Origin of the sequence: Pseudomonas savastanoi (assembly GCF_020917325.1) — a bacterium.
GTDB lineage: Bacteria > Pseudomonadota > Gammaproteobacteria > Pseudomonadales > Pseudomonadaceae > Aquipseudomonas > Aquipseudomonas amygdali.
In genome coordinates this window covers 3,630,478-3,687,397 of record NZ_CP076652.1, presented here as the reverse complement: position 1 = coordinate 3,687,397, position 56,920 = coordinate 3,630,478, and the positions used below count along the sequence as shown (strand labels likewise).

The 56,920-nt window shown below is 58.4% G+C and carries 53 protein-coding genes and 1 tRNA gene (2 of these 54 running past the window's edge); 19 read left to right on the top strand and 35 right to left on the bottom strand.

Translation table 11 applies throughout. From position 1 onward, the window contains the following. The 19 genes from nuoJ to cspD form a co-directional block, all read right to left on the bottom strand. A protein-coding gene (gene nuoJ, locus KP808_RS15425; protein WP_005731865.1) for an NADH-quinone oxidoreductase subunit J crosses the window boundary here: on the bottom strand, positions 1-281 show its 5' portion. Its footprint begins 229 nt before the window's first position; only the first 281 of its 510 coding nucleotides appear in the window; its start codon is at positions 279-281; the stop codon falls past the left edge of the window. Between the two features lie 10 nt (positions 282-291). Then, positions 292-840: an NADH-quinone oxidoreductase subunit NuoI gene (gene nuoI / locus KP808_RS15420; RefSeq protein WP_002554018.1), complete on the bottom strand. Its 549-nt coding sequence runs from the start codon at positions 838-840 to the stop codon at positions 292-294. A gap of 11 nt (positions 841-851) precedes the next feature. After that, positions 852-1,859 carry an NADH-quinone oxidoreductase subunit NuoH gene (nuoH, locus tag KP808_RS15415; protein WP_002554017.1) on the bottom strand — a complete coding sequence of 336 codons (1,008 nt, stop codon included), beginning with the start codon at positions 1,857-1,859 and terminating at the stop codon, positions 852-854. Further along, the gene (nuoG, locus tag KP808_RS15410; RefSeq protein WP_230016442.1) at positions 1,856-4,573 is read right to left on the bottom strand and encodes an NADH-quinone oxidoreductase subunit NuoG; all 2,718 of its coding nucleotides are present in this window, start codon (positions 4,571-4,573) and stop codon (positions 1,856-1,858) included. Before nuoG ends, nuoH begins: the two co-directional genes overlap by 4 nt. A gap of 136 nt (positions 4,574-4,709) precedes the next feature. Continuing rightward, entirely contained in the window at positions 4,710-6,068 is a 1,359-nt protein-coding gene (gene nuoF, locus KP808_RS15405; RefSeq protein WP_230016441.1) for an NADH-quinone oxidoreductase subunit NuoF, read from the bottom strand. Further along, entirely contained in the window at positions 6,065-6,562 is a 498-nt protein-coding gene (gene nuoE / locus KP808_RS15400) for an NADH-quinone oxidoreductase subunit NuoE (RefSeq protein WP_002554014.1), read from the bottom strand. The genes nuoF and nuoE overlap by 4 nt, the downstream gene beginning before the upstream one ends. A 2-nt stretch (positions 6,563-6,564) precedes the next feature. Continuing rightward, positions 6,565-8,346, bottom strand: coding sequence for an NADH-quinone oxidoreductase subunit C/D (gene nuoC, locus KP808_RS15395; protein ID WP_002554013.1), 1,782 nt, complete (start codon positions 8,344-8,346; stop codon positions 6,565-6,567). Positions 8,347-8,420: 74 nt separating this feature from the next. After that, the gene (locus KP808_RS15390; RefSeq protein WP_002554012.1) at positions 8,421-9,095 is read right to left on the bottom strand and encodes a NuoB/complex I 20 kDa subunit family protein; all 675 of its coding nucleotides are present in this window, start codon (positions 9,093-9,095) and stop codon (positions 8,421-8,423) included. A 10-nt stretch (positions 9,096-9,105) separates the two neighbouring features. Then, entirely contained in the window at positions 9,106-9,519 is a 414-nt protein-coding gene (locus tag KP808_RS15385) for an NADH-quinone oxidoreductase subunit A (RefSeq protein WP_002554011.1), read from the bottom strand. Between the two features lie 463 nt (positions 9,520-9,982). Further along, positions 9,983-11,308, bottom strand: coding sequence for an isocitrate lyase (gene aceA, locus KP808_RS15380; protein ID WP_005731868.1), 1,326 nt, complete (start codon positions 11,306-11,308; stop codon positions 9,983-9,985). 277 nt (positions 11,309-11,585) lie between these two features. Continuing rightward, entirely contained in the window at positions 11,586-12,329 is a 744-nt protein-coding gene (locus tag KP808_RS15375) for a secretin N-terminal domain-containing protein (protein WP_122258948.1), read from the bottom strand. Positions 12,330-12,506: 177 nt separating this feature from the next. After that, positions 12,507-12,938: a GNAT family N-acetyltransferase gene (locus KP808_RS15370; protein ID WP_122258949.1), complete on the bottom strand. Its 432-nt coding sequence runs from the start codon at positions 12,936-12,938 to the stop codon at positions 12,507-12,509. After that, positions 12,931-14,097, bottom strand: coding sequence for a ribosomal protein uL16 3-hydroxylase (locus KP808_RS15365; protein ID WP_002554007.1), 1,167 nt, complete (start codon positions 14,095-14,097; stop codon positions 12,931-12,933). Before KP808_RS15365 ends, KP808_RS15370 begins: the two co-directional genes overlap by 8 nt. A gap of 60 nt (positions 14,098-14,157) precedes the next feature. Continuing rightward, on the bottom strand, positions 14,158-15,528 hold the full coding sequence (gene purB / locus KP808_RS15360) for an adenylosuccinate lyase (protein WP_058400393.1): 1,371 nt from the start codon (positions 15,526-15,528) through the stop codon (positions 14,158-14,160). A 131-nt stretch (positions 15,529-15,659) separates the two neighbouring features. Further along, positions 15,660-16,280, bottom strand: coding sequence for a high frequency lysogenization protein HflD (gene hflD / locus KP808_RS15355; protein ID WP_002554006.1), 621 nt, complete (start codon positions 16,278-16,280; stop codon positions 15,660-15,662). Next, complete coding sequence (mnmA, locus tag KP808_RS15350; RefSeq protein ID WP_017701972.1) at positions 16,280-17,410, bottom strand: tRNA 2-thiouridine(34) synthase MnmA; 1,131 nt, start codon at positions 17,408-17,410, stop codon at positions 16,280-16,282. Before mnmA ends, hflD begins: the two co-directional genes overlap by 1 nt. A gap of 60 nt (positions 17,411-17,470) precedes the next feature. Continuing rightward, positions 17,471-17,917 carry an NUDIX hydrolase gene (locus KP808_RS15345; RefSeq protein ID WP_230016440.1) on the bottom strand — a complete coding sequence of 149 codons (447 nt, stop codon included), beginning with the start codon at positions 17,915-17,917 and terminating at the stop codon, positions 17,471-17,473. 142 nt (positions 17,918-18,059) lie between these two features. Then, complete coding sequence (locus KP808_RS15340) at positions 18,060-20,291, bottom strand: NADP-dependent isocitrate dehydrogenase (protein WP_058400394.1); 2,232 nt, start codon at positions 20,289-20,291, stop codon at positions 18,060-18,062. A 596-nt stretch (positions 20,292-20,887) separates the two neighbouring features. Then, complete coding sequence (gene cspD / locus KP808_RS15335; RefSeq protein WP_407692684.1) at positions 20,888-21,166, bottom strand: cold shock domain-containing protein CspD; 279 nt, start codon at positions 21,164-21,166, stop codon at positions 20,888-20,890. Between the two features lie 219 nt (positions 21,167-21,385). On the opposite strand from cspD, the gene clpS reads away from it, so the two are divergent. Continuing rightward, positions 21,386-21,748 (top strand): ATP-dependent Clp protease adapter ClpS, encoded by a 363-nt coding sequence (gene clpS / locus KP808_RS15330; protein ID WP_002554001.1) that lies wholly within the window; start codon positions 21,386-21,388, stop codon positions 21,746-21,748. 30 nt (positions 21,749-21,778) lie between these two features. Continuing rightward, positions 21,779-24,052 carry an ATP-dependent Clp protease ATP-binding subunit ClpA gene (gene clpA / locus KP808_RS15325; protein WP_004665689.1) on the top strand — a complete coding sequence of 758 codons (2,274 nt, stop codon included), beginning with the start codon at positions 21,779-21,781 and terminating at the stop codon, positions 24,050-24,052. 116 nt (positions 24,053-24,168) lie between these two features. Here the strand turns inward: clpA and infA are convergent, their stop codons facing one another. From infA to KP808_RS15305, 4 genes are all read right to left on the bottom strand, one after another. Beyond that, positions 24,169-24,387 carry a translation initiation factor IF-1 gene (gene infA, locus KP808_RS15320; RefSeq protein ID WP_002553999.1) on the bottom strand — a complete coding sequence of 73 codons (219 nt, stop codon included), beginning with the start codon at positions 24,385-24,387 and terminating at the stop codon, positions 24,169-24,171. A gap of 101 nt (positions 24,388-24,488) precedes the next feature. After that, entirely contained in the window at positions 24,489-25,196 is a 708-nt protein-coding gene (locus KP808_RS15315) for an arginyltransferase (RefSeq protein ID WP_058400396.1), read from the bottom strand. Positions 25,197-25,244: 48 nt separating this feature from the next. Continuing rightward, positions 25,245-25,934, bottom strand: coding sequence for a leucyl/phenylalanyl-tRNA--protein transferase (gene aat, locus KP808_RS15310; RefSeq protein ID WP_058400397.1), 690 nt, complete (start codon positions 25,932-25,934; stop codon positions 25,245-25,247). Positions 25,935-25,938: 4 nt separating this feature from the next. Continuing rightward, positions 25,939-26,166: a hypothetical protein gene (locus tag KP808_RS15305; RefSeq protein WP_058400398.1), complete on the bottom strand. Its 228-nt coding sequence runs from the start codon at positions 26,164-26,166 to the stop codon at positions 25,939-25,941. Positions 26,167-26,402: 236 nt separating this feature from the next. Here KP808_RS15305 and ftsK point away from each other — a divergent pair, with 236 nt between their 5' ends. From ftsK to cysG, 6 genes are all read left to right on the top strand, one after another. Continuing rightward, complete coding sequence (gene ftsK / locus KP808_RS15300) at positions 26,403-28,808, top strand: DNA translocase FtsK (RefSeq protein WP_002553996.1); 2,406 nt, start codon at positions 26,403-26,405, stop codon at positions 28,806-28,808. Positions 28,809-28,884: 76 nt separating this feature from the next. Then, on the top strand, positions 28,885-29,508 hold the full coding sequence (gene lolA, locus KP808_RS15295) for an outer membrane lipoprotein chaperone LolA (protein ID WP_002553995.1): 624 nt from the start codon (positions 28,885-28,887) through the stop codon (positions 29,506-29,508). Positions 29,509-29,526: 18 nt separating this feature from the next. Beyond that, positions 29,527-30,849 (top strand): replication-associated recombination protein A, encoded by a 1,323-nt coding sequence (locus tag KP808_RS15290; protein WP_058400399.1) that lies wholly within the window; start codon positions 29,527-29,529, stop codon positions 30,847-30,849. Then, positions 30,849-31,223, top strand: a complete 375-nt coding sequence (crcB, locus tag KP808_RS15285; protein ID WP_003405077.1) for a fluoride efflux transporter CrcB — start codon at positions 30,849-30,851, stop codon at positions 31,221-31,223. Before KP808_RS15290 ends, crcB begins: the two co-directional genes overlap by 1 nt. Before the next feature lie 16 nt (positions 31,224-31,239). Continuing rightward, complete coding sequence (gene serS, locus KP808_RS15280; protein WP_002553992.1) at positions 31,240-32,520, top strand: serine--tRNA ligase; 1,281 nt, start codon at positions 31,240-31,242, stop codon at positions 32,518-32,520. Next, entirely contained in the window at positions 32,521-33,915 is a 1,395-nt protein-coding gene (cysG, locus tag KP808_RS15275) for a siroheme synthase CysG (protein ID WP_230016439.1), read from the top strand. A 51-nt stretch (positions 33,916-33,966) separates the two neighbouring features. Here cysG and KP808_RS15270 read toward each other — a convergent pair whose 3' ends face one another. The 6 genes from KP808_RS15270 to tusD form a co-directional block, all read right to left on the bottom strand. After that, positions 33,967-34,965, bottom strand: coding sequence for a glutathione S-transferase family protein (locus KP808_RS15270; RefSeq protein WP_230016438.1), 999 nt, complete (start codon positions 34,963-34,965; stop codon positions 33,967-33,969). 108 nt (positions 34,966-35,073) lie between these two features. Continuing rightward, complete coding sequence (locus KP808_RS15265; RefSeq protein ID WP_058407802.1) at positions 35,074-36,075, bottom strand: glycosyl transferase family protein; 1,002 nt, start codon at positions 36,073-36,075, stop codon at positions 35,074-35,076. Beyond that, the gene (locus KP808_RS15260) at positions 36,072-36,407 is read right to left on the bottom strand and encodes a TusE/DsrC/DsvC family sulfur relay protein (protein ID WP_054072424.1); all 336 of its coding nucleotides are present in this window, start codon (positions 36,405-36,407) and stop codon (positions 36,072-36,074) included. The genes KP808_RS15265 and KP808_RS15260 overlap by 4 nt, the downstream gene beginning before the upstream one ends. Next, a complete protein-coding gene (gene tusB / locus KP808_RS15255; protein ID WP_230016437.1) occupies positions 36,404-36,703 on the bottom strand; it encodes a sulfurtransferase complex subunit TusB in 300 nt (99 codons plus the stop codon). The genes KP808_RS15260 and tusB overlap by 4 nt, the downstream gene beginning before the upstream one ends. After that, entirely contained in the window at positions 36,703-37,065 is a 363-nt protein-coding gene (gene tusC, locus KP808_RS15250; RefSeq protein ID WP_230016436.1) for a sulfurtransferase complex subunit TusC, read from the bottom strand. Before tusC ends, tusB begins: the two co-directional genes overlap by 1 nt. 1 nt (position 37,066) lies before the next feature. Next, positions 37,067-37,459: a sulfurtransferase complex subunit TusD gene (tusD, locus tag KP808_RS15245; RefSeq protein WP_230016435.1), complete on the bottom strand. Its 393-nt coding sequence runs from the start codon at positions 37,457-37,459 to the stop codon at positions 37,067-37,069. A 234-nt stretch (positions 37,460-37,693) separates the two neighbouring features. On the opposite strand from tusD, the gene tcuC reads away from it, so the two are divergent. Both tcuC and KP808_RS15235 read left to right on the top strand, forming a co-directional pair. Next, positions 37,694-38,995 (top strand): MFS transporter, encoded by a 1,302-nt coding sequence (gene tcuC, locus KP808_RS15240; RefSeq protein WP_044345597.1) that lies wholly within the window; start codon positions 37,694-37,696, stop codon positions 38,993-38,995. Positions 38,996-39,009: 14 nt separating this feature from the next. After that, positions 39,010-39,789 carry a substrate-binding domain-containing protein gene (locus KP808_RS15235; RefSeq protein ID WP_004665682.1) on the top strand — a complete coding sequence of 260 codons (780 nt, stop codon included), beginning with the start codon at positions 39,010-39,012 and terminating at the stop codon, positions 39,787-39,789. On the opposite strand, the gene KP808_RS15230 is transcribed toward KP808_RS15235, so the two are convergent. After that, positions 39,775-40,683, bottom strand: a complete 909-nt coding sequence (locus tag KP808_RS15230) for a LysR family transcriptional regulator (protein WP_058400407.1) — start codon at positions 40,681-40,683, stop codon at positions 39,775-39,777. The genes KP808_RS15235 and KP808_RS15230 overlap by 15 nt on opposite strands. Before the next feature lie 143 nt (positions 40,684-40,826). Beyond that, a tRNA-Ser gene (locus KP808_RS15225) sits at positions 40,827-40,914 on the bottom strand. Positions 40,915-41,036: 122 nt separating this feature from the next. Between KP808_RS15225 and KP808_RS15220 the strand changes: the two genes are divergently transcribed. The 6 genes from KP808_RS15220 (at position 41,037) to KP808_RS15195 (ending at position 48,625) form a co-directional block, all read left to right on the top strand. Then, positions 41,037-41,708 carry a Bax inhibitor-1/YccA family protein gene (locus KP808_RS15220; protein WP_002553978.1) on the top strand — a complete coding sequence of 224 codons (672 nt, stop codon included), beginning with the start codon at positions 41,037-41,039 and terminating at the stop codon, positions 41,706-41,708. 483 nt (positions 41,709-42,191) lie between these two features. After that, complete coding sequence (locus KP808_RS15215; protein WP_058400408.1) at positions 42,192-43,622, top strand: serralysin family metalloprotease; 1,431 nt, start codon at positions 42,192-42,194, stop codon at positions 43,620-43,622. A 56-nt stretch (positions 43,623-43,678) separates the two neighbouring features. Further along, positions 43,679-44,062 (top strand): protease inhibitor Inh/omp19 family protein, encoded by a 384-nt coding sequence (locus KP808_RS15210; protein WP_230016434.1) that lies wholly within the window; start codon positions 43,679-43,681, stop codon positions 44,060-44,062. Positions 44,063-44,143: 81 nt separating this feature from the next. After that, entirely contained in the window at positions 44,144-45,940 is a 1,797-nt protein-coding gene (locus tag KP808_RS15205) for a type I secretion system permease/ATPase (RefSeq protein WP_058400409.1), read from the top strand. Beyond that, a complete protein-coding gene (locus tag KP808_RS15200) occupies positions 45,937-47,274 on the top strand; it encodes an HlyD family type I secretion periplasmic adaptor subunit (protein ID WP_122258956.1) in 1,338 nt (445 codons plus the stop codon). Before KP808_RS15205 ends, KP808_RS15200 begins: the two co-directional genes overlap by 4 nt. A 1-nt stretch (position 47,275) precedes the next feature. After that, a complete protein-coding gene (locus KP808_RS15195; RefSeq protein ID WP_230016433.1) occupies positions 47,276-48,625 on the top strand; it encodes a TolC family outer membrane protein in 1,350 nt (449 codons plus the stop codon). Between the two features lie 10 nt (positions 48,626-48,635). Here KP808_RS15195 and solA read toward each other — a convergent pair whose 3' ends face one another. From solA to KP808_RS15180, 3 genes are all read right to left on the bottom strand, one after another. Beyond that, positions 48,636-49,811, bottom strand: coding sequence for an N-methyl-L-tryptophan oxidase (gene solA / locus KP808_RS15190; RefSeq protein WP_230016432.1), 1,176 nt, complete (start codon positions 49,809-49,811; stop codon positions 48,636-48,638). A gap of 432 nt (positions 49,812-50,243) precedes the next feature. After that, a complete protein-coding gene (locus KP808_RS15185) occupies positions 50,244-51,827 on the bottom strand; it encodes an aldehyde dehydrogenase (NADP(+)) (protein ID WP_058400412.1) in 1,584 nt (527 codons plus the stop codon). A 271-nt stretch (positions 51,828-52,098) separates the two neighbouring features. Further along, positions 52,099-52,995 (bottom strand): LysR family transcriptional regulator, encoded by an 897-nt coding sequence (locus KP808_RS15180; protein WP_230016431.1) that lies wholly within the window; start codon positions 52,993-52,995, stop codon positions 52,099-52,101. Positions 52,996-53,098: 103 nt separating this feature from the next. Between KP808_RS15180 and KP808_RS15175 the strand changes: the two genes are divergently transcribed. The 3 genes from KP808_RS15175 to KP808_RS15165 all read left to right on the top strand — a co-directional run bounded on the left by KP808_RS15175 (position 53,099) and on the right by KP808_RS15165 (position 55,533). Beyond that, positions 53,099-53,638, top strand: coding sequence for a GNAT family N-acetyltransferase (locus KP808_RS15175; protein ID WP_005780062.1), 540 nt, complete (start codon positions 53,099-53,101; stop codon positions 53,636-53,638). A gap of 5 nt (positions 53,639-53,643) precedes the next feature. Beyond that, complete coding sequence (locus KP808_RS15170) at positions 53,644-54,804, top strand: MFS transporter (RefSeq protein WP_230016430.1); 1,161 nt, start codon at positions 53,644-53,646, stop codon at positions 54,802-54,804. Positions 54,805-54,888: 84 nt separating this feature from the next. Next, the gene (locus KP808_RS15165) at positions 54,889-55,533 is read left to right on the top strand and encodes a TetR/AcrR family transcriptional regulator (protein ID WP_004659547.1); all 645 of its coding nucleotides are present in this window, start codon (positions 54,889-54,891) and stop codon (positions 55,531-55,533) included. Between the two features lie 38 nt (positions 55,534-55,571). Here the strand turns inward: KP808_RS15165 and KP808_RS15160 are convergent, their stop codons facing one another. Continuing rightward, a protein-coding gene (locus KP808_RS15160; protein ID WP_042931063.1) for a beta-glucosidase crosses the window boundary here: on the bottom strand, positions 55,572-56,920 show its end. Its footprint extends 1,393 nt past the window's final position; only the last 1,349 of its 2,742 coding nucleotides appear in the window; the start codon falls outside the window, past its right edge — the gene reads right to left on this strand; the stop codon is at positions 55,572-55,574.

The window sequence follows — 56,920 nt, the reverse complement described above, 5'->3', positions numbered from 1 at the left end:
ATCCAGATGCCGGGTTTGAGCCATGCACGTTCCTGCTGAACCGAGGCTGGGCCGAGGTTCAGCATCATCACCACAAACACGAACAGGACCATGATCGCGCCCGCATAGGCAATGACTTCCAGCACACCGGCAAACGGCGCACCGAGGCTGAAAAAAGTCATGGCCACAGCGATCAGCGAGATGATCAGGTAGAGCAGGGCATGCACCGGATTCGTGTTGGTGATCACCCGCAGGGTGGACACAACAGCGATACCGGATGCGAAGTAGAAAGCGAATTCCATCTTTACTTCCTTAAGGCAGCAAGCTCTTGACGTTGATCGGCTCGGCTTCATTCTGTGCGGAGCCCTTGGGCTTACCGCCGATGGCCATACCGGCAACGCGATAGAAGTTGTAGTCAGGGTTCTTGCCGGGACCGGAGATCAGCAGATCTTCCTTCTCGTACACCAGATCCTGACGCTTGAAGTCGGCCATCTCGAAGTCCGGCGTAAGCTGGATCGCGGTAGTCGGGCAGGCTTCTTCACACAGGCCACAGAAAATGCAGCGCGAGAAGTTGATGCGGAAAAAGTCCGGGTACCAGCGTCCGTCTTCTGTCTCGGCCTTCTGCAGCGAAATACAGCCGACCGGGCATGCCACTGCACACAGGTTGCAGGCTACGCAGCGCTCTTCGCCGTCAGGGTCGCGGGTCAGAACGATACGGCCACGGTAGCGGGGCGGCAGATATACCTGCTCTTCGGGGTATTGCAGGGTGTCGCGTTTGCGGAAGCCGTGGCCGAAGACCATGACCAGGCTGCGCAACTGGGTACCTGTACCCTTAACGATGTCACCAATATATTTGAACATGAGTCAAATCCTCACTGAACCGAGCCTGCCGGTGTGTTCAACAACACAATCGCAGCAGTCACCAGCAAATTGATCAGGGTCAGCGGCAGACAGAACTTCCAGCTGAAATCCATGACCTGGTCATAACGCGGGCGCGGGATGGAAGCGCGCAGCAAGATGAACAGCATGATGAAGAACGCGGTTTTCAAGGCGAACCAGAAGAATGCCAGCGATGGCAGAATGTCGAACGGGCCGTGCCAGCCACCGAAGAACAGCGTGACCAGCAGCGCCGAGATCAAGATGATCCCGATGTATTCGCCCACGAAGAACATGCCCCATTTCATGCCGGCATATTCAATGTGGTAGCCGTCAGCCAGTTCCTGCTCGGCTTCCGGTTGGTCGAACGGGTGGCGGTGAGTCACCGCAACACCCGCGATGAAGAACGTACAGAAGCCGAAGAACTGCGGAATGATGAACCACAGGTTCTGCGCCTGATATTCAACGATGTCGCGCATGTTGAACGAGCCGACCTGAACCACGATGCCCATCAGCGCAAGGCCCATGAACACTTCGTAGGATACGGTTTGTGCCGAAGCACGCAGGCTGCCCAGCAGGGCGAACTTGTTGTTGCTCGACCAGCCGGCGAACAGCACCGCATACACCGACAGACCCGCCATGGCGAAGAAGAACAGCAGACCGATGTTCAGGTCCGCCACACCCCATGTCGGGGTAATCGGGATGACTGCAAAGGCAATCAACAAGGCGCTCATTGCAACAACGGGGGCCAGGGTGAAAATCACCTTGTCGGCGAACGGCGGATTCCAGTCTTCCTTGAAGAACATTTTCAGCATGTCGGCTGCAATCTGGAACATGCCGAACGGGCCTACTCGGTTCGGACCATAACGGTCTTGCCACCAACCCAGCAAACGACGTTCCACAAAGCTCAGCAGCGCACCGCAGACCACCACGGCCAGTAGCACGACAATGGCTTTGACGGCCGCAATGATTGCGTCGATCACATCAGGGGTAAACCAGGTCATTGCGCTGCCTCCTGCAGACCGTCAACGGATTTGCCGAAGATCGCTGGCGGAATGCCTGGCAGTCCTGCCGGCAATGCCACAAGGCCCGCGCCCAGTTCTTCGTTGATGCGCAACGGCAAGGTCAGCAATTCACCGCCAACGCTCAAGGAGAGCAGGGCACCGTCGTTGACACCCAGGCGATCGGCTTCGGATTTGGCCAGCGCCACATAAGCCTGCGGGATACGTTCCTGAACCGGAGCGGCCAGAGACGAGGTTTCGTCGCTGCCAAACAGGTGGAAGAACGGTACGACCTGCCAGGTGCCGCGCTCTGGCGAGAACGCACGTGGCACGCTGGAGAACCACGACAGACCATCGCCCTGGCTTTCGATCAGGCGAGTGCCCGGGTCGCCGGCGCGCAAGTGACCACCGACTTCGTCCTGGAACTTGTTCCAGGCCTGCGGTGAGTTCCAGCCCGGAGACCAGGCGAACGGCACTTGCTGACGAGGTTCGGCAGAACCTGAATAACCTTCCATGGAGAAGGAGAAAGCCGTGTCGTTGTCCTGCGAGGTGCGCGGCTCATGCACGCTGATGTTGGCGCGCATCGCCGTGCGACCACTGTAACGCAGTGGTTCACGAGCCAGTTTAAGGCCCTTGATCCGGAATGAGGCAGACGGCGCAGCGTTGACGATACCCGCCAGTTGCGGGGTGCTGCCGGCGCAGGCTTCGGTGACGTGATCGAGTTGCGTCCAGTCGACCGGCTTGTTCAGCAATGTGGCGCGCAGGGCATGCAGCCAGCGCCAGCCTTCGTGAACCAGAATGCTGGCATCCAGGTAGGTCGGATCGAACACCTGGAAGAAGCGCTGAGCGCGGCCTTCCTGGCTGACCAGCGTGCCGTCGCCTTCAGCGAAGCTGGCAGCTGGCAGGACCAGATGCGCACGATCACTGGTCGGGGTTTTCTGGTGGTCGGCGACGATCACGACTTTCGCAGCGCTCAGCGCAGCGTCGACAATTTTGGCGTCTACACGGCGATACAGATCGTTTTCCAGTACCACGATGGCGTCGGCCTGGCCGGAAATCACCGCTTGCAGAGCGGCATCGACAGAATCGCCACCAAACATCGCCAGACCCATGCTGTTGGCTTCCGGCACGATCAGGCTGATGGAGCCTTGCTTGTCACGCAGCTTCAAGGCCTTGGCAATGTTTGCCGCCGCCTCGATCAGCGCTGTCGAACCCAGCGAGCTGCCGGAAATGATCAGCGGACGTTTGGCCGCGAGCAGGGCATCGGCAATACGTTGCGCCAGTTCCAGCGCCTCGCTGTCCAGACCTTCTACGGCCGGGGCGCTGGCGTCCAGTGCATGGGCAACGGCGAAACCGATGCGAGCCAGGTCGTCAGGTGCAGCGTGCACGCATTCTTCTGCGATATCGTCGAGACGAGTCTCGGCGAGGCTGGCAATGAACAGCGGGTTAAGTTCGTGCTGGCCAATGTTCTTCACGGCAGCGTCGAGCCACGGCTGGACTTTCATCGCCGCAGCCATGTCTTCAGCCTTGCCTTTGACGGCTTGGCGCAAGCCCAGGGCCATACGTGCCGCCGTCTGGGTCAAGTCTTCGCCGAGCACGAAAATGGCATCGTGATCTTCGATGTCACGCAGGGTCGGGATCGGCAGCGGACTGTCGTTCAGCACCTTGAGGATCAGCCTGATACGCTCCAGCTCACCGGCTTCGATACCGCTGTAGAAATGCTCGGCGCCCACCAGCTCACGCAGTGCGTAGTTGCTTTCAAGGCTGGCGCGAGGAGAGCCGATACCAACGATGTTGCGACCGCGCAACAGGTCCGCCGCCTTGTCCAGTGCCTGGTCAAGGCTCAGTTTGACCTGGCCTTCAGCGAGCAGCGGCTGACGTGGACGGTCTGTGCGGTTGACGTAGCCATAGCCGAAACGGCCGCGGTCGCAGAGAAAGTACTGGTTGACCGAGCCGTTGTAGCGGTTTTCGATACGGCGCAATTCACCGTAACGCTCACCCGGGCTGATGTTGCAGCCGCTGGAGCAGCCGTGGCAGATGCTTGGCGAGAACTGCATGTCCCACTTGCGGTTGTAGCGCTCGGAGTGGGTCTTGTCGGTGAACACACCGGTCGGGCAGACCTCGGTGAGGTTGCCGGAGAACTCGCTTTCCAGCGTGCCGTCTTCAACGCGACCGAAGTAAACATTGTCGTGAGCGCCGTAAACGCCCAGGTCAGTGCCGCCTGCGTAGTCTTTGTAGAAGCGTACGCACCGATAACAGGCGATGCAGCGGTTCATCTCATGCGCGATGAACGGCCCCAGCTCCTGATTCTGGTGGGTACGCTTGGTGAAGCGATAACGGCGCTCGTTGTGGCCGGTCATCACCGTCATGTCCTGCAGGTGGCAGTGACCACCTTCCTCGCAGACCGGGCAGTCATGCGGGTGGTTGGTCATCAGCCATTCGACGACACTGGCCCGGAAGGCCTTGGACTCATCGTCTTCGATGGAGATCCAGGTGTTGTCAGTGGCTGGCGTCATGCAGGACATGACGATACGACCGCGTGTGTCGTTCTCGTCGGTGTACTGCTTGACCGCGCACTGGCGACAGGCGCCAACGCTGCCAAGGGCAGGGTGCCAGCAGAAATAAGGGATATCGAGGCCCAGCGACAGACATGCCTGTAACAGGTTGTCTGCACCATCGACTTCGAGCGCTTTGCCGTCTACGTGAATAGTAGCCATGGTTCAAAGGTCTTCGTTGGCCCGTTGTCAGCGGGCGTGGCTAATGGAATCTCGGTAGTACCCGTATCGTTCAGCCCGGAGGGCGTCAGCAGGTACGAGGACGGCAGCCCGAACAGCCGCCGGCCGTTGTGTCTTGTTATGCGCCGACCACGGTCGGACTTTTGCCCGGAACGAGTGTGGCTGCGCTGGCTGGCGCAATACCGGCTTCGAACTCCGAACGGAAATACTTGATCGCGCTGCCCAGCGGTTCAACAGCGCCCGGTGCATGGGCGCAGAAGGTCTTGCCTGGGCCGAGGAAGTTGACCAGACCCAGCAGGGTTTCGATATCCCCCGGCTGCCCCTGACCCTTCTCGATGGCACGAAGCATTTTCACGCTCCATGGCAAACCGTCGCGGCATGGGGTGCAGAAGCCGCAGGACTCCTGAGCGAAGAACTCTTCCATGTTGCGCAGCAGCGAGACCATGTTGACCGAATCGTCGACCGCCATCGCCAGACCGGTACCCATCCGGGTGCCGACCTTGGCAATACCGCCTGCGTACATCTGGGCATCCAGATGCTCCGGGAGCAGGAATCCGGTACCGGCGCCACCGGGTTGCCAGCACTTGAGCTTGAAGCCGTCGCGCATTCCACCGGCGTAGTCTTCGAACAGTTCGCGAGCCTGTACGCCGAAGGGTAGTTCCCACAAACCGGGGTTTTTGACCTTGCCGGAGAAACCCATCAGTTTGGTGCCGTGGTCCTCACTGCCTTCGCGGGCCAGCGACTTGTACCAGTCGTTGCCGTTGTTGACGATGGCGGGGACGTTGCACAGGGTTTCGACGTTGTTTACGCAGGTCGGCTTGCCCCAGACGCCTACGGCAGCAGGGAAGGGCGGCTTGGAGCGCGGGTTGGCGCGGCGGCCTTCCAGCGAGTTGATCAGTGCGGTTTCTTCACCGCAAATGTAGCGACCGGCACCGGTGTGCACGAACAGTTCGAAGTCGAACCCGGTGCCGAGAATGTTCTTGCCCAGCAAACCGGCGGCCTTGGCTTCCGCCACTGCGCGATTGAGGTGCTTGGCCGCAGTGACGTATTCGCCGCGCAGGAAGATATAGCCGCGATAGGCTTTCAGCGCGCGGGCACTGATCAGCATGCCCTCGACCAGCAGATGGGGCAGTTGCTCCATCAGCATGCGGTCTTTCCAGGTGTTGGGCTCCATCTCGTCCGCGTTGCACAGCAGGTAGCGGATGTTCATGGATTCGTCTTTGGGCATCAGGCCCCATTTCACACCGGTGGGGAAGCCTGCGCCACCGCGGCCCTTGAGGCCCGAGTCCTTGACCGACTGGACGATATCGTCAGGCGACTGTTGCGTCAGCGCCTTGCGCGCTGCTGCATAACCGTCTTTGGCCTGATACTCGTCGAGCCAGACCGGCTCGCCGTCGTCGCGCAGACGCCAGGTCAGCGGATGGGTTTCTGCCGTGCGCGCAATGCGATTGGCAGGGCCGAAGGAAGTGATGGTCATAGGTAACCCTCCAGCATCTTGGCAACGCCAGCAGGCTGTACATCGCCGAAAGTGTCGTCGTCGACCATCACGGCCGGCGCCTTGTCACAGTTGCCGAGGCAGCAGACCGGCAGCAAGGTGAAGCGACCGTCAGCGGTGGTCTGACCCAGGCCGATGCCCAGTGAGCTCTTGATCTCGTCGACCACGTTTTCGTGGCCGCCGATGAAGCACACCATGCTGTTGCAGACGCGAATTATGTGGCGTCCGACCGGCTGGCGGAAGATCTGGCTGTAAAAGGTGGCAACACCTTCGACGTCGCTGGCGGGGATGCCCAGTAAATCGCCGATTGCGTAGATGGCGCCATCTGGCACCCAGCCACGCTCTTTCTGAACGATCTTCAGGGCCTCGATGGACGCCGCGCGCGGGTCTTCGTAGTGATGCATCTCGTGCTCGATGGCCGAGCGCTCGGTTTCGCTCAGGGCGAAACGGTCAGTCTGGATTAGCGGGCTATTCATGCTTAGCGGTCCACGTCGGCCATAACGAAATCGATACTACCCAGGTACGCGATCAAGTCCGCGACCATGCTGCCTTTGATCACCGAAGGGATCTGCTGCAGGTGCGGGTAACTCGGGGTGCGGATCCGGGTACGGTAGCTCATGGTGCCGCCGTCGCTCGTCAGGTAATAGCTGTTGATACCCTTGGTCGCTTCGATCATCTGGAAGGACTCGTTGGCCGGCATGACCGGGCCCCACGAAACCTGCAGGAAGTGCGTGATCAGGGTTTCGATGTGCTGCAGGGTGCGCTCTTTCGGTGGCGGCGTGGTCAGCGGATGATCCGCTTTGTACGGGCCTTCCGGCATGTTGCGCATGCACTGATCGATGATCTTGATGCTCTGGCGCATCTCTTCTACGCGGACCATGCAGCGGTCGTAGGCATCGCCGTTCGCGGCCAGCGGTACTTCAAACTCGAAGTTCTCGTAGCCGGAGTAAGGGCGTGCCTTGCGCAAGTCGAAATCGCAGCCCGTGGAGCGCAGGCCTGCACCGGTGACGCCCCATTCCAGGGCCTCTTTGGTGTTGTAGGCGGCAACGCCCACGGTACGACCCTTGAGGATACTGTTCTGCAGGGCAGCCTTGGTGTATTCGTCAAGGCGCTTGGGCAACCAGTCGACGAAGTCCTTGACCAGTTTTTCCCAGCCACGAGGCAGGTCGTGGGCGACCCCGCCGATACGATACCAGGCCGGATGCAGACGGAAACCGGTAATGGCTTCGATCACGGTGTAGGCTTTCTGGCGGTCGGTGAACGTGAAGAACACCGGCGTCATGGCACCCACGTCCTGGATGTAGGTACCCAGGAACAACAGGTGGCTGGTGATACGGAAGAACTCGGCCATCATGATGCGGATGACGTCGACCTTTTCCGGTACCTTGATGCCTGCCAGTTTTTCGACAGAGAGTACGTAAGGCAGGTTGTTCATCACCCCGCCGAGATAATCGATGCGGTCGGTGTACGGGATGAAGCTGTGCCAGGACTGGCGCTCGGCCATCTTTTCTGCACCACGGTGGTGGTAGCCGATGTCCGGAACGCAGTCGACGATTTCTTCGCCATCCAGCTGCAGAATGATACGGAACGCACCGTGAGCGGAAGGGTGGTTCGGCCCGAGGTTGAGGAACATGTAGTCCTCGTTCGCGCCAGAACGTTTCATGCCCCAGTCTTCCGGACGGAAACGTGCAGCTTCCTCTTCCAGTTGCTGTTTGGCGAGGGTCAGGCTGTAGGGGTCAAACTCCGTCGCGCGGGCAGGGAAGTCCTTGCGCAGCGGGTGACCTTCCCAGGTTGGCGGCATCATGATGCGGCTTAGATGCGGGTGTCCCGGAAAGTCGATGCCGAACATGTCCCAGACTTCGCGCTCATACCAGTTGGCGTTGGGCCAGATACTGGTAATGGTGGGCACACTCAGGTCGCTTTCGGACAGCGCTACCTTGATCATCACGTCGCTGTTTCGCTCGATCGACAGCAGGTGATAGAACACGGTGAAGTCTGCACCGGGCAGGCCGCGACGGTTGGTGCGCAGACGCTCGTCCACGCCATGCAGGTCATAGAGCATGGAGTAGGGCTTGGGCACGTTGCGCAGGAACGTCAGAATTTCAAACAGCCGGGCGCGCTCGACCCACAGGACCGGCATGCCGGTACGGGTCGGCTGGGCAGTGAACGCCTCGGCACCAAAACGGTTGTTCAGTTCAACGACGACGTCTTGGTCGTCAGCCTTGTAAGGCGGGATGTACAGAGCGTTGTCTGCAGTCATAGGTCTCAATCACTTCGGTCAACGTACAGAATCAACCCCGGTTCCTGTCTTTTTTATAAGAAGAACGGGCTGTATCAGACTTCGTCGGGGCTGCGCAGGTTGGTTACCTGAATACGCTGTTCGCGGCGCTGTTCCTTTTGCGAAGGCATCTCGGCGCGGTATACGCCTTGATCGCCAACGACCCAGGAAAGAGGGCGACGCTCCTTGCCGATGGATTCCTGCAACAGCATCAAGCCTTGCAGAAATGCTTCGGGGCGGGGCGGGCAGCCGGGCACGTAGACATCCACGGGAAGGAATTTGTCCACCCCCTGGACCACTGAGTAGATGTCGTACATGCCACCGGAGTTGGCACATGAACCCATGGAAATGACCCACTTGGGTTCGAGCATTTGCTCGTAGAGACGCTGGATGATCGGTGCCATCTTGATGAAGCAGGTACCGGCAATGACCATGAAATCCGCCTGTCGTGGCGACGCCCGGATAACTTCCGCACCGAAGCGCGCGATATCGTGAGGGGCCGTGAAGGCGGTGGTCATTTCCACATAGCAGCACGACAAGCCGAAATTGTAGGGCCACAGGGAGTTTTTACGTCCCCAGTTGACCGCACCATTCAGCACGTCTTCCAGCTTGCCCATGTAGATGTTTTTGTGGACTTGATCTTCTAACGGATCGGAAACGGTTTCCCGTTTGCCGATGGGGTACTGCTCGTTAGGAGCGTCCGGGTCGATCCTTGTGAGATTATATTGCATCGCCAAAGCCTCATTGTTTCAGCTTCGCTTGCCGATTACGGCGACCTTCAGGAGCCCAGTCAAGAGCGCCAACCCGCCATAGGTAGACAAGACCTGCCAACAGAATTGCTATGAAAACGAGAGCTTCGACGAATCCGGTCCAGCCGCTTTCGCGGACGGACACAGACCAGGCAAAGAGAAAGAGGGCTTCAATGTCAAAGATCACGAAGAGCATCGCGACCAGATAGAATTTTGCGGAGAGACGCAGACGCGCACTGCCGGTAGGCAGCATGCCGGATTCGAAAGGTTCGTTCTTGCTGCGGCCCCAGGCCTTGCTTCCGAGCAGGCTGGAGAGGCCGAGCATGAAGGCGCAGAGGCCGACAACACCCAAAAGGAAAATGGCGAAGCCCCAGTTATGGGCAATCAGACCTGTCGATTCGGGCATGCTGTCAGTCCTTGTTAGAGAGCAAAGGTCTCTGTGCTTGATAAAGAGTCGAGGCAGTGACGAAATGTCGCAGTGCGGTCAACGGATTGATTTTATGTGCAAACAGTTGGCAAGTAAATTTTCTACATGAAATTTATTTACGAAATTAATCGCCTGCCGTCCTTCATGAGGGCTGTAAGGCATGCCAGCCGGGCGTCAGCAAGGTTTTGGCTAATTATGTTTCTCGATGACGAAAAGGAACGAAAGGCAATTTGAATGATAATTAATATCATTTAAATGGACCTGCATAGTTCGCCAAAGGATACTCGGAGCATAGTTATGAAGGACACCGCTTATAAAGTGCGGTTTTTGTAGCATCTGTTCGTGAGCTGCACATTGTCCGAAATCAATACAGGCACTATCTGATACAAAACACAGACCGCCCTTACGGACGGTCTGTGTTTTCAACGCGTTGCGCGGTGTCTCAGTGAAATTGCTCTTCTTCCGTCGAGCCGGTCAGTGCGGTTACCGACGATACGCCGCCCTGAATCACGGTGGTCATGTCATCGAAATACCCCGTGCCCACTTCCTGCTGGTGGGCCACGAAGGTATAGCCCTTGGCAGCATCGGCGAATTCCTGTTCCTGTAGCTTCACGTAGGCAGTCATGTCGTTGCGGGCGTAGTCGTGCGCCAGGTTGAACATGCTGTGCCACATGTTGTGAATGCCTGCCAGGGTGATGAACTGGTGCTTGTAGCCCATTGCCGAAAGCTCGCGCTGAAACTTGGCGATGGTTGCGTCGTCGAGGTTTTTCTTCCAGTTGAAGGACGGCGAGCAGTTGTAGGAAAGCAACTGGTCCGGGTACTCCTTCTTGATTGCTTCGGCGAAGCGGCGTGCCTCGTCCAGATCCGGCTTGGCGGTTTCACACCAGATCAAGTCGGCATAAGGCGCGTAGGCGAGGCCGCGTGAGATTGCCTGATCCAGACCTGCACGTACTTTGTAGAACCCCTCATGAGTCCGTTCGCCGGTCACGAACGGCTTGTCATAGGGGTCGCAATCGGAAGTCAGCAGGTCGGCAGCGTTGGCGTCGGTACGGGCCAGAATGATCGTCGGCACACCGGCCACGTCGGCGGCCAGGCGCGCAGCAACCAGTTTTTGAACCGCTTCCTGAGTCGGGACCAGCACTTTGCCGCCCATGTGGCCGCATTTCTTCACCGATGCCAACTGATCTTCAAAATGCACCCCGGCGGCCCCCGCCTCGATCATGCTTTTCATCAGTTCGTACGCATTGAGCACGCCGCCGAATCCGGCCTCTGCGTCGGCCACGATGGGCGCGAAATAGTCGATATAACCTTCGTCACCCGGAGCCTTGCCGGCTTTCCACTGGATCTGATCGGCACGGCGGAACGAATTGTTGATGCGCTTGACCACGGTTGGCACCGAGTCGACTGGGTACAGCGACTGATCCGGGTACATCGATTCGGCAGAGTTGTTATCGGCAGCAACCTGCCAGCCGGAAAGGTAGATGGCCTGAATACCGGCCTTGACCTGCTGCACGGCCTGACCGCCGGTCAGAGCGCCCATGCAGTTGACGAAGTCCTTGTCTGGCCGGAAAGACGGCCTGGCGCCTTGGGTCACCAAATTCCACAGTTTGTCAGCGCCCAGCCGTGCAAAGGTGTGTTCGGGTTGAACCGAGCCACGCAAGCGGACCACATCGGCTGCGGAGTAAGTACGGGTCACGTTTTTCCAGCGCGGATTTTCGGCCCAGTCTTTTTCGAGAGCGGCTATTTGTTGTTCGCGTGTCAGTGCCATTTTGTAAACCCCGAGAAGTAGGTCTTGATTAGAAGTCCTGCTCCGCCAAAACGCCTCGTTTATCGAAGGCACTGTAGATGGCTGCTCACTGCTCGGAGAGCGACAGTCAAAGGCTTTTTGCGCAGCCTCCGATCAGCGGGAGCGAGGCAATCATGCCTCGGGGTATCGGGGTCGTCAAACAATTTGTAGTGCTTTTTCAGTCTCACTACATAAATGCGTAATCAGACTGGTGAGTCACTAAAAGGCCCGTAGGTGCTGGGTTTCGCGCCAGCGCAGGCTACTCGAGGGTTTCGACCTTTACGCGCAAAATCATGTCGTCGCGACCCTGGGTTGAATAGCGTTGTGCAAGGCCACGCTGATCGGCAACCGATTGATCGCTATTGCTCGCCAGCGTGATCCATTCTCCGAGCCGGCCGCTGACCTGGCTATCGGTACTTTGCACTTTTATGGCGTCAGCGCGCTCCTGACTCATGCGGTCATGGTTGGTGCTGATGCTCAGGTGAACGGTATCGCCGGTCACACTGGCAGTGACGTAAAAGCCCTGGGTTACATTGCGATATTCAGTATTGCTTTGGGAGTAGCCATAGGAGTCCGTGGACGAGGAGGTCAGCGGAACGCTCTGGCCGATCTGGATAAGTGCTGGCGTACCTTCGCTGGTCTGCACTTGCTGCACGCCGCCCTCACGGCTGGTGGTGCCGTATTCTATGACGCGTGAGCCACTGCTGTTGCGCGCCGCGTTTTCGCTGGTGTCGACGCTGATCAGCAGGCGTTTAGGCGCGGTATCGAGTTGCGCGATAAGGCTGCGAAGCTCTTCTATCTTGCGCGACTCTGCATTGACAATCAGTTGATTGCCATAAGCGCTGACGGAGCCTTCGGTACCTAGAAAGGATTTAGCTACGGGTAGCAGATCGGCACTGGTGCGGTAATTGAGCGGAACGACTTCGGTCGCTGAAAGGGCCTGAGTGCTGAATGCGATCAGCACTGAGGTGATTACCACGTTAAGCAGGTTACGGACTGGCATGATCATTCTCCGCGATAAGCGCGTAAAGCATGAGTTTGCCAGTGTATCGGCTATAGTCGGGCAAGCTGAATGGGCCGCCACAAAAACGCCCTGGCATTTTTCATCTCGACCTGAAAAGTGTCTAGCGAAAAAGGGCAGGGCGATCATCATGTAGTGCTTTGAAACGCGCCTACATAATCAGGCTTCAGGTGTCTCGCGGCGCATCTCGACGTGCGGTAAACCGGCTTCGAGAAACTCGTCACTGACCACGGCAAACCCGAAGCGCTGGTAAAACTCGACGGCCTGCACTTGAGCGCTGAGCTTCAGCGGCTCCAGTCCACGTTGTTCGGCCTCGTGGATCACCGCACCGAGTAACGCTTCACCGACTTTCATGCCGCGCCAGTCCTTGAGAACCGACAGCCGACCGATTTCACCGTCGGGCAGCAGGCGAGCGGTGCCTACTGCGTATTCCCCTTCATAGGCGAGAAAATGCACGGCAGTCGCATCTTCAGCGTCCCACTCCAGCTCCGGTGGCACCGATTGCTCGGCGATGAATACCGAATCGCGTATGCGCCGGATGTCGGCGTTGTTTTTCTGCCATTGTGCGACAGCTACGGTGACTTTATTCATCGGCAAATCCCAGACTTCCTTGTTTTACGAGTTCGCAAAGCAGATTGCGTCCATCGTCATCGGCCAACCATTGGCCGAGGTTTTCACTGTGCAATGCGTCGGCAGCACAGATCAGTTTAAGCAATTCGCGCAGACTGCCCGGCAACAGACGGCTCTGACCACTGGCAAACAGTAGCAGATCGTCGTCGACTTCAGACCAGGCCAGTCTTGCGCTCGGGTTGCGAATCAGCACTGCGCCCTGTTCGAGACTGTCGAGCAGGTCGTCTTCCTCCAGTTCCGGACCGGTGACCAGTTCAGGGTAGCGCGGTTCGGTCATGAACTGGCCGAACCAGGTCAGCAGCAGGCGCTCGTCACTCATGTGTTCGGTCAGCAGCGCTTTGAGTCGGTCCAGCGCATCGTGCTGGATCTGATGCGGATCGCTGACCGGTTGCGCGTCAGCGTCGGTGTAGCGCTCTTCATCCGGGATGAACTGGCTGAGGAAATCGGTGAAATGAGTCAGGACCTCGGCAGCGCTTGGCGCGCGGAAACCGACCGAGTAGGTCAGGCAGTCGTCGACGGCAACGCCGCAGTGAGCCAGACGTGGCGGCAGGTAAAGCATGTCGCCCGGTTCCAGCGTCCACTCTTCGGTTTTTTCGAATTCGGCAAGGATGCGCAGGTCGGCATGCTGCAGCAGCGGGCTTTCTGCATCGCACATTTGGCCGATCTGCCAGTGACGCTTGCCGTGGCCCTGAAGCAGGAACACGTCATAGTTATCGAAATGCGGGCCGACGCTGCCACCTGGGGCGGCGTAGCTGATCATTACATCGTCAATGCGCCAGCTTGGCAGGAAGCGGAAGTTTTCCAGCAGTTCACTGACTTCCGGAACGAACTGGTCCACAGCCTGCACCAGCAGGGTCCAGTCGCGTTCGGGCAGCTTGCTGAATTCATCCTCCGCAAAGGGGCCGCGACGCAGCTCCCAGGGACGCTCGCCGTGTTCGAGGACCAGGCGGGACTCGACTTCTTCCTCTAGAGCAAGGCCAGCCAGCTCGTCCGCATCGATCGGGCTTTGAAAGTCCGGCAGAGCCTGGCGGATCAGCAGCGGTTTTTTCTGCCAGTAGTCACGCAGAAAAACGCGTGCACTGATGCCGCCCAGAAGTTGCAGAGGAATATCAGGATTCATGTGTAAGCCCTTGAAATGAAAACGCCCGGCACAGCCGGGCGTGTGCAATTTTTTTGCGTGTCAGATGCGCTTGGCCTGAGCCGCTGCGTTACCGATGTAGTTGGCTGGCGTGAGCTTCTTCAGCTCGGCCTTTGCTTCGGCAGGCATGTCCAGACCGTCGATGAAAGTCTGCAGCGCTTCCGGGCCGATGCCCTTGCCGCGTGTCAGTTCTTTCAGTTTTTCGTACGGGTTTTCGATGTTGTAACGGCGCATGACGGTCTGAATCGGCTCTGCCAGAACTTCCCAGCACGCGTCCAGGTCGGCAGCGATGCGTTGCTCGTTCAGTTCCAGCTTGCTGATGCCTTTGAGGCTGGCTTCGTAAGCAATAACGCTATGGGCAAAGCCGACGCCCAGGTTGCGCAGTACGGTGGAGTCGGTCAGGTCACGCTGCCAGCGAGAGACAGGCAGTTTGCTCGCCAGATGCTGGAACAGCGCGTTGGCGATGCCCAGATTGCCTTCGGAGTTTTCGAAGTCGATCGGGTTGACCTTGTGTGGCATGGTCGACGAGCCGATTTCGCCAGCAATGGTGCGCTGCTTGAAGTAGCCCAGGGATATATAGCCCCAGATATCGCGATCGAAGTCGATCAGGATAGTGTTGAAGCGCGCAATCGCATCAAACAGCTCGGCGATGTAGTCATGCGGTTCGATTTGCGTGGTGTACGGGTTGAAGCCCAGACCCAGCTCGTCTTCGATGAACGCGCGTGCGTTGGCTTCCCAGTCGATATCGGCATAGGCGGAGAGGTGGGCGTTGTAGTTGCCGACCGCACCGTTGATCTTGCCCAGCAAGGGCACTGCGGCGATCTGGTTGATCTGGCGTTCCAGGCGGTAAACCACGTTGGCCAATTCCTTGCCCAGCGTAGTCGGGGAAGCTGGCTGGCCGTGCGTGCGCGAGAGCATTGGCACGTCAGCGAAGCGGATCGCCAGTTCACGGATAGCATCGGCAATCTGGCGCATCAGCGGCAGCATTACAGTGTCACGGCCTTCACGCAGCATCAGTGCGTGAGACAGGTTGTTGATGTCTTCGCTGGTGCAGGCAAAGTGGATGAACTCGCTGACCTTGTCCAGCTCAGGCAGTTTTGCAGCCTGTTCCTTGAGCAGGTATTCCACAGCCTTGACGTCGTGGTTGGTGGTGCGCTCGATTTCCTTGACGCGCTCGGCGTGCTCCACCGAAAAGTCTTCAGCCAATGTGTTGAGAATGGCATTGGCTTGCGCGGAGAAAGCCGGGACTTCGGTAATTTGCGGGTGAGCCGCGAGGCGCTGGAGCCAGCGAACTTCAACCATCACACGGAAACGGATCAGGCCGTATTCGCTGAAAATAGGGCGCAAGGCCTGGGTTTTGCCGGCGTAGCGGCCATCAACAGGGGAAACCGCAGTGAGCGAAGAAAGCTGCATGGGATGCTCTCGGACAGTCGGGCAACGAAAAGGGCGCATATCATACATGAAAAGTCACTCGGACCGGAGCCCGCCGACCAGCGTAGACAGCGCCGTGCCTGTGGTGGTGAAGGTCATTGGTGCGTGGCGGATCAGCCGTGCAGCAATGGGTAGAGTTCTTTCAATAGCTTGCGACGGCTGAACACAAGTTGCCAGCGATGACCGCCAACTTGTCGCCACAGGCGCGCGGAGCGAATGCCTGCCAGCAGGATGGCGCGAATCTTTGATGCGTTGTTCGGTTGCTGCAGGTTGCGCATGTCACCCTGGACCTGAATGCGTTGGCGCAAGGTGCTCAGGGTATCTTCGTAAAGGGCACCGGTCGCAGCGATCACGTTTTCGTGAGCGATGCCGAAGTGTTCGACCTGCGATTGAATCACCGGGATGCGCCTGCCGATGATTTCGAGCAGGTCGTCGCGCTTGGCCAGCTGTCGCTCCAGGCCGAGCATCGACAGGGCGTAACGCAGCGGTTCGCGCTGCAGTGTCGCAGGGTCGCGTTCAAGAGCGCTGGCCATGGCGCGATAGCCTTCGTGCAGGTTGAGGTCATCGCCGCCGTAGACGTCCAGCGTATCCTTCGGGTCAACCACCAGCAGGCTGCCGAGCATGCAGCTCAGCGCCGCTTCGCTGACCTGTCCGGTCTTGGCGATCCGGTCGACCAGTACCGCGGCCTGAAATACGCCACCCAGAGCGATCAGTTGTTCCTGAATCGGGGTCATCAACGCTTGTCCTTGCTGGTCCAGGGTTCGGCGATTTCGATCACACCGCCGCCCAGACATATTTCGCCATCGTAGAACACCACGGACTGTCCGGGTGTGACAGCCCGTTGTGGATCATCGAATGTGGCTCGGTAGCCGTCGGCGGTCTTTTCCAGTGTGCATGGCTGGTCGCTCTGGCGGTAACGGACTTTCGCCGTGAGTTTGCGCGGGCTGCTCAGATCAATCGGGTTGACCCAGTAGATTTCCGAAGACACCAGTGCGCGGGAAAACAGCCACGGGTGGTCGTTGCCTTGGCCGACAATCAGTTCGTTGTTGTCCAGATCCTTGACCAGCACGTACCACGGATCATCGCTGGCGTCCTTGAGACCGCCGATCCCAAGGCCCTGGCGCTGGCCGATGGTGTGATACATCAGGCCGCTGTGGCGACCGATGACTTCGCCTTCGGTGGTCTTGATCTCTCCAGGCTGGGCGGGCAGGTACTGACGCAGGAAGTCGGTGAAACGGCGCTCGCCAATGAAGCAGATTCCGGTGGAGTCCTTCTTTTTGGCCGTCGCCAAGCCGTGTTTTTCAGCAATGGCACGTACTTCCGGTTTTTCCAGCTCACCCACTGGAAACAGCGTCCGGGCGATCTGTTCGCCACCGACGGCATGCAGGAAGTAGCTCTGATCCTTGTTCGGGTCCAGGCCCTTGAGCAGTTCGGTGCGGCCATCGATATCGCGACGGCGCACGTAGTGACCAGTGGCGATGAGGTCGGCACCCAGCATCAGCGCATAGTCGAGAAACGCCTTGAACTTGATTTCCCGGTTGCAGAGGATGTCCGGGTTGGGGGTGCGCCCGGCCTTGTACTCTTCAAGGAAATGTTCGAAGACATTGTCCCAGTACTCGGCGGCGAAGTTGGCCGTGTGCAGCTTGATGCCGATCTTGTCACACACGGCCTGGGCATCTGCCAGGTCTTCGCGGGCGGTGCAATATTCCGTTCCGTCGTCTTCTTCCCAGTTCTTCATGAACAAGCCTTCCACCTGATAACCCTGCTCCATGAGCAGTACGGCGGAAACGGAAGAGTCCACGCCGCCGGACATGCCGACTATGACGCGCTTCATTTCTGAGTTCGAGGGGGCTGGATCACGCATGGGGATTCAACGGCTGACCTGTAAAAGGACGCGATTCTATCAGGCTGAGGGCGTCGAGTCTCACGCCTTGTCGCGCAGCAGGTCGAGACTGAAATGTTCGGCATTGAGGTAATCGTCCAGGCAGCGCAGTACCAGCTCGCTGCGCCAGCGTTCCTGTTGGGCCAGCATTTCGTCGCGAGTCAGCCAGACGGCGCCAACGATGCCTTCGTCCAGCTGATATTCAGGGTTATGGCGTATGGCCTTGGCGGCGAAACATATCCGCTGGTAGGTCACGCCGTTGCTCGGCGCGGTGTACAGGTAAATGCCCACCACGCTGGTCAGTTCGACATCCCAGCCGGTTTCTTCAAGAGTCTCCCGCACTGCCGCACGTTGCAGGCTCTCGTTCGGGTCGAGGTGCCCGGCGGGTTGGTTGAGTACGGCGCGTCCGCCTTTGATTTCCTCAACGAAAAGAAAGCGGCCTTGATTTTCGACGATGGTGGCGACGGTAACGTGGGCTTGCCAGGTCATGGATTGATCCTCTGCTGCCAGATAAGAATGTTCAGTATGTGGGCTGCCAGTCTGTCTTTGGCTTTAATGCAAAAGCCCCGACACGCGGGCCGGGGCTTTTGGCTGGGCGACGCAGTAATGCGTCGCACCGGTCTCATGCCGCTTACGCTTTCAACGCATCGATAGCTGCGTTGAGAGTGGCGCTTGGGCGCATGGCCTTGCTGGTGACTTCCGGGTTAGGGAAGTAGTAGCCGCCAATTTCTACCGGCTTGCCCTGGACAGCGTTCAGCTCGGCAACGATTTTTTCTTCGTTATCGGTCAGGGTTTTGGCCAAAGGCGTGAACTGTGCCTTGAGGTCTGCGTCGTCGTTTTGAGCAGCCAGTGCCTGAGCCCAGAACAGGGTCAGGTAGAAATGGCTGCCGCGGTTGTCGATGCCGCCGACCTTGCGCGAAGGCGACTTGTTGCGGTCCAGGAACTCGCCAGTGGCCTGGTCGAGAGTCTTGGACAGAACCAGCGCTTTCGGGTTGTTGTAGGCATGGCCCAGATGCTCAAGGGATGCAGCCAGAGCCAGGAATTCGCCCAGCGAATCCCAGCGCAGGAAGTTTTCCTCGACGAACTGCTGCACGTGCTTCGGAGCCGAACCACCAGCGCCGGTTTCGAACAGGCCGCCGCCGTTCATCAGCGGAACGATCGACAGCATCTTCGCGCTGGTGCCCAGTTCCATGATCGGGAACAGGTCGGTCAGGTAGTCGCGCAGAACGTTACCGGTGACCGAAATGGTGTCCTTGCCTGCGCGAGTGCGTTCCAGGGTCAGCTTCATCGCGTCGACAGGTGACAGGATCTGGATATCCAGGCCCGACGTGTCGTGGTCGCCCAGGTACTTGCGCACTTTCTCGATCATCACGCTGTCATGGGCGCGAGACGAATCCAGCCAGAAGATAGCCGGCGTGTTGCTGGCGCGAGCGCGATTGACGGCCAGTTTTACCCAATCCTGGATCGGCGCGTCCTTGGCTTGGCACATGCGCCAGATATCGCCCGCTTCGACGTTCTGTTCCATCAGCAGGTTGCCCTGGCTGTCGGTTACACGAACCACCCCATTGGTCTGGATGTGGAAGGTCTTGTCGTGGGAGCCATATTCTTCGGCTTTTTGAGCCATCAGGCCAACGTTCGGTACGCTGCCCATAGTGGTCGGGTCGAATGCGCCATTTTTCTTGCAGTCTTCGATGACCGCTTGATAGATGGTGGCGTAGCAGCGATCCGGGATCACTGCCTTGGCATCGTGCAGTTGACCGTCGGTACCCCACATCTTGCCGGAGTCACGGATCATCGCTGGCATCGATGCGTCGACAATAACGTCGCTCGGCACGTGCAGGTTGGTGATGCCCTTGTCGGAATTGACCATCGCCAGTTGTGGGCGAGTGGCGTAGACCGCTTCGATGTCAGCCTTGATTTCGGCCTGTTTTTCAGCAGGCAGGCTGGTGATGCGCTCGTACAGGTCACCGATGCCGTTGTTCAGGCTGAAGCCGATCTGCTTCAGCGTGTCAGCGTGCTTGGTCAATGCATCCTTGTAGAATTCATCGACGATCTGGCCGAACATGATCGGGTCGGAGATCTTCATCATGGTGGCTTTCAGATGCACCGAGAACAGAACGCCTTGCTTGCGGGCGTCTTCGATCTCGGCGGCAATGAAGCTGCGCAGGGCTTTGGCGCTCATCACCGAGCAGTCAACGACTTCGCCAGCCTTGACGGCGGTTTTTTCCTTCAGAACGGTAGTGGTGCCGTCCTGAGCGATCAGTTCGATTTTAACGGTGTTGTCGGCTGCGATCTGGGCAGCTTTTTCGCTGCCGTAGAAGTCGCCGTTGCTCATGTGCGCAACGTGGGCCTTGGAGTCGGCAGACCAGGCGCCCATCTTGTGCGGGTGCTTGCGAGCGTAGTTCTTGACCGACAGTGGTGCGCGACGATCGGAGTTGCCTTCGCGCAACACCGGGTTCACGGCGCTGCCCTTGGTCTTGTCGTAACGTGCGCGGGTTTCTTTTTCCGCGTCAGTGGCAGGGTTTTCAGGGTAGTCGGGAATCTTGTAGCCCTGATCCTGAAGCTCCTTGATGGTCGCCTTCAATTGAGGGACCGAGGCGCTGATGTTAGGCAGCTTGATGATGTTGGCTTCTGGCGTAGTGGCCAGTTTGCCCAGCTCGGCGAGATGATCCGGCACTTGTTGATCGGCGCCAAGCGACTCCGGGAAGCTTGAAAGAACACGGCCCGCCAGGGAGATGTCGCGCGTTTCCACGTCGATATCGGAGGAGGCTGTGAAAGCTTCGATAATAGGCAGCAGCGAATAGGTGGCGAGGGCCGGAGCTTCGTCGGTGAAGGTGTAGATGATCTTCGAGCGGTTGGACATTCGTATTAACTCTCTGTTTTGCTGAGCATGCACAAAATCTCGATACGCGCAGGGTATGCACTCTTGCCCACGGTTCGGCCATGGGCCCAGGTCGAGGTTCATTCGCGGTGATGTTGGGTGCATCAGTCGAGCGTCAAGCTGTCAGGCCAGGTAGCGACCCGACGCATAGGAAGGTTGAGGGTCTGATTTCAGACGGGTCAGCCTTTATGACTCTTCGGTCACGGCGCGAGTATATCAAACCATTGGCGCGAGGCATTAATGCTATGCGTGCTATCGAATAATGAACATCCGCCGTTGGTCGAACGACCGGGATGTCTACGAGGTGTCAATCAGGCGTCAAGAGGCGGGATCTGGCGGAGGAGTGGGGCGCTGGTGGCTCTGTCATGGATTGACGTTTGCAGCTCGCCCGGCATTGCAGTAGGGGCATCCGCGGTGCAATAACCGCTAATTCGATACCCTGTGGAGTCGCATCGGTTCAAGTTACCAAAGCTGCGGTTTCTCAAGGTCCGGCACAGGCTCATTGCGTGTTTCTGATTATTCAGTTAGCTGGCTCGAAAGGCCATTGGTCAGCTGTCAGGCTGTTTCCATGGAGCATTTCAAGCGTGTGCATGTTCAGGTTCATGCTCAGACGCAGCATGGGTTTCCTTCACAGGCTCACCTGGTTTAGCCAGCAATGACTTGATATTCACGGCATGCAGCCCTTTTGGCCCCTGAATGATTTCAAAACTGACCGGCTGGCCGGCTTTGAGGGTCTTGTAACCTTCCATCTGGATGGTCGAAAAATGGGCGAACAAGTCGTCATCCGGCTTGCCGTCTTCGATTATGAATCCATAACCTTTTGCATTGTTGAACCACTTGACTTTTCCGCTAAGCATCGCCATATCCCTCTGCAAAGGACTCCGTCAGGAGTATCATCCACTTCAATCCGCCTCCCCAAAAATTTTGGTTGACTGCGCGGACCCTTTTTACCCAATGTGGGCTCTATTGTTTGTAACACCGTTTAGCTGATAGTCAAGGTCATGTGGCGGTCTGTTTGAAAAGCGTCCAGACTGCGACTGACAGCTCAATCCGCCCTCAAACGAACATTTCTTTCCATGCATGCATTTAGCAAGATTCGACTAACATTCAATCAGGACAGTCCGCAGTCGCACGAGGACGACGCGGCAGGCATCGCGGTGCAGGACGCCAAGCCGACCCTGCAGGCGCCACCGATGTACAAGGTGGTTTTATTCAACGATGACTACACCCCGATGGATTTCGTCGTAGAAGTGCTCGAGGTGTTTTTTAACCTGAATCGTGAGCTGGCCACCAAAGTCATGCTGGCCGTCCATACAGAGGGACGGGCAGTCTGCGGATTGTTTACCCGCGACATCGCCGAGACCAAGGCAATGCAGGTCAATCAATACGCCAGGGAGAGCCAGCATCCGCTACTCTGTGAGATCGAGAAGGACGGTTAAACGCCGACCACTTGGGTATGAGGTGAAGCTATGTTAAACCGTGAGCTCGAAGTCACCCTCAATCTTGCCTTCAAGGAGGCACGTTCGAAGCGTCATGAGTTCATGACGGTCGAGCACCTCCTGCTGGCTCTATTGGATAATGAGGCTGCAGCCACTGTTCTGCGTGCCTGCGGCGCAAACCTCGATAAACTCAAGCATGATCTGCAGGAGTTCATCGACTCCACCACTCCGCTGATCCCCGTCCACGACGAGGATCGCGAGACACAACCGACTCTCGGGTTTCAGCGCGTGCTGCAACGGGCAGTTTTCCACGTGCAGAGCTCCGGCAAGCGCGAAGTAACCGGCGCCAACGTGCTGGTTGCAATTTTCAGTGAGCAGGAAAGCCAGGCCGTGTTTCTGCTCAAGCAGCAGAGCGTGGCCCGGATTGATGTCGTCAACTATATCGCCCACGGTATCTCCAAGGTTCCGGGGCATGGCGAACACTCTTCTGAAGGTGAACAGGATATGCAGGACGACGAGGGCGGTGAAGCATCTTCCTCAGGCAATCCTCTGGATGCCTATGCCAGCAATCTGAACGAATTGGCGCGCCAGGGGCGCATCGATCCGCTGGTCGGTCGCGAAAGCGAAGTCGAGCGCGTAGCTCAGATTCTGGCTCGTCGTCGCAAGAACAACCCGTTGCTGGTTGGTGAGGCTGGGGTTGGTAAAACGGCTATTGCCGAAGGCCTGGCCAAGCGTATCGTGGACAATCAGGTCCCTGATTTGCTCGCCAGCAGCGTTGTCTACTCGCTTGATCTGGGTGCCCTGTTGGCCGGGACCAAATACCGCGGCGATTTCGAGAAGCGTTTCAAAGCGTTGCTCAATGAGCTGCGCAAGCGTCCTCAGGCGATTCTGTTCATTGACGAGATCCACACCATCATTGGTGCTGGTGCGGCATCAGGCGGGGTGATGGATGCCTCCAACCTGCTAAAACCGTTGCTGTCGTCTGGCGAGATCCGTTGCATCGGCTCTACGACCTTTCAGGAGTTTCGCGGGATTTTCGAAAAAGACCGCGCCTTGGCGCGTCGCTTCCAGAAAGTCGATGTGTCCGAGCCTTCGGTCGAAGACACTATCGGCATCCTTCGTGGCCTGAAAAGCCGTTTCGAGCAGCATCACAGCATCGAATACAGTGACGAAGCGCTACGTGCCGCCGCTGAGCTTGCGTCGCGCTACATCAATGATCGCCATATGCCCGACAAGGCTATCGATGTCATTGATGAAGCCGGTGCATACCAGCGTCTGCAGCCTGTCGAGCAGCGCGTCAAGCGTATCGATGTGCCTCAGGTCGAAGACATCGTCGCCAAGATCGCGCGTATTCCGCCAAAACATGTCAACAGTTCGGACAAGGAGCTGCTGCGTAACCTGGAGCGCGATCTGAAGCTCACCGTGTTTGGTCAGGATGCAGCCATCGACTCGTTGTCCACGGCGATCAAGCTTTCGCGTGCAGGCCTCAAGTCGCCTGACAAGCCGGTCGGTTCGTTCCTGTTCGCAGGCCCTACCGGTGTCGGCAAGACCGAAGCCGCTCGCCAGTTGGCCAAGGCGTTGGGTGTCGAGCTGATTCGTTTCGACATGTCCGAGTACATGGAACGGCACACCGTTTCCCGTCTGATCGGCGCGCCTCCGGGCTACGTCGGTTTCGATCAGGGCGGTCTGTTGACTGAAGCCATCACTCGTCAACCGCATTGCGTGCTGCTGCTCGATGAAATCGAAAAGGCTCATCCGGAAGTCTTCAACCTGCTTTTGCAGGTGATGGACCACGGTACGCTGACCGACAACAACGGGCGCAAGGCAGATTTCCGCAACGTGATCGTGATCATGACCACCAATGCCGGGGCCGAGTCCGCCGCGCGTGCTTCGATCGGTTTCACCCATCAGGACCACTCGTCTGATGCGATGGAAGTGATCAAGAAGAGCTTCACGCCGGAGTTCCGCAACCGTCTGGACACCATCATTCAGTTTGGCCGTCTCAGCCACGAAGTCATCAAGAGCGTGGTCGACAAGTTCCTTACCGAGCTTCAGGCCCAGCTGGAAGACAAGCGCGTACTGCTCGAAGTGTCCGAGGCGGCGAGAAGCTGGCTGGCGCAGGGTGGTTACGATGCGGCGATGGGTGCCAGACCGATGGCTCGCCTGATTCAGGACAAGATCAAGCGGCCGCTGGCCGAAGAGATCCTGTTCGGCGAATTGTCAGAACACGGCGGTGTGGTTCACATCGATATCAAGGATGGCGAGATTACCTTCGACTTCGAAACCACAGCAGAAATGGCCTGACGCCGAAGCCTCGCTCCGCATCGTGAATGGATGCGGGGCAGGCCGAGGTCCCTCGTTGTATGAAACAGGCAAACAAAAACGCCCGGCTTATGCCGGGCGTTTTCGTCAATGCCTGTTTAACGAGCGCGGTAGGTGATGCGCCCTTTGCTCAGGTCATAGGGCGTCAGTTCTACACGCACTTTGTCACCGGTCAGAATACGGATGTAATTCTTGCGCATCTTGCCGGAGATATGCGCGGTTACGACGTGCCCGTTTTCCAACTCCACGCGGAACATGGTGTTGGGCAGGGTGTCGACGACAGTGCCTTCCATTTCGAAGCTGTCTTCTTTCGACATGCAGTAAAGCCCTCGGTATACAAATGAGTGGCCCGGTGCAAGTGGCGCCAGGCAAAAGCGGCGTGCATTGTGCCCGAAAAAACCAGTTTAAGCCAAGGGGTTCAATACAGAGTGACCCATCTTTGATTGGTAAGTAGCTCAATGGGCCGATATTGGGTCTTGTAATTCATCTTTTTGCAGTTTTTGATCCAGTAACCCAGGTACACCGCCTGCAGTTGAAGTCTGGCGGCTTCGGCGATCTGCCATAAAATCGCGTAACGGCCCAGACTGCGGCGCTCTTCATCAGGTTCGTAGAACGTGTAGACCGCAGAAAGGCCGTTGGGCAAAAGGTCGGTGACCGCGACCGCCAGCAGGCGTTGATCGACGCGGAATTCGTAAAAACGCGAAAAGGGCAGGTCGCGAACCAGAAATGTCGAAAACTGTTCGCGGCTGGGTGGAAACATGTCGCCGTCAGCGTGCCGTTGTTCTATGTAGCGCTGATAAAGATCGAAATATTCCTCGGTGAAGGCCGGTCTGGCGCTTTGTACCTGAATATCGGCATTACGTTTCAATATGCGTTTTTGCTGCCTGTCGGGTGCGAAAAGGTTCACAGGAATGCGCGCGGGCACGCAAGCGCTGCAGTTCTGGCAGTGGGGGCGGTAAAGGTGATCGCCGCTACGGCGAAAGCCCATGTCCGACAGGTCGGCGTAGACCTGCACATCCATTGGCTGGCTGGGGTCCAGAAACAGGGTAGTCGCCTGCTCTTCAGGCAGGTAACTGCAGGTGTGCGGTTGAGTGGCATAAAACTTCAGCCTCGCCAGCTCTGTCATGGTCGTCGCCTAATGGTAAATCCCTACCCATGAGTGTATGCCAGCCTGTCAAACTCGCCTAGATGACCAGTCGGCACCGGTCGGTTGATCAAGGTGGCGAGACAGATAGTCGGCAAAAGTCTGCCGGGGAATCGAGCGTGCGCCGAAGCTGTGAAGGTGTTGGGTCGGCATCTGGCAATCGATCAATACAAAACCCCAGTCAGTCAGGTGCTGCACCAGTGTGGCGAATCCGACTTTGGAAGCGTTGTCTGCACGACTGAACATTGACTCTCCGAAGAACAACTGGCCCATTGCCAGGCCATACAGCCCGCCGACCAGCTCATCCTGATCCCAGACTTCGACGCTGTGCGCATGACCGCGTCGGTGCAGCTCGAGATAGGCATCCTGCATCGAGCCGGTAATCCAGGTTTCATTGGCATAACTGCGGGGCGCGGCGCAGGCCTTGATCACGCTCGCGAAATCTTGATCGAAGGTCACTCGATAGCGAGACTGGCGCAACATTTTGCCGAGGCTGCGCGAAACATGCAGCTCTTCGGGAAACAGCACGGTACGCGGATCGGGAGACCACCAGAGAATCGGCTGGCCGTCCTGAAACCATGGAAAGCAGCCGTGCCGGTAGGCATTGATCAGACGATCGGCCGACAGGTCTCCACCGGCGGCGAGCAAGCCGTTAGGCTCGCGGAGGGCTTTTTCCAGTGGCGGGAAATCTAGGCTGTTGCGGTTCAACCAGGTCAGCATGGCATCACAACTTTGCGGAAGGGGAGGGCGCACCGGCCAGTAAGTGCAACTCTGTGCGGCAGGCGTGGTCACAAGCGGTTGTCATTATGGCGCGTACCTGGCACATACGGTAGGGCAAGGGCGCGGCGATGATGGTGCAGCCCTTGAAGTTGTGGGCGGTTGATAGAAACACGTCATAAGCCTTTGTCACAAAACGGAATGCATGCTCAAATTGAACATCATCAGCGAACATGAAAGCATGTCCCGCATTGCGGAACTGTCTGAAGTCGGTCTGACGTGTTTTCGTACAGACCCAAGCGCCTGTAAAGCCGTACAATGCCTGCTTTGGGCGTTATCATTCAAACGTCTGTCGAACGGGCTTCCCGGTGTCTGCTATCCCTGTTCATGCGGGAGCATTCAGCGCCGTCCGACAGCCGTTTCTGGTCAATCAACGAGATGTTCGCGCTACAGCGCAGGAATTAAAGCGTTTTGAAGAAATCCACCCCAGCACCCAGCGCTGTTCCGCTTTGGCGGCAGCAATTGCACTACCGGCTCAAGGAAGGGGCCCTGATCGCCTTTGGCGCCCTGTGCCTGTACCTGATAATGGCATTGTTGACCTACGATCAGAGTGATCCCGGCTGGAGCCACACCAGCAGTAACGCCGCGCAGGTGCAGAACGCTGCGGGGCGTGCCGGTGCCTTCTGTGCCGACATCCTGTTCATGATCCTGGGCTATTTCGCCTATATCTTCCCGCTGCTGCTGGCAATCAAGGCCTGGCAGGTGTTTCGTCATCGTCACGAACCCTGGCAGTGGAGCGGCTGGCTCTTCTCCTGGCGTCTGATCGGGCTGGTATTCCTGATACTGGCGGGCGCGGCGCTGGCGCACATTCATTTTCACTTTTCGGCAGGTTTCCCGGGCTCTGCTGGCGGCGTGCTGGGCGAAGTGCTCGGCGATCTGGCCAAGAAAGCCCTGAATATCCAGGGCAGCACCTTGCTGTTCATCGCCCTGTTTCTATTCGGTCTGACAGTGTTTACCGACCTGTCGTGGTTCAAGGTCATGGACGTCACCGGCAAGATCACCCTTGACCTGTTCGAATTGTTCCAGGGGGCGGCGAACCGCTGGTGGACCGCCCGTGCCGAGCGCAAGCAGATGGTTGCGCAGTTGCGTGAGGTCGACATGCGCGTCAACGATGTGGTCGCGCCCGTTGCACCTGACCGTCGCGAGCAGGCCAAGGCCAAAGAGCGCCTGATGGAGCGCGAAGTATCGCTGAGCAAACACATGACCGAGCGCGAAAAACACGTGCCTGCGGTTATTGCGCCAGCCCCTTCAAAGCCTGCAGAACCGAGCAAGCGGGTCATGAAGGAAAAACAGGCCCCGCTGTTCGTTGACAGCGCAGTCGAAGGCACCTTGCCGCCCATCTCCATCCTTGATCCGGCAGAAAAGAAGCAGCTCAACTATTCGCCAGAGTCCTTGGCGGCGGTCGGTCATCTGCTGGAAATCAAGCTCAAGGAATTTGGTGTCGAGGTCTCGGTTGACTCCATCCATCCCGGTCCGGTCATTACCCGTTACGAGATTCAGCCTGCCGCTGGCGTCAAGGTCAGTCGCATTGCCAACCTCGCCAAGGACCTTGCCCGCTCACTGGCGGTTACCAGCGTGCGTGTGGTTGAGGTGATACCGGGCAAGACCACTGTCGGTATCGAGATCCCCAACGAAGACCGCCAGATCGTGCGCTTCTCCGAGGTGCTGTCGACCCCTGAATACGATAATGCCAAGTCGCCTGTCACCCTGGCGCTGGGCCACGACATCGGCGGCAAGCCGGTGATTACCGACCTGGCCAAGATGCCCCACTTGCTGGTGGCCGGTACGACCGGTTCCGGTAAGTCGGTTGGTGTGAACGCCATGATCCTGTCGATTCTGTTCAAGTCCGGCCCGGAAGACGCCAAGCTGATCATGATCGACCCGAAGATGCTTGAGCTGTCCATCTATGAAGGCATTCCGCACCTGTTGTGTCCGGTCGTCACCGACATGAAGGACGCTGCCAACGCCTTGCGCTGGAGCGTTGCCGAGATGGAACGCCGTTACAAGCTGATGGCGAAAATGGGTGTGCGTAACCTTTCGGGCTTCAACCAGAAGGTCAAGGATGCGCAGGACGCCGGGGAGCCACTTGCCGATCCGCTGTACAAGCGGGAAAGCATTCATGACGAAGCGCCGTTGCTGAGCAAGCTGCCGACCATCGTCGTGGTGGTGGACGAATTCGCCGACATGATGATGATCGTCGGCAAGAAGGTCGAAGAGCTGATCGCCCGTATTGCCCAGAAGGCTCGTGCGGCAGGTATCCACCTGATCCTCGCGACACAGCGTCCTTCGGTGGATGTGATTACCGGTCTGATCAAGGCCAACATCCCGACGCGCATGGCGTTTCAGGTGTCGAGCAAGATCGACTCCCGGACCATCATCGATCAGGGCGGTGCCGAACAACTGTTGGGCCACGGCGACATGCTGTACATGCCGCCGGGCACCAGCCTGCCGATTCGCGTACACGGCGCGTTTGTTTCCGACGAGGAAGTGCATCGCGTGGTAGAGGCCTGGAAACTGCGTGGTTCGCCTGACTACAACGACGATATTCTCGCCGGTGTGGAAGAGCCCGGCAGCGGCTTTGATGGCGGTGGCGGCGAAGGCAGTGAAGACAGCGAAAGCGACGCGCTTTACGATGAGGCGGTCAAGTTTGTACTCGAAAGCCGTCGTGCATCGATTTCCGCAGTGCAGCGCAAGCTGAAGATCGGCTACAACCGCGCAGCGCGCATGATCGAAGCAATGGAAATGGCTGGCGTCGTGACCTCCATGAATACCAACGGCTCGCGTGAAGTTCTGGCTCCAGGACCGGTGCGCGACTGATTTTTATCACCCCGAACTGCGGCGGCAGCGTGCCAGGCACGCTGCCGCATCATCATCGACTTCAAAGAGGAATCCCATGCGTCTTATCCGCATGCTGTTGGCCACCGCACTGACCTTCTCCGTGATGTCCGCCCATGCCGACAGCAAGGACGTGGCTCGCCTGACCCAGTTGCTGGAGAAATCCCAGACCCTGACCGCACGCTTCTCGCAATTGACGCTGGACGGTGGCGGCACGCAATTGCAAGAGACTACGGGCGAAATGACGTTGCAGCGTCCAGGCCTGTTCAACTGGCACACCGATGCGCCACAGGAGCAATTGATGGTTTCCGACGGCAAGAAAGTGTCGTTGTGGGACCCTGATCTGGAGCAGGTCACCATCAAGAAACTCGATCAGCGCCTGACCCAGACCCCAGCCTTGCTGCTGTCCGGTGACGTGTCGAAGATCAGCGAAAGCTTCGATATCACGGCGAAAGAGGCAGGTGGCGTGATCGACTTCGTGCTCAAGCCCAAGACCAAGGACACCCTGTTCGACAGCCTGCGTTTGTCGTTTCGTAACGGCATCATCAACGACATGCAACTGATCGACAGCGTGGGCCAGCGCACCAATATCCTGTTCACCGGCGTCAAGGCCAACGAGCCTGTTGCGGCCAGCAAGTTTCAGTTCCAGATTCCCAAGGGTGCTGATGTCATTCAAGAGTAAAAGGGTTAATTCCTGATCATGGATCTGTTCAGCCGCGAACCGATAGCTCAGCCCCTGGCTGCACGTTTGCGTGCTACCAATCTGGATGAATACGTCGGTCAGGAACACGTGCTTGCCCACGGCAAGCCTCTGCGTGAGGCGCTGGAGCAGGGCGCGCTGCATTCGATGATTTTCTGGGGGCCGCCCGGTGTGGGCAAGACCACCCTGGCGAGGCTGCTGGCCAAGGTTTCGGACGCGCATTTCGAGACTGTTTCCGCCGTTCTGGCGGGGGTCAAGGAAATCCGTCAGGCAGTGGAAGTCGCCAGGCAGCAGGCCGGGCAATATGGCAAACGCACGATTCTGTTCGTCGACGAAGTGCACCGCTTCAACAAGTCGCAACAGGATGCGTTCCTGCCTTATGTCGAAGATGGCACGCTGATTTTTATCGGCGCCACTACCGAAAATCCTTCGTTCGAACTCAATAATGCCTTGTTGTCCCGGGCCCGTGTCTATGTGCTCAAAAGCCTGGACGAGGCAGCGCTGCGCAAACTGGTCAATCGTGCCCTGACCGAAGAGCGCGGGCTGGGCAAGCGCCAACTGACCCTGAGCGATGAAGGTTTCACGATTCTCATGGCCGCCGCTGATGGCGATGGTCGGCGCATGCTCAATCTGCTCGAAAACGCCTCCGATCTTGCCGAAGACGGCAGCGAGATCGATGTCGAGCTGCTGCAGAGCCTGCTCGGTGACAGCCGACGCCGCTTCGACAAGGGCGGTGAGGCGTTCTATGACCAGATATCGGCCTTGCACAAGTCAATACGTGGGTCCGACCCCGACGCAGCCCTGTACTGGTTTGCCCGGATGATCGACGGCGGCTGCGATCCGCTGTATCTGGCGCGTCGCGTGGTGCGCATGGCCAGTGAAGATATCGGCAATGCAGATCCGCGCGCCTTGCCGCTGTGCATGTCGGCCTGGGACGTTCAGGAGCGTCTGGGCAGCCCCGAGGGCGAACTGGCGGTGGCACAGGCCATCGTCTATCTGGCCTGTGCGCCAAAAAGCAACGCGGTCTACATGGCCTTCAAGGCAGCAATGCGCGAAGCTGGCGAGCATGGCTCGCTGGAGGTGCCGCTGCACTTGCGCAATGCGCCGACCAAGCTGATGAAGCAGCTCGGTTATGGCGAAGAATACCGTTATGCCCATGACGAGCCTGAAGCCTATGCGGCTGGCGAAGACTACTTTCCGGACGAGCTGGAGCCACGGCAGTATTACCAGCCTGTACCTCGCGGTCTGGAACTCAAGATCGGTGAAAAGCTCAGGCATCTGAGCGCATTGGACGATGCCAGTCCCCGCCAACGGAGAAAGTGATGATTCAGACCATTCTTGCGGTGTCGATTGCCGGGATCGCTGGTACATTATTGCGCTTTGCGACTGGTACCTGGGTAAGCGCCAACTGGCCACGTTATTTTTACGCGGCGACGCTTGCGGTCAACATCGTAGGGTGCCTGATAATCGGCGTACTGTATGGCTTGTTTCTGCTGCGCCCGGAAGTGCCCATCGAAATTCGTGCCGGCTTGATTGTCGGCTTTGTAGGCGGTCTGACGACCTTTTCATCCTTTTCACTGGATACGCTGCGCCTGCTGGAAAGCGGGCAAGTACCGCTGGCCCTTGGTTATGCCGGTATCAGCGTGTTCGGCGGGCTGCTCGCAACCTGGGTTGGCCTGTCCCTGACCAGACTTTGATAGACGAGAGAACGATATGCTCGATTCCAAACTGTTACGTACTCAACTTCAGGACGTAGCGGATCGCCTGGCTTCCCGTGGCTTCACACTGGATGTGGCGCGCATTGAATCGCTGGAAGCCCAGCGCAAGGTGGTACAGACCCGCACCGAACAGCTGCAGGCCGAGCGCAATGCACGTTCCAAATCCATCGGTCAGGCCAAGCAGCGCGGCGAAGACATTGCGCCGTTGATGGCTGACGTCGAGCGCATGGGCAACGAGCTGAGCGAAGGCAAGGTCGAGCTGGACGGCATTCAGGCCGAGCTGGATGCGCTGGTGCTGAGCATTCCGAACCTGCCTCACGAATCGGTGCCGGTCGGTGCTGACGAAGAAGGCAACGTCGAAGTGCGTCGCTGGGGTACGCCGACTGCCTTCGATTTCGAGGTCAAGGATCACGTCGCTCTGGGCGAGAAGTTCGGCTGGCTGGATTTCGAGACCGCTGCCAAGCTGTCCGGTGCGCGTTTTGCGTTGCTGCGTGGCCCAATCGCGCGCCTGCACCGTGCGCTGGCGCAGTTCATGATCAATCTGCATATCAACGAACACGGTTACGAAGAGACCTACACGCCTTACCTGGTGCAGGCACCTGCGTTGCAGGGTACGGGCCAGTTGCCCAAGTTCGAGGAAGACCTGTTCAAGATCACCCGCGAAGGCGAAGCTGATCTGTACCTGATTCCGACCGCGGAAGTATCGTTGACCAACATCGTGTCGGGTGAAATTCTTGATGCCAAACAGCTGCCTCTCAAGTTTGTTGCCCATACCCCTTGCTTCCGTAGCGAAGCGGGTGCGTCGGGTCGTGACACGCGTGGCATGATCCGCCAGCACCAGTTCGACAAGGTCGAGATGGTTCAGATCGTTGCGCCTGAAGACTCCATGGCTGCGCTTGAATCGCTGACCGGCAATGCCGAGCGCGTTCTGCAATTGCTGGAACTGCCATACCGTACGCTGGCGCTGTGCACCGGCGACATGGGCTTCAGTGCCGTGAAAACCTACGACCTGGAAGTGTGGATTCCGAGCCAGGACAAGTATCGCGAAATCTCTTCGTGCTCCAACTGCGGTGATTTCCAGGCGCGCCGCATGCAGGCCCGCTGGCGCAATCCGGAAACCGGCAAGCCGGAACTGGTCCACACCCTAAACGGGTCGGGGCTGGCGGTGGGTCGTACATTGGTGGCGGTGCTGGAAAACTACCAGCAGGCGGACGGGTCGATTCGCGTGCCTGAGGTGCTCAAGCCTTACATGGGCGGCCTTGAGGTCATCGGTTAAATGGAATTTCTGCCGCTGTTCCATAACCTGCGTGGCAGCCGGGTGCTGGTGGTCGGCGGTGGTGAAATTGCCTTGCGCAAATCACGCCTGATTGCCGACGCTGGCGCAGTGCTGCGCGTGGTTGCGCCAGAAATCGAGGCCCAGCTGAGTGAGCTGGTCGTCCAGAGCGGCGGTGAGATGATCCTGCGCGGCTACAGCGAAAGCGATCTTGATGGTTGTGTGCTGATTATTGCCGCGACGGATGACGAGCCGCTCAACGCCCAGGTTTCCCATGACGCCCGGCTGCGCTGCGTTCCGGTCAATGTGGTGGACGCCCCGGCGTTGTGTACGGTTATCTTTCCGGCCATTGTCGACCGCTCGCCATTGGTGATCGCTGTGTCCAGTGGCGGCGATGCGCCGGTGCTGGCACGTTTGATCCGTGCCAAGCTGGAAACCTGGATTCCCTCCACCTACGGGCAGCTCGCCGGGCTGGCTGCGCGCTTTCGCAATCAGGTCAAAGGGCTGTTTCCGAATGTGCAGCAACGCCGAGCGTTCTGGGAAGATGTTTTTCAGGGTGCCATTGCCGACCGCCAACTGGCCGGGCAGGGTGCCGAGGCCGAGCGTCTGCTGATCGCCAAGATCGCTGGCGAGCCACCGCCGGAGACCGGCGAGGTGTATCTGGTCGGTGCTGGCCCCGGTGATCCTGACTTGCTGACTTTCCGGGCCTTGCGCCTGATGCAGCAAGCGGATGTGGTGCTGTATGACCGCCTTGTCGCGCCGACTATTCTTGACCTGTGCCGTCGCGATGCCGAGCGTGTCTATGTCGGAAAGCGTCGTGCGGAGCATGCTGTTCCGCAGGAACAGATCAACCAGCAACTGGTTGCACTGGCCAAGCAAGGCAAGCGAGTGGTGCGCCTCAAGGGCGGCGATCCGTTTATCTTCGGCCGTGGCGGCGAGGAAATCGAAGAGCTGGCTACGCATGGCATTCCGTTTCAGGTGGTTCCGGGTATTACCGCCGCCAGTGGTTGTGCGGCGTATGCCGGTATACCGCTGACGCACCGTGATCACGCACAGTCTGTGCGTTTCATTACCGGTCACTTGAAAAACGGCACCACAGACCTGCCCTGGTCCGATCTGGTTGCGCCTGCTCAGACGCTGGTGTTTTACATGGGGCTGATCGGTTTGCCGGTCATCTGTGAAGAACTGATCAGGCATGGTCGCTCTGCCGACACGCCTGCTGCGCTGGTTCAGCAGGGCACGACGGTCAATCAGCGTGTGTTCACCGGGACTCTGGCCAATCTGCCGCAACTGGTCGCCGAGCATGAGGTGCATGCACCGACGCTGGTAATCATCGGCGAAGTGGTCAAGTTGCGTGAAAAACTGGCATGGTTCGAAGGGGCACAGGCGACGGTCTGAAGCCGATATTGGATAGCCCGTTCGGGCTATCCATCCTTTTTCGCCAATCTGTCAATTGCTCCAGACACCCTCACCGGACAGCCGATCCCGGTCGTGACCTGCCTGCAGATCAAGCGTTGGACCCTTCGGTATGATGCCGGTCGGGTTGATGGTGCGATGGCTCGCGTAGTAGTGGCCCTTGATGTGCTCGAAGTTCACGGTCTCCGCGATACCTGGCCATTGGTACAGCTCACGTAGCCAGTTGCTGAGGTTCGGGTAATCCGCGATGCGCCGCAGGTTGCACTTGAAGTGGCTGTAATACACCGCATCGAAGCGCACGATGGTGGTGAACAGGCGTATGTCGGCTTCGGTCAGGTGTTTTCCCGTCAGGTAGCGCTTTTCGCCCAGCAGGTTTTCCAGCACGTCCAGTTCGGCGAACACATCATTGAACGCCTCTTCGTACGCCCCCTGTGAGGTGGCGAACCCGGCCCTGTAGACACCGTTGTTGACGTTCGGATAAATCTGCTCGTTGAGCTCGTCGATGCTCGCCCGCAAGGCTTGCGGATAAAAGTCCAGCGTGTTGCCGGTCAGTTCGTCGAATGCGCCATTGAACATACGGATGATTTCCGCAGACTCGTTGCTGACGATGCATTGCTGCTGTTTGTCCCACAGCACCGGAACCGTCACGCGGCCGGTATAACGAGGGTCATCGGCGGTATAGCGTTGGTGAAAGAACTGGAAGTCATCCAGCGCATCGCCGCTGGAGCCTTTCTGCTTATCGAAAGTCCAGCCATTTTCCAGCATCAGCCAACTGACCACGGAAACGCCGATCAGGTTTTCCAGTCCCTTGAGCTTGCGTACGATCAGTGTGCGGTGTGCCCACGGGCATGCCAGTGAGACATACAAGTGGTAGCGGCCGGCCTGTGCAGCAAAACCGCCCTCACCAGATGGCCCCGCTTGTCCGTCGGCTGTGACCCAGTTGCGTCGTTGCGCATTTTCGCGCTGAAAGGCGCCATCTTTGCTGCTTTCGTACCACTGGTCTTGCCAGTGTCCCTCGACCAGAAGGCCCATGTCTGACTCCCATTTCCAGGTTATAGAGCTTGGAGGTCAGCCAGGGCGCATCGGTTCGACCTAAAACGCGCAAGATTATGGGGGCTGGTGATCGTCACAGCCGATAGGTCAAAGGCTCTTGTCGCGGCGATCCCAGAACACTCGGGCTTGCTCGAACGCTTCGTCGCGAGCGACACCCAGGCCGCGCAGGGCAAGCGCGATGGTCGATATCAACGCCAGTTGCGGGTAGCTGTCTTCGATTTCCCCGCGCCACAAGGCCAACAATTGCTGCGGGTCGAGTGTCGCCGGTTTTACATGACGGCGTGGCGAAAGCGCTGGCCACTCCTCGTCCCAGGGCTGACCGCCAGTGGTGCCGTACAAATGGCTGACGGTGTCCGGGTTGATCTCGATTTCGCCGCCATCTCCCTTGACCACAATGGCGTTGTCGCCCAGCAGGCTGCTGGCGTCGCGATGCACGCTCTGATAGCCCGGATGAAAGATGCTTTGCAGGCCGCAACGGGCCTGAAGCGGGTTGAGAATGCGTGCCAGAGAATGAATGGGGGAGCGCAGGCCCAGCGTGTTGCGCAGATCAATCATGCGTTGTAGCTGTGGTGCCCAGTCCCCTAGCGGAATGAACGCTATATTGCCTTGCTCAAGCGAGGTTTCGACTGCTGACCAGTTGCGGCACAGGGGAATATTCAGCAGGTCGAGCAATTGTTCGGTGTACAGGCGTCCCGCAGTATGGGCACCGCCGCCGTGCAGAAGGATCTTCACGCCGTTTTGCGCCAGACACTTGGCCGTCAGCAAGTACCACGGCAGATGACGCTTTTTCCCTGCGTAGGTCGGCCAGTCGATATCGACCTGAATCGCCGGCGCATTCAGGCGTTCGCGCACCGCTTCGGTAAACCCCGCCAGTTCCTCAGGGCTTTCTTCCTTATGGCGCAGCAGCATCAGAAAAGCCCCGAGCTGGGTGTCCTCGACTTTTTCATCGAGCAACATGCCCATGGCCTCTCGCGCTTCTTCGCGCGTCAGGTTGCGCGCACCGCGTTTGCCTTTGCCCAGAATGCGCACAAATGTCGCAAAGGGATGTTCTTCAGGTGTTTCGGTAACAAGCGCGGCGTAATCGTTCATATGCAATTGGTCGGTTTAGGCAGGCCCGCCAGCTTGGCGGCGAGTTTGGCGGGAGTGCCGTTGAACAGGCGGTTGAGGTGCATGCTGTTGCCTTTTTCCGTACCCAGCTTCAGTGCGGTGTATTTGATCAGCGGCCGAGTAGCCGGCGAAAGCTGAAACTCGGCGTAGAAATCCCGCAGCAACTGGAGGATTTCAATGTGCTCGGCACTCAGGGCGATACCTTCCTCAGCGGACAGGGCGTGGGCGACGTCAAGCGACCAGTCGTTGAGGTCCTGCAGAAAACCATCCTTGTCCAGTTCGATGCTGTGCCCGTCAATCGTTAACTGTTTCATAGCCAGGTATTGACCTTGTCGAAGCGTAAGGACAGTTCCACGAAGGCAGGGTAGTCGATGCTGTTTACTCCGGCGGGCAGTGGCAGATTGCGTGCCTTGATGTCTTCATCAAGCACAAACAACTGCAATGAATCGACCAGGGGCTGCAGGGATTCCAATGGTGCGCATGACGGCGTCAGTGCATAAGTAGCGTCGCCACAGAGCAATACACCGTCGTCACGGCCCAGCAGGCGCAGGCAGCTGTCCAGTCGGGTGTCGGCAAAAGGCGAATGGGAGAGAACGTGCAAAGTAGCCATCAGATCGTAATCACCTCGTCGTAGCGGTCAAAGAGTGCCGACAATTCGGAGCGTGTGTACAACTGACTGATTTCTTCGCTCAATGCGCTGGCAGGGATGCCGCGCTCGGTCAGGCTTTGTACGCAGGCATAAAGGTCTTCAACGCCGAACATCGACAGGGCCTTGAGGTTTGCGGTCAGGTCTTTCTGTTGCAGGGCACCGGGCAGTTGCTGCGGCGACAACTGGAAAACCCCGTCATCCAGAAACAGCAGGCCGACCGACAGATCGAATGCACCACCCGCCAGCACGATGTCCAGCGCTTCACGGGCACCGGGACCGGACCACGGCGACTGGCGGCTGACTACCAATAATGATCTGGGCATGTCACGGCCCTCCAAAGCAGATCAAACGATCAGCCGATTGCACGGCATCGTGCAACTGCCCCAGCCCGGACAATTCCCAAGGCTCCCGCAGATTCGCCGCTGGCCGCTGATAACGCTCGGCCTCTTGGGCATCAAGCACGCCACGACGCAGCGCGGCGGCGATGCATACCACGCCATCCAGGTGGTGTTCGGCGATGAAGTCACGCCATTGCAGGGCAATATCCTGCTCATCCTGAGGCGTCACGACATTGGCCGACGCGCTGTGTACGCCGTCCTGATAAAAAAACAACCGGACGATCTCATGTCCGCCTGCGAGTACGGCTTTGGCGAACAGCAAGGCTCTTCGCGAGGAGGGCGCATGGGCGGCGGAAAAAAGTGAGATGGCGAATTTCATGATCGGCTCTGCCAACAAAACATCCGCAATGATAAAGAATTCAAGGGCCGACGTGTGAGTTTGGCGCGGTTCGACCTGCAAGCGCTGGGTCAGAGCGCAACCGTCTGAGTGTCTATTGATGTTCATAGGGCATCAATCGATGAAAACATAGCACTTATCGTTTCAAAGTGTGTCCGGCAGACTCCTTTCCCATAAGCGCTTACAACACTCTAATAAGATCGCTGGAGAACACTGATGCACAGCTCATCCCCATCAGGAACAGGCAACACCCGGTCGAAGGCCGGAGCAGTATTTCGCGTCACTTCAGGCAACTTCCTCGAGCAATTCGACTTCTTCCTGTTTGGCTTTTACGCCACCCAGATCGCCTCCGCCTTTTTCCCGGCCAGCAGTGAATTTGCTTCGCTGATGATGACCTTCGCGGTTTTCGGTGCGGGCTTCCTGATGCGCCCGCTGGGTGCAGTGATTCTGGGCGCTTACATCGATGACGTGGGCCGGCGCAAAGGCTTGATCGTGACCCTGTCGATCATGGCCAGTGGCACGTTGTTGATCGTCCTGGTGCCCGGTTACGCGAGCATCGGCTTGTGGGCACCGGCATTGGTGCTGGTCGGCCGCTTGCTGCAAGGCTTTTCCGCAGGCGCGGAATTGGGCGGCGTGTCGGTGTATCTGGCAGAGATGGCGACACCCGGCCGCAAGGGCTTCTACACCAGCTGGCAGTCAGGTAGCCAGCAGGTGGCAATCGTGGTCGCCGCTGCACTGGGTTACGGCTTGAACCAATGGATGACACCTGCTGCTGTCGCCGACTGGGGCTGGAGAATTCCGTTCGCCATCGGCTGCCTGATCATCCCGTTCATTTTCCTGCTGCGCCGCAGCCTGCAGGAAACCGAAGAGTTCGCCACGCGCGCTCACCGTCCGACCATGCGACAGGTGTTCGCGACGCTGCTGCAAAACTGGCGCGTGGTGATTGCCGGCATGCTGATGGTGGCGATGACTACCACCACGTTTTACCTGATCACCATTTATGCACCGACATTCGGCAAAACCGTACTCAATCTGAGTACCTCCGATGCGCTGCTGGTGACGTTGCTGGTCGGTGTATCCAACTTTATCTGGCTGCCGGTCGGCGGCATGTTGAGCGACCGTTTCGGACGCAAGCCGCTGCTGGTAGCGATGACCCTGCTGACCATCATCAGCGCTTACCCGGCGCTGTCCTTTCTCGCTCAGGCGCCAAGCTTTGCTCATATGCTGGAAGTGCTGTTGTGGTTCTCGTTTCTCTACGGTTTGTATAACGGCGCGATGATTCCGGCACTGACTGAAATCATGCCGGTAGAGGTACGAGTGGCCGGTTTTTCTCTGGCCTACAGCCTGGCGACAGCGGTTTTCGGCGGTTTTACCCCGGCAATCTCGACCTGGTTGATCCATCTGACCGGTGACAAGGCCGCACCTGCTTACTGGATGACGTTCGCTGCAGCTTGCGCGCTTGGCGCGACCCTGGTGCTCTACCGGCACCTTTCGGTTCGCCCGCAACTGGCTGTTTAATAAAGGAAAAAACTATGAAACTGTTGCATAAACATCAATTGGCGGTGCTTTTTCTGGGCTGTATGGCAGTCAGCGTTGCCGCTCAGGCTGAAGAGCTCAAGGTCATGACATCAGGCGGCTTTACTGCTGCATATAAACTGCTGGGGCCGCAATACGCGACGTCTTCCGGGGATACACTGGACACCATCCTTGGCCCGTCGATGGGCAAGGCCCCCGAGGCCATTCCAAACCGCCTGGCTCGTGGCGAGCATGCCGATGTGGTGATCATGGTCGGCTATGCGCTAGATGATCTGATCAAGCAAGGCAAGGTAGACCCGGCATCGCGGGTCGAGCTGGCCGATTCGCGGATCGGTATGGTGGTGAAGGAGGGGGCGGCCAAGCCTGCAATCGGTACCGACAGCGAGTTGAAAGACACGCTGCTCAAGGCGAAGTCGGTGGCTTACTCCGACAGCGCCAGTGGTGTGTACATCGAAAAAGAGCTTTTCAAAAAGCTCGGTATCGAGAAGGAACTTGCGCCGAAGGGCAAGATGATCGAGCGCATCCCGGTTGCTTCAGTGGTTGCCAAGGGCGACTACGAAGTGGGCTTTCAACAGGTGGCCGAGCTGTTGCCGGTTCCCGGCGTGACGTTCGTGGCGAAGATCCCGGAAGACGTTCAGTCGGTTACCCGCTACGCGGCTGGCATTCCGGTCAATGCCGAGCACCCGAAGCAGGCAAAGGCATTGCTCGATTACCTGGCGTCCCCAAAAGCGCAGGCCACGGTGCAGTCCACCGGGCTGGATTCAGTTCCCCGCTGAGCGTAGCGGCATCTTCCTGACCAGTCGTTCCAGTTCAAGGGCTGCAGGCGTCAATGTCCTCCCGCGACGTTTGATCAGCCCTACGTTGCGAACCACTTCAGGTGCAACCAATGGCACGCTCACCAGAAACGGGTGAGCGGTCATCGGCATGGCAATCGAGGGTACCGCCGCCACGCCGAGGCCGGCCTCCACAAGGCCGATCATGGTGGTGACATGCCGCGTTTCGCAGATACTCTCCTTGTGCGGGCGCGAGAGCGCCAGCGCCTGATCCAGTACCAGCCGGTTACCTGACGTTATGTCCAGAGCGATGTAGTCGTGGCGGTACATTTCCTCCCAGCTCACGCTGGCGCAGGTCGCAAGCGGGTGATCCCGGCGGCAGGCCATCACATAGCGTTCCTGTAGAAGCAATTCGAAGTCGACCTCCGGTGCCAGATTGCCGCTGAAACTCACCCCGAAATCTGCCTCGCCAAGGGCAACTGCGCTGTTGACCTCATTGGCGCTGGCATCCATGACCCGGATTCTGATTTTTGGAAACAGCTTATGAAACTCGCTGATGACCTGCGGCATGAAGTAATAGGCGGCTGACGGCACGCAAGCAATGGTGACGCTGCCCATCCGGGTGGAACCGACGCCATCGATGGTCATCAATGCGATGTCGAGGTCATCCAGTATTCGCTCGACCTGAGGCAGAAATGCACGGCCCACCGTGGTCAGGCTGACCCTGCGGGTGGTGCGTTCAAACAGCTTCACGTTCAGCGCAGACTCAAGCTTTTCTATGCGGCGGCTGAGGGCAGGCTGGGTGATCTGCACGGTTTCAGCGGCCTTGCGGAAGCTGCCATTCTCGACCACGGCACGAAATGCCTGGAGGTCGTTTAGGTCGAAATTGATGGGCATTCGAACATCGGTCTATTGATACGGGGTGCGCATGAATATATCAGGTTGCGCGGGCCCGCTGGCAGGGGGGAGGAGAGGGGGGATTTTCATAAAGGCCAGAAACGACAAAGCCCCGAATAATCAGGGCTTTGCGCTACCAAATATGGCGGAGGCATAGAGATTCGAACTCTAGGACCTGTTACAGTCGGCAGTTTTCAAGACTGCTGCCTTAAACCACTCGGCCATACCTCCACTATCGTTGCGGGCGCCATAATACCGGAATGAAACAAGCTGTCAAACTCTGTGACTAGCCAGTTGCAGCGCCTCTGTTATGATCTTTGCAACTCAACATTTCAACAGGAAGGAGTTTCGCCATGCGCGAACAGGATTACAGCCTTAAAACCGGCATGCAGGCCGACCAGCTAGAGGTTAGTCGTGTCCTGCGCAATACTTACGGTCTTCTCGCTCTGACGCTGGCTTTCAGCGGCGTCATGGCATTTGTCGCTCAGCAGATGCGCGTCGGCTACCCGAACATTTTCGTGGTACTGATCGGCTTCTATGGTCTGTTTTTCCTGACCAACAAATTGCGTGATTCGGTCTGGGGTCTGGTTTCGACCTTTGCCTTGACAGGTTTCATGGGTTTCCTGCTTGGCCCTATCCTTAACCGTTATCTGGGCATGGCCGGTGGCGCCGAAGTGGTTAGCTCCGCTTTCGCGATGACCGCACTGGTTTTCGGCGGTCTGTCGGCTTACGTATTGATCACCCGCAAGGACATGAGCTTCCTGGGTGGCTTCATCACCGCAGGCTTCTTCGTTCTGCTTGGTGCGGTAGTGGCCAGCATGTTCTTCCAGATCAGCGGTTTGCAACTGGCGATCAGCGCAGGCTTCGTGCTGTTCTCGTCGGTCTGCATTCTGTTCCAGACCAGCGCGATCATTCAGGGTGGTGAGCGCAACTACATCATGGCGACGGTCAGCCTGTATGTATCGATCTACAACCTGTTTATCAGCCTGCTGCAGATTTTCGGCATCATGAGCCGCGACGACTGATGACTTCGGCCTGACTACTCAGGCCGTTGCACTTCAAACAAAAGCCCCGATCTTTCGGGGCTTTTGCATTTCCGGGATTTGAGAAGTGTCAGGATCTCAGGTGATGGCGATATGCCTTTCCGGAAGCCTGGGAAGGGCAAGCCGGATTGGCCAGAGACTGTCCGTCCACTCAAATTACGCATCGTAGGACACCTGACCGATCAGTCATCTTTATCAAGATTGTCCTCGTCTGCTCAAGCACTTATCAGCTTTTGATCATCACAAAAAATAATATCGGACGATTCCCCAAGGCCTGTAGGCACTTCCCCGTTTGGGCCAATTGACATCACTGAAGAGAGCTGGACACAAGATTTCTAAATGTGTCAGCTTTGTTACGCATCAAAGCGTTACGCAACAGCAACACAAGGCGAGTGACTGGACTCTCTCGCTACAGGGGGGAGTCCCGCCGCACCTAACCTGTTAATCAGCAAACAAGGAAGTGTCATGACGAAAGTCAAAGAAAATGCTGCAATTCAACTCTCTGCTGCTACCAGCACCTCTTTCGACCAGATCAATACGTTCGCTCACCAGTACGACCGTGGCGGTAACCTCACGATCAATGGCAAGCCTTCGTACTCGGTCGATCAGGCCGCCGATTACATCCTTCGCGACGACGCTGCGTGGACTGATCGCGATGGCAACGGCACCATCAACCTCACGTACACCTTCCTGACCGCCAAGCCTGCCGGGTTCGACAATTCGCTGGGGACTTTCAGTGCGTTCAACGCACAGCAGAAAGCACAGGCCGTATTGTCGATGCAATCCTGGGCAGACGTTGCCAAAGTCAGCTTTACCCAGGCGGCTTCCGGCGGCGACGGGCATATGACCTTTGGCAACTACAGTAACGGCAGCGCTGGTGGAGCGGCTTTTGCCTATCTGCCCAGCGGCAACAGCCGTACGGACGGTCAGTCCTGGTACCTTGTCGATAACAGCTACAAAGTCAACACGACACCGGACAATGGCAATTACGGTCGTCAGACCCTGACCCATGAAATTGGCCACACCCTGGGCCTGTCTCACCCTGGCGACTACAACGCTGGCGAAGGCAACCCGACCTACAAGGATGCCAGCTACGCAGAAGACACGCGTGGCTACAGCGTCATGAGTTACTGGAGTGAGTCCAACACCGACCAGAACTTCGTCAAGGGCGGCGTTGCGGCGTACTCCTCGGCACCGTTGCTGGACGATATTGCGGCTGTTCAACAGCTCTATGGCGCGAACATGAGCACCCGTGCCGGTGATACGGTCTACGGTTTCAACTCCACCGCCGGGCGTGATTTCTACAGCGCCACTTCTGCCTCTTCCAAGGTGGTGTTCTCGGTGTGGGACGGCGGGGGCAAGGATACCCTCGACTTCTCGGGTTTCACCCAGAACCAGAAGATCAACCTCAATGCGGCCTCGTTCTCGGACGTGGGTGGCATGGTGGGTAACGTTTCAATTGCCAAAGGCGTGGTGGTTGAAAACGCGGTGGGCGGTTCGGGCAACGACCTGTTGATCGGCAATGCCGCTGCCAACGACCTCAAAGGTGGTGCCGGCAACGACATCATCTACGGCGGTGGCGGTGCCGACAGCCTGACCGGTGGTGCTGGTGCAGACATTTTTGTGTTTGGTGCCAGTTCCGATTCGAACCGTGCAGCGCAGGATACGATTCGTGACTTTGTCAGCGGTCAGGACAAAATCGATGTATCGGCCATTTCCACGCTGAGCGCGCTACAGTTCGTCAACGCGTTCAGCGGCCATGTCGGCGAAGCGATCCTCAGCTACAACCAGAGCAGCAATCTGGGTAGCCTGGCGATCGACTTCACAGGTCAGGGTGTGGGGGACTTCCTCGTGGGCACTGTTGGTCAAGCGTTGGCTACTGATATCGTGGTTTAATCTGTAACAATCATGGACGACCCTGCTGTCGTCCATGATCTGGAAAGTACCCCATCATGAAGATCAATCACGTTGTTCGAATCGTGCCAGTGGCTTTTGCGCTGCTGGTGGGTATTTCTGGAGCAAGTATGGCCATGAGTTTGAAACTGCCCGACCCAGCTGAACTCAGCGGCAAGTGGCGACTTTCGCTTCAGGGAAATACGGACGAAGCCTGTGAGCTGCACCTCAACACGGATGTACCGAAACTGACGGGCGATCTCGCCTGTGCAGTAAAGTGGTTGCACGAAGCACCCACTGGCTGGTTTCCGACTCCGGATGGCCTGGCATTCACCGACAAGGAAGGCAATCGCCTGATTCACCTCAATAACATGGGGGAACAGATCTATCAGGCGCGTCTGCCAGGCGGTGAAGTGCTGGTACTTGGACGGCTCGCCGATTAAGCGTTTCATGGACCTGCGCGAGTTGTTTGTTAAAACCCAGGGATGTCACTCCGTCACCAGCAAGACCATCAAGGAACAACCATGAGTGCGTTGCCCCAAAGCGCCCGGCCGCCGCTTTATAAAGCGCTGGCTGACTACAAGAGCGCGTTGATTGGTGTCGGTTGTTTTACCGCGCTGATCAACGTGTTGATGCTCGCCCCATCGATTTACATGTTGCAAGTCTATGACCGTGTACTGACATCGCAGAACCAGACTACCCTGGCCATGCTGACGCTGATGGTGGTCGGGTTCTTTGCGTTTATCGGCCTGCTGGAGATGGTCCGCAGCTTTGTGGTGATCCGCATCGGCAGCGAGCTGGAGAGGCGTTTCAATCTGCGCGTCTATCAGGCCGCGTTCGAGAGCAACCTGCACGCTGGACAGCGTCAGGCTGGACAGGCGCTGGGTGACCTGACCTTTATCCGCCAGTTCCTCACCGGGCCGGCGTTGTTCGCGTTCTTCGACGCCCCGTGGTTTCCCATCTACCTGGCGGTGATCTTCCTTTTCGACCCTTGGCTTGGCGTGCTGGCCAGCGTGGGGACGGTGTTGCTGGTCGGACTGGCCTGCCTCAACGAATGGCTGACCCGCAAACCGTTGGCCGAGGCCAGTGGATACTCGCAGCAGTCTGCGCAATTGGCGACCCGACACCTGCAACAGGCCGAGGCGATCCAGGCGATGGGCATGCTCGAAGTGTTGCGGCGTCGCTGGTTCCATGTGCATGGGCGCTTTCTGGCCTTGCAAAACCGTGCCAGTGACACTGGAGCGGTGATCAGTTCGATCAGCAAGGCCCTGCGCCTTTGCCTGCAGTCGCTGGTGCTGGGCCTGGGCGCACTGCTGGTGATAAACGGAGAAATGACCGCAGGCATGATGATCGCCGGTTCGATCCTCATGGGAAGGGTCCTCAGCCCCATCGATCAACTGATCGCAGTCTGGAAGCAATGGAGTTCTGCACGCCTGGCTTACGGGCGTCTGGACCAGTTACTCAAGACCTACGCCGAGCCCGCGCCGCGCATGCCACTGCCAGCACCGCGCGGTCAGATCAGCGCGGAACAGGTCAGCGCTGCGCCTCCGGGAAAAACGTCGCCGACGATTCAGCAAGTGAGCTTTCAGTTGCAAGCCGGTGAAGTGCTCGGCGTGCTGGGAGCATCCGGTTCCGGCAAATCGACTCTGGCGCGCGTGCTGGTCGGTGTCTGGCCTGTGCTGGGCGGTACGGTACGCCTGGACGGTGCCGACATGCATCGCTGGGATCGCGAGGCGCTGGGCCCCTATATTGGCTATCTGCCGCAGGACATCGAGCTGTTCGGTGGCACCGTGGCAGAAAACATCGCGCGTTTTAGCGAGGCCGACGCGAGCGCTGTGGTTGCTGCCGCGCAACTGGCGGGCGTACACGAATTGATTCTGCGTCTGCCGCAGGGCTACGACACGCGGCTGGGCGATGATGGCGCTGGCTTGTCAGGCGGTCAGAAACAGCGCGTCGCGTTGGCCCGAGCGCTGTATGGCGATCCGCGGCTGGTGGTGCTTGATGAGCCCAATTCCAATCTGGACGCCGCAGGCGAAGCGGCCTTGACCCAGGCGATTGCTGAACTCAAGACCCGCGGCTGTACCGTCGTGCTCGTCACCCACCGTACGCAGTCGTTGAACCAGACCGATCGTCTGCTGGTGCTGAGCGAAGGTCGCATGCAGGCATTCGGCACCACGGCTCAGGTGTTGCAGGCTTTGTCCGGGCAGGCATCGTCCGCGCAAGCACCGCAAGCGCACCCTCAATCGCAATCTCGCCCTGCACCTGCCGGGCTTTCCATGAGCCGTCAGTACGGCACGCAGAACAGGCAGTCCGACGTATGAGCAGCCCTATCGACACTCATTACACCGTGCCGGGCAAGGAGCGCGGCGTGCAGTTCTTCGTTCGCGCAGGCTGGATTCTCATGCTGGCAGGCGCGGGCAGTTTCTTTCTATGGGCGAGTCTTGCCCCGCTGGATCAGGGCATTGCCGTGCAGGGTACCGTTGTGGTGTCGGGCAAGCGCAAGGCCGTGCAGTCGCTGGATGGCGGCGTGGTCAGCAAGATTCTCGTCAGCGAAGGCCAGTCCGTGAAGGAGGGCGAGCCGCTGTTTCGTCTTGATCAGACTCAGGTCGAGGCCGACGTGCAATCGCTGCGTGCCCAGTATCGAATGGCCTGGGCCAGCCTGGCTCGCTGGCAGAGCGAGCGTGACAACCTGGATGAGGTGCACTTTCCCGCAGAACTGATCGCCGCCGGGCAGGGGCAGAACCCCGACCCGCGTCTGGCACTGGTGCTTGAGGGCCAGCGGCAACTGTTCAGCAGCCGGCGACAGGCGCTGGCTCGAGAACAGTCCGGTTTGCAGGCGAGCATCGAGGGTGCCGGTCTGCAGCTCGCCGGCATGCGCCGTGCCCGCTCGGACCTGCTGGCTCAGGCTGACTCGCTACGCAAGCAACTGAGTAATCTGGAGCCGCTGGCGCAGAACGGTTTCATTCCGGGCAACCGTCTGCTGGAGTTTCAACGCCAGCTTTCTCAAGTGCAGCAGAGCCTGGCGCAGAACGCAGGCGAAACCGGGCGGATAGAGCAGGGGATCGTCGAGTCGCGATTGCGTCTTCAGCAGCAGCGCGAGGAGTATCAGAAAGAAGTGCGCAGCCAGTGGGCCGATGCCCAGGTCAAGGCGCTTACCCTTGAGCAACAACTGGCTTCGGCAGGTTTCAGTCTGCAGCACAGTGCAATTCTTGCCCCTGCTGATGGCATCGCCGTCAACCTGGGCGTGCACACCGAAGGCGCAGTGGTGCGTGCCGGTGAAACCCTGCTGGAAATCGTACCGCAGGGCACACGGCTTGAAGTCGAAGGGCGGCTGCCGGTGCAGTTGATCGACAAGGTAGCCAGCCATTTGCCGGTCGATATCCTCTTCACTGCGTTCAATCAAAGTCGCACGCCGCGGGTTTCTGGTGAGGTAAACCTGATTTCCGCCGATCAGATGCAGGATGAGAAAACCGGCCAACCCTATTACGTGCTGCGCACTTCGGTGGGCGATGCGGCACTGGAAAAACTCAACGGGCTGGTGATCAAGCCGGGCATGCCCGCTGAAATGTTTGTGCGCACGGGCGAACGCTCGCTGCTCAATTATCTGTTCAAACCTTTGCTGGACCGTGCCGGCTCCGCGTTGACGGAGGAATAGGATGTCTCGTCATCCCCTGAAAGCCGCTTTGCTGACGGCCATCCTGCTGGGCACTGCTTCATTGAGTCATGCGATGGGCCCGTTTCAGGTCTATGAGCTGGCGCTTCGCAACGACCCGACTTACCTGGGCGCGCTCAAGGAGCGCGATGCGGGCCTGGAAAATAAGGTAATCGGTCGTGCAGGCTTGTTGCCGCGAGTTTCGTACAGCTACAACAAAGGGCGTAACGACTCCAAGGCCACCCTTAAAGGCGGCCGTGAAGACACCACGGACCATCGCCACTACAACAGCTTTGGTTCAAGCCTGACGATTCAGCAGCCGCTGATCGATTACGAAGCCTATGCCAATTACCGCAAAGGCCTGGCTCAGGCGTTGTTTGCCGACGAGACTTTTCGCAGCAAGAGTCAGGAATTGCTGGTGCGGGTTCTGACCCTCTACACCCAGGCGCTGTTTGCGCAGGACCAGATCAATATAGCCCGCGCCAAACAGCAGGCGTTCGAACGCCAGTTTGCCCAGAACCGGCAAATGTTCCAGCAAGGCGAAGGTACCCGCACCGACATTCTTGAAGCGGAATCGCGCAACGAGCTGGCGATTGCCGAGCAGATAGAGGCCAGCGACGAGCAGGACGCGGCCTTGCGCGAACTGGCCGCGTTGCTGGGCGAGTCGAGTATCGATGTTGCGCAGTTGGAGCCGTTGAGAGACAGTTTTCAGGCGCTGGTGCTGGCACCGTCCAGCTTTACCGAGTGGCATGCGCTGGCCATGGCCAACAGCCCGATCCTGGCCTCGCAACGCCAGTCGCTGGAAGTGGCGCGATACGAGGTGGAGCGCAACCGCGCCGGGCATCTGCCGACGGTGAATGCTTACGCGAGTATCCGTCAGAACGAGTCGGACAGCGGCAACACTTACAATCAGCGTTACGACACCAACACGATAGGTATCGAGCTCAATCTTCCGCTGTACGCCGGAGGCGGCACCAGCGCCTCGGTGCGTCAGGCCAACAGCAAGCGCGAGCAGGCGGAATACGAGCTGGAGGGCAAGACCCGCGAAACCCTGATCGAGCTGCGTCGTCAGTTCAACGCCTGTGCGTCAGGGGTGAGCAAGTTGCGCGCTTATCAGAAAGCATTGGTCTCGGCGCAGGCACTGGTCGAGTCGACACGTCAGAGTATTCTCGGCGGCGAGCGCATCAGCCTGGACGCACTCAACGCCGAACAGCAGCTTTACAGCACCCGGCGTGATCTGGCGAAAGCCCGCTATGACTATTTGATGGCCTGGATAAAACTGCATTACTACGCCGGTACGTTGCGCGACACCGATCTGGCGCGTATTGACGAGGCCTTCGTTGTGGCGCGCTGAGTGTCGTTGGTCAGTTCTGCGCGGTGAAACGCGCCAGCGAGAAGGCTGAAAGGTCTACATCGCTGGTGCCGTGAATACAGCGTTGCGCAAGGGCCAGCCCGAGCCCGGCTGAGTGTTTGAAGCCGTGACCGGAGCAGGCCGAAACCACTGTCACGTTCTTCAGATGGGGGTGTTCATCGATGATGAAGTGGCAGTCCGGCGTGACGGTGTAGGCGCAGACCGAAGACTTGACCACGTTCGGCGTCAGTCCCGCAATCTTGCCCTGCACCTGGGTCTGGAACATTTCCTGCTCCTCCCTTGCCGTAACAGTGCGATCCAACTGGTCGGCAGCGGATGTTTCTATGTATTGCTCGGTGGCGACCTTCATACTGTTTTCACCGGGCAGGGGCGGGAAGCCATAGTTGACGTCATCCTCTCCGGGCCCGTGAGTCAGAATGAAGCTCGGCGAAACCGGTGCAAAAGCGGCATTCTCCTGCAACTCGAACCAGAACAGCTTTTGCCGACACACCCGCAGCAGATCGCGAAACGGAGCGCCGAGCAATTCGGCTGACCACATACCTGCACTGACCACGACCTTGTCAGCTATGATCGAGCCCTTGTCGGTGGTAATGCGCACCTGATCACCCTGCGCCTGTAAGTGCGTGACCGTCTCATGGGTCAGCAACCTTGCGCCGTGTTGCCTCGCCAGCCGCAGCTGTACCGCGATGCAGCGCTCCGGGCGGACAAATCCGCCTTCGGGTTCAAAGTAGCCAATGGCGGTATCCCGAACAGGGGTGAATTGGGGAAAGCGCTCGCGAATGGCCGCCGCCGCCAATACTTCGTGCTTCACGCCATAGGTGCGGGCCAAAGCGATGGTCTGGTGGGTGAAGTCGTTACTGTCTTCAGGATCGTACGCAGGGCTGGAGGTCATCACCAGCACTCCGCACTGCTCAAACAGTGACTCGCCGCTCAGCGCCTCGAGTTCGCGCCAGATGCTGTGCGAACTGCGTACCAGCGGCAGGTACTGCGGGCCTTCACCAACCGACAGCCGTGTGATGCGCGTATCGCCGTGGCTGGAGCCCTGGGTGTGCGGAGGGGCGTAGCGATCGACGCCAATCACATCGACTCCGGCCTTCGCCAGTTGATAGACAGTGGCTGCACCCATGGCACCCAGACCGAGCACGGCCACTTCACAACGCTGCTGCATAATCGGAATGCCTCGATAAATCTCTTATTTCACGCCGGACAGACTGCCGAATCAACCGCCAAACGTGCATAAGGTTATGTCACGAAGCACTAATGGCCATTACCAGTGCCATCACGCATGAGGGTGTGGGGAACCTGTAAAAATTTACGCTTGCGCTGCTCAGGGTTTTTAAGGTCCGAAATTGATGAAAAGTTGTCCACGGAAATCGTGGGTATGTCTGTGGGTAACTTTTTGAAACCCTTGTTACACGTGGCTTACAGCTGTGTGGTTATTTTATGAACAGCTCATGTTTTGCACTTCCATGGTGCTGCCACCAGGCTGGAAAACAGGTCCGCTATAAGCGATTTAAAGCACAAAAAAGAAATATTTTTCAAAAAAAAGCGCGACCCTCATCAGGTCGCGCTGCTTTTTTTACGAGTCAAGCGATGGTCGTTACACGAGAGGCTGATCGCTCCATTCACCGTTGACCAAGCGACGCAGACCCAGCGGGTTGGCATTCTGCAATGCAGGCGGCAACTGGCTGTCGGCCAGGTTCTGATAGCAGACCGGGCGCAGGAAGCGGTCGATGGCCAGAGTGCCAACCGACGTGCCACGTGCATCCGAGGTTGCCGGGTACGGGCCGCCATGCACCATGGCTTCACAGACCTCAACACCAGTCGGGTAGCCGTTGAACAGAATACGGCCGACTTTCTCTTCCAGTATCGGTTGCAGCCAATTGTATTGGCTCAGGTCTGCAGGTTCGCCGATCACAGTCGCGGTCAACTGGCCACGCAAGGCTTGCAGCGCGTCTTTCAACTGCGCATCGTCAGCGACCTCGATTATCAGCGTGGTCGGGCCGAAGACTTCTTCCTGCAACAACTGGTCGCCGTTCAACAGCAGACTGACGTCAGCCTTGAACAACTGGGCCTGCGCCTGTTTGCCTTCCTGCGGCTTGCCAGCCAGATGCGTTACGCCCGGATGCGACAGCAAATGCTCGACGCCTTTGCTGTAGCTGCGCAGACCACCCGCGTTGAGCATTGTCTGCGGCGCCTGACTGCCCATCTGTTCGGTCAGTTGCTCGACGAACTTGGAAAACGCCGGGGAGCGCAGGCCGATGACCACACCGGGGTTGGTGCAGAACTGACCGGCACCCATCACCACCGAACCGGCAAGCTCTTTGGCCACGGTTTCGCCGCGTGCCTGCAGGGCACCTGGCAGCAACACTACCGGGTTGATACTGGACATCTCGGCAAACACCGGAATCGGCTGTGGACGCTCGGCGGCCATTTTGCAAAGAGCGTTGCCGCCGTTCAGCGAGCCGGTGAAACCGACGGCCTGGATAGCCGGGTGTTTGACCAGACCTTCACCAACGCCGTTACCGAAGATCATGTTGAATACGCCTTTCGGCATTTGAGTGCGTTCTGCGGCGCGGATGATAGCGCTGGCCACCAGATCGGCAGTCGCCATGTGGCCACTGTGCGCCTTGAACACCACCGGGCAACCGGCAGCCAGTGCCGCAGCGGTGTCACCGCCAGCAGTGGAAAACGCCAGCGGGAAGTTGCTCGCGCCGAACACGGCAACCGGGCCCACGCCGATGCGATACTGGCGCAGGTCGACGCGTGGCAGCGGCTTGCGGTCCGGCAGGGCCAGGTCGATGCGTGCACCGACGAAATCACCGCGACGCAGAACCTTGGCAAACAGGCGCATCTGGCCGCTGGTACGACCGCGCTCACCCTGAATACGTGCCTGGGGCAGGGCGGTTTCCTGGCAGACGATGGCGACGAAATCATCACCCAGCTGATCCAGTTCATCGGCAATGGCGTCAAGGAAATCGGCGCGGCGGGCCGGGCTCAGTTGACGGAATTCTGGAAAGGCAGCCTTGGCGGCGAGGGCGGCAGCGTCGATTTCGCCGTCGGTAGCCTGATGGAAGCTGTAAGGCAGTTCTTCGCCTGTTGTGGCATCCAGACTTTTTTGCAGGCTTTGGCCCAGAGCGCTGCGGCCGCCAGCGATGAAGTTCTGGCCGAGAATGTTAGGCATCGGTATCTCCTGTTGTTTTGAGGTTGGAGGTCGGTATGGAAGGTATCCGGACCGGCGCTCCTTATGGGTTGCCGAGTTGCTTTACAGATTGTCAGTGATGTGGCGTGTAAAAGCAGGCCAGCAATCATTTTTCTAAAACCAGTGGGCAGTCATCGTACAACTTGATTCGCTGCTGATGCAACTGTCGCCCTGATTTGTCAGGTCAAGCGTTGCTGCTCTTTATAATGCATGGGCGCAATCAGGCTTCTATCGTGGCGCGCCTTTGTGACTTTTAAGGGGGTGTAGCGTTGAGTTTGTGCAGCGCATCCAGCACCTGGCGCAATGCCTTGCTGACCGGTTTGTCCTGGCGCAACGCAATTCCCAGTGTGCGGCTCAACCCTGGCACCAGCGGCAGCACCTGCAAGCCGCGGCGATGATGGGCCGCAGCAACCGCCATGCGCGGAACGATACTGTAGCCCAGGCCCGCCGCGACCATTTCCTTGATGGCCTCGATGCTGCCCAGTTCCATGACCGGCTTTACCCGGATTCCGGCCTGCAGGAACCATTCATTGATCAGCAGCCGGGTACTGCTGCCTGCCTCGAAGACCACCAGCGGTAGTTCGCTGAGGTGCTCCGGGGTCATTTCAGCGAGAGTCGGCTGCTGGCTGCTGGCGAAGATCGCCACGAACTCATCTTCAAGCAGCGGGGTGATATGCAGGCTGCGACCCGAGGCGGGCAGCGTCACCAGTGCGAGATCCAGACGGTTTTCTTCCACAGCCTTGAGAATGCCGTCCGTGTTGCCAGTGCTGACCCGCACATCCAGTTGTGCAAAGCGGCGGCGCAAGGCCTGCAGCATGGGCGGCAGCAGATGAATGCAGGCGGTCGCGCCAGTGCCGATCGCAACCTGCCCGGCAACGCCGCTGGCGTGACTGGACAACTCCAGCAGGGCATCCTCGACCACCGCATCAATGCGCGCAATATGCTCCAGCAGCGTAGTGCCTGCCGAGGTGGGCTTGAGCCGCTTGCCTACGCGCTCGATCAATTTCAGGTTCAACTGGTCTTCCAGCTGCCGAACTTGCAGGCTTACCGCAGGCTGGGTCAGGTGCAGTCGCTCGGCCGCTGCGGAGAAGCTGCCGTGCGCTATGACCAGCGAGAAGGTGTGCAAGTGATTCAGGTTGAGTCGGCGCATGGCAAAGTATTTCTTATGCTGTGAATGATAAATCATAGCTTTTTTAACGGTGTGGTGAGCGGCATGATTGCGCTCATCCAACGACATTTGCCCAGAGCCCCATATGACCCCGACCTTTATCCTGCGTGATGCGTGTGATCAAGACATGCCTGCCGTACAGGCGATTTATGCCGACCATGTGCTGCATGGCATTTCCAGTTTCGAACTCGATCCGCCGAGTGTCGCCGAGCTGTTGCAGCGCCGTGCGCAGGTGCTCGTCAACGGCCTGCCATATCTGGTGGCCGAGCTCGCCGGGGAGGTGGTCGGCTATGGCTACGCCACACCCTATCGTCCGCGTCCTGCTTACCGCTTTACCGTAGAAGACTCGGTTTATATACGGGACGGTATGGGCGGGCGGGGCATCGGTCTGGCATTGCTTGGCGAGCTGGTACAGCGCTGCGAGCAGGGCGGGTGGCGGCAGATGGTCGCGGTGATCGGCAATAGCGAGAATATCGCGTCGCTGCGTCTGCACGAGCGCCTGGGTTTTCGCCGTGTCGGGGTATTCGAGTCAGTCGGCTTCAAGCACGGTCGCTGGGTGGACACCGTGCTGATGCAGCGCATGCTCGGCGACGGCTCGGGCAGTGCACCTTCCGAGCGGGCCTGACTGACGTGGACCGCGCTGATCTGTCCAGGCTGGCGGTAGTCAAACTGGGGCTCGCGCAACTGATCACTTGGGGGGTGACGTTTTATCTGCCGGGGGCTTTCGGCAATGCGATTGCCGATGATCTGGGCTGGAGCGGCCAGCAGGTTTTTTCCGGGCTGTCAGTTGCGCTGCTGGTCATGGGCCTGGTTTCAATCTTCAGTGCGCGTTTGCTCCAGCGTCTCGGTGCACGGCAGGTGTTGCAATACGGGGCCGGGCTCAACGCGCTTGGCTGCTGCGTGCTGGCCGTGTGCAATACCCCGCAGTTGTGGTTTCTTGGCTGGGCAGTGCTGGGCGTCGGCATGCGTTTGTCACTTTACGACGCGCTGTTTGCTGCCCTGGCAGCGCTGTTCGGTGCACGCTCTCGGGCGCTGATGGTGCAGATTACCTTGTTGGGCGGGCTGGCTTCGGCGGTATTCTGGCCGCTGGGCCACGGCTTGTTGAATGCGTTGGGCTGGCGTAGTGCGGTTGCTGTCTACGGCTGCCTGGCATTGCTCAGCGGGTTATTGGTCAGCGGCCTGCCGGACTCCCGGTTGCCGGTCTTGAACGCCGGGCCAGCCGCGCCTGCGCCCGCTGACACCACGCCCTGGATACCTCAGCTCGGCTACGCCCTGAGCATGTCCCTGATCGCGTTCCTGTCAGCCGGTCTGTCTGCCCATTTACCCGCGTTGCTGGCTGGTTTGGGTGTGCCGGTCGTGCTGGCAGCGCTGTGGGGCATCGGTCAGACCTGCGCGCGTCTGGCGCAGGCTTTGCTGGCGCAGTCGATGCCTGCACTGCGCCTGAATGTCTGGGTCGCTGGCGGAATGGTGCTGTGTTTCACCCTGGGGCTGCTCAGTCAGGGCCATACCCTGCTGGCCTGCATGTTCCTGTTCGGTTATGGCGCGATGAACGGGCTGGCCACATTGCTGAGGGCGAATCTACCCTTTGAGCTGTTTGCACATTCGCATTACGTACACCTGCAGGGCCGATTGCTGGCTCCTGCCTTTCTGCTGTCAGCTGGCGCTCCGTGGTTTTTTGCGTGGGTGCGTGAAGGGCAGGGCGACAGCGGTCTGCTGTGGTTGTCGCTGGCGATCAGCCTGGTGTTGATTGCAGTGGCAATTGTGTTGAATCTGAATGGCCGCGGAAAATGAAATTGTCCAACAATCCGGTTCAATAGCGTTGCCAGTAGTCGCCTGAATGGTTAGGGTACGCGGCTGTTCAAGAAGGAGCCTGATATGACTCTGCATGACCCCACGGAAACGGGCACGGCAGTCACCCGACACAGGCGCGCGCCAAAGGGTGAAAAACGCCGCAAAGAGCTGCTTGATGCGGCCTTGCAAGTGTTTTCCCTTGAGGGCTATACCGGCGCTTCGGTGGCTAAGGTAGCGGCCATCGTCGGTATTTCCGTCGCCGGGCTGCTGCACCATTTTCCCAGCAAGATCTCGCTATTGATGGGCGTGCTGGACCGCCGCGATGAGGTCAATAGCCGCATTGCTGCCGAGGTGCGCACAGACAACACGTTGACCGGCCTGCTCGGCGGCCTGCGCGCTATCAACCGTTCCAACGCCACAGCGCCCGGCGTGGTGCGTGCCTTTTCGATTCTCAATGCGGAAAGTCTGCTGGAAAACCAGCCTGCCTTTGAATGGTTCCAGACGCGCTACGAGCGTATTCACGCGCACTTGATGGGACAGTTTGCAGGTTTGGTGGAGCGCGGGGAGGTGCGTGCGGATGTGGATCTGGACAAGATCATCCGGCAGATTCTGGCGATGATGGATGGTTTGCAGATTCAGTGGTTACGCTTTCCCGATCAGGTGGACCTGGTCGAGTGTTTCGATACCTACATTGCGCAGGTCGATGCAGCGGTAAGGGCTCGTCCCTGAGCCTTTATTTGTCCGTTTACCCTTCAGTCAGCTAACGCTTACTCGACGGTCTGCTTGAATACACCACCGGTCTTGACCGGTGGTTTCTCGACCAGAACCGAGTTCAGAGCGGAGCGTGGCAGCGGGTTGCTGGTGGTGGTCGACAGTTCCTGACGGAACGAGTTGACCAGCTTGGCGTTCAGGCGGATGTCCTGCGACGACGAACCGAGCGAGATGTTGAAGGTGTCGGCATCGACCACCCACTGCTTGCTCTTCTCGTCAAAGTAGGCCAGCGAGCGGTCATTCAACTCGATGGTCACACGCTTGCTTTCACCCGGCTTGAGGAACACCTTCTTGTAGCCTTTGAGTTCCTTGATCGGACGCTCGACTTTCGGGTTCTGCTGGCCAACGTACAGCTGAGCGACTTCCGAACCACCGACCTTGCCGGTGTTGCTCAGGTCGAAGGACACCTTGATCGGCGTATTGCCGACCGCGACACCTGGCGTGACCTTGATGTTGCTGTAGCCGAACGTGGTGTACGACAGACCGTAGCCGAACGGGTAGAGCGGCTTGATGCCTTTCTTCTCGTATCCGCGATAACCCAGCAGCAGGTCATCCTTGTAATCCATTTCGGTCAGAGTGTTCTGATTGTCGAATTTCGGGAAGGAAGCGTAAGCCGGGTTGTCTTCGATGTTGCGTTCGATACTGATCGGCAACTTGCCCGACGGGTTGACCTTGCCGAACAGGATCTCGGCCAGGGCCTGACCACCGTTCTGACCTGGGTAGAAAGCGTGCAGCGCTGCTGGAACCTGTTCGATCCAGTCGCTCATCTTCAGACCCGTACCGCCATACATGGTCACCACGGTATTGGGGTTGACCTTGGCGATGTTCTGGATCAGCTCGTTCTGGAACTCAGGCAGATCGAAGCTGTGGTCGAAACCTTCACCTTCGTATTCGTTGCTGTTACCCACGGCAACCACGACGGCGTCATAACCGGACAGGTCCTGAGGAGCGTTCAGCGAAGCGGAGCTCAACTGCACACCTACCAGGCCGCCCATGGTCGACAGGTAGCCGGCACGACGCGAGTACTCGAGCTTCACGTCGTAAGACTTGCCTGCTTCCAGATTGATCTTGGCGAACTCTGGAATGGTTGGCGGAATGCTGTTGCCCGGAAGCGGCTTGCCGTCACCGTTGTCGATGATTTTCTTGCCGTTGACCCACAGACGCACGGCGCCGTCGGCACGCACCTTGAACACCTGCTCGCCGCTCTGGGTCGGGGTGACCTTGCCGGTGTAGCGAATCGATGTCGACGATGTATCGCCGTTCAGTTCGCCAGCAGTCGAACCTTTGCTGGTGTACGGATCGGACGTCGACGTGTTGCTTTCGAACGGCAGGTTTTTGTCGTTGG

Coding starts and splice junctions, on each gene's coding strand:
- tusB (WP_230016437.1), bottom strand. CDS start 36,703: ATGGCTACTTTGCACGTTCTCTCCCATTCGCCTTTTGCCGACACCCGA.
- KP808_RS15205 (WP_058400409.1), top strand. CDS start 44,144: ATGAGTGCGTTGCCCCAAAGCGCCCGGCCGCCGCTTTATAAAGCGCTG.
- tusD (WP_230016435.1), bottom strand. CDS start 37,459: ATGAAATTCGCCATCTCACTTTTTTCCGCCGCCCATGCGCCCTCCTCG.
- aat (WP_058400397.1), bottom strand. CDS start 25,934: ATGCTGACCTGGTTGAACCGCAACAGCCTAGATTTCCCGCCACTGGAA.
- hflD (WP_002554006.1), bottom strand. CDS start 16,280: ATGACCCCGATTCAGGAACAACTGATCGCTCTGGGTGGCGTATTTCAG.
- KP808_RS15265 (WP_058407802.1), bottom strand. CDS start 36,075: ATGAACGATTACGCCGCGCTTGTTACCGAAACACCTGAAGAACATCCC.
- KP808_RS15230 (WP_058400407.1), bottom strand. CDS start 40,683: ATGCCCATCAATTTCGACCTAAACGACCTCCAGGCATTTCGTGCCGTG.
- clpA (WP_004665689.1), top strand. CDS start 21,779: ATGTTAAACCGTGAGCTCGAAGTCACCCTCAATCTTGCCTTCAAGGAG.
- KP808_RS15370 (WP_122258949.1), bottom strand. CDS start 12,938: ATGAATAAAGTCACCGTAGCTGTCGCACAATGGCAGAAAAACAACGCC.
- cysG (WP_230016439.1), top strand. CDS start 32,521: ATGGAATTTCTGCCGCTGTTCCATAACCTGCGTGGCAGCCGGGTGCTG.
- tusC (WP_230016436.1), bottom strand. CDS start 37,065: ATGCCCAGATCATTATTGGTAGTCAGCCGCCAGTCGCCGTGGTCCGGT.
- KP808_RS15390 (WP_002554012.1), bottom strand. CDS start 9,095: ATGCAATATAATCTCACAAGGATCGACCCGGACGCTCCTAACGAGCAG.
- nuoF (WP_230016441.1), bottom strand. CDS start 6,068: ATGACCATCACTTCCTTCGGCCCTGCCAATCGCATTGCGCGCACGGCA.
- lolA (WP_002553995.1), top strand. CDS start 28,885: ATGCGTCTTATCCGCATGCTGTTGGCCACCGCACTGACCTTCTCCGTG.
- nuoG (WP_230016442.1), bottom strand. CDS start 4,573: ATGGCTACTATTCACGTAGACGGCAAAGCGCTCGAAGTCGATGGTGCA.
- KP808_RS15165 (WP_004659547.1), top strand. CDS start 54,889: ATGACTCTGCATGACCCCACGGAAACGGGCACGGCAGTCACCCGACAC.
- KP808_RS15260 (WP_054072424.1), bottom strand. CDS start 36,407: ATGAAACAGTTAACGATTGACGGGCACAGCATCGAACTGGACAAGGAT.
- nuoI (WP_002554018.1), bottom strand. CDS start 840: ATGTTCAAATATATTGGTGACATCGTTAAGGGTACAGGTACCCAGTTG.
- KP808_RS15345 (WP_230016440.1), bottom strand. CDS start 17,917: ATGACCTGGCAAGCCCACGTTACCGTCGCCACCATCGTCGAAAATCAA.
- KP808_RS15210 (WP_230016434.1), top strand. CDS start 43,679: ATGAAGATCAATCACGTTGTTCGAATCGTGCCAGTGGCTTTTGCGCTG.
- KP808_RS15175 (WP_005780062.1), top strand. CDS start 53,099: ATGACCCCGACCTTTATCCTGCGTGATGCGTGTGATCAAGACATGCCT.
- tcuC (WP_044345597.1), top strand. CDS start 37,694: ATGCACAGCTCATCCCCATCAGGAACAGGCAACACCCGGTCGAAGGCC.
- nuoC (WP_002554013.1), bottom strand. CDS start 8,346: ATGACTGCAGACAACGCTCTGTACATCCCGCCTTACAAGGCTGACGAC.
- serS (WP_002553992.1), top strand. CDS start 31,240: ATGCTCGATTCCAAACTGTTACGTACTCAACTTCAGGACGTAGCGGAT.
- KP808_RS15385 (WP_002554011.1), bottom strand. CDS start 9,519: ATGCCCGAATCGACAGGTCTGATTGCCCATAACTGGGGCTTCGCCATT.
- purB (WP_058400393.1), bottom strand. CDS start 15,528: ATGCAGCTTTCTTCGCTCACTGCGGTTTCCCCTGTTGATGGCCGCTAC.
- mnmA (WP_017701972.1), bottom strand. CDS start 17,410: ATGCGTGATCCAGCCCCCTCGAACTCAGAAATGAAGCGCGTCATAGTC.
- nuoH (WP_002554017.1), bottom strand. CDS start 1,859: ATGACCTGGTTTACCCCTGATGTGATCGACGCAATCATTGCGGCCGTC.
- KP808_RS15220 (WP_002553978.1), top strand. CDS start 41,037: ATGCGCGAACAGGATTACAGCCTTAAAACCGGCATGCAGGCCGACCAG.
- aceA (WP_005731868.1), bottom strand. CDS start 11,308: ATGGCACTGACACGCGAACAACAAATAGCCGCTCTCGAAAAAGACTGG.
- KP808_RS15235 (WP_004665682.1), top strand. CDS start 39,010: ATGAAACTGTTGCATAAACATCAATTGGCGGTGCTTTTTCTGGGCTGT.
- KP808_RS15375 (WP_122258948.1), bottom strand. CDS start 12,329: ATGCCAGTCCGTAACCTGCTTAACGTGGTAATCACCTCAGTGCTGATC.
- KP808_RS15315 (WP_058400396.1), bottom strand. CDS start 25,196: ATGACAGAGCTGGCGAGGCTGAAGTTTTATGCCACTCAACCGCACACC.
- KP808_RS15180 (WP_230016431.1), bottom strand. CDS start 52,995: ATGCGCCGACTCAACCTGAATCACTTGCACACCTTCTCGCTGGTCATA.
- KP808_RS15200 (WP_122258956.1), top strand. CDS start 45,937: ATGAGCAGCCCTATCGACACTCATTACACCGTGCCGGGCAAGGAGCGC.
- KP808_RS15340 (WP_058400394.1), bottom strand. CDS start 20,291: ATGTCCAACCGCTCGAAGATCATCTACACCTTCACCGACGAAGCTCCG.
- KP808_RS15215 (WP_058400408.1), top strand. CDS start 42,192: ATGACGAAAGTCAAAGAAAATGCTGCAATTCAACTCTCTGCTGCTACC.
- KP808_RS15365 (WP_002554007.1), bottom strand. CDS start 14,097: ATGAATCCTGATATTCCTCTGCAACTTCTGGGCGGCATCAGTGCACGC.
- KP808_RS15305 (WP_058400398.1), bottom strand. CDS start 26,166: ATGTTCGCTGATGATGTTCAATTTGAGCATGCATTCCGTTTTGTGACA.
- KP808_RS15290 (WP_058400399.1), top strand. CDS start 29,527: ATGGATCTGTTCAGCCGCGAACCGATAGCTCAGCCCCTGGCTGCACGT.
- nuoE (WP_002554014.1), bottom strand. CDS start 6,562: ATGAATAGCCCGCTAATCCAGACTGACCGTTTCGCCCTGAGCGAAACC.
- KP808_RS15185 (WP_058400412.1), bottom strand. CDS start 51,827: ATGCCTAACATTCTCGGCCAGAACTTCATCGCTGGCGGCCGCAGCGCT.
- solA (WP_230016432.1), bottom strand. CDS start 49,811: ATGCAGCAGCGTTGTGAAGTGGCCGTGCTCGGTCTGGGTGCCATGGGT.
- KP808_RS15270 (WP_230016438.1), bottom strand. CDS start 34,965: ATGGGCCTTCTGGTCGAGGGACACTGGCAAGACCAGTGGTACGAAAGC.
- infA (WP_002553999.1), bottom strand. CDS start 24,387: ATGTCGAAAGAAGACAGCTTCGAAATGGAAGGCACTGTCGTCGACACC.
- crcB (WP_003405077.1), top strand. CDS start 30,849: ATGATTCAGACCATTCTTGCGGTGTCGATTGCCGGGATCGCTGGTACA.
- cspD (WP_407692684.1), bottom strand. CDS start 21,166: ATGCTTAGCGGAAAAGTCAAGTGGTTCAACAATGCAAAAGGTTATGGA.
- KP808_RS15195 (WP_230016433.1), top strand. CDS start 47,276: ATGTCTCGTCATCCCCTGAAAGCCGCTTTGCTGACGGCCATCCTGCTG.
- clpS (WP_002554001.1), top strand. CDS start 21,386: ATGCATGCATTTAGCAAGATTCGACTAACATTCAATCAGGACAGTCCG.